The following is a 52,862-nucleotide window of genomic DNA, read 5'->3' on the forward strand; positions in this document are numbered from 1 at the left end:
GTTAGGCCTGCCGCCAGCGTTCGTTCTGAGCCAGGATCAAACTCTCAAGTTGATGTTCATCCAGGACGCCACGTGCCAAAGGCCGCGCACATCCAAGACGATCTCTAGGAGCCGTTCCTGCACAAATCTTAATTACGTAATGGATACGTGAATAGGACATGCATAGAACGACTTAGCTATACCGGTTACCGGAGCCTTGAGCTCTCCGGACCGGGGCCGCCGCCCACATGTCCCTTCATTCAAACTAACAATGTCAAAGAGCCGACAATTCCTGTCCCCTACGAGTAGCAGAGGGAGACGGTGGTACCGTTTACAAGAAATGTCCCCAGTGGGGTCGCGGGGCAGTGCCCGTTACCGCGTCGGGAAGCAGCCATATATGCGGGCTGTAGGATTCGGTCAACACCCTCTGTGCAATTTTATTTCAAAAAAATTGCATCGCTTCCGGAAACCCCGGTTTACGGCTCATATACCTTGTTCCGCTAGGGCTTAACCAAGCGCTAACCGCAAAGGAATGGCTGGGCTTGGTCGACATCTCGGAACAGAAAGTTCCCGCATCCCTGCGGGATCGCGTGCGCAGCGCCGTTTTCTGGCGCTCGGGCAGCCAGATCGTCGCGCAGATGATTACCTGGGCGACGACCTTTCTCGTCATCCGTCTCCTCAGTCCCGAGGATTACGGTCTCGTCGCGATGGCCGCGCTCGTCGTCATCTTTCTGAGCCTGATGGAAGGATTCGGATTCGCCAGCTCGCTGATCCAACGCGAATCGGTCAGCAAGAAAGAGCTGCGCCAAGTCTTCGGCCTGCTGATTCTGATCAACGTCACGCTGGCCGGTATCCAGTTCCTGATCGCGCCGCTCGCGGCCGCCTATTTCAAACAGCCCGAGCTGGTCGAGATATTGCGCGTGCAGACCCTGCTCTATTTCATCACGCCGTTCCTCGCCCTGCCCTTCGCCATCCTCAGCCGCGAGCTCGAATATCGCAAACTGGCGATCGCCAATCTGATCGGCTCGGTCGCGGGCGCGGCGACGGCACTGACCATGGCGGTCATGGGCTATGGCGTCTGGACGCTCGTCTTCAGCCCGATCGTGATGTTCGCCGTGCGCGCCACCTGCATGACCGTCGCCGCACGGTCGCTGATCTGGCCGAGCTTTTCCTTCCGCGGCGCGAGTGCGATTATCGGGTTCGGCGGCGCGCTGACTGTCACCCAATTCTTCTGGTTCCTGCAGAGCCAGTCGGACATCTTCATCGCCGGCCGGATCTACGAAGCCTATGATATCGGCCTCTACACGACCTCATTGTTCCTCGCGCAGATCCTCGTTTCCAAATTCGTGCCACCGCTCAACGATGTGGCGTTCGCCGCCTACTCGACCATGCACCGGGAGAAGCGCCCGCTCGGGCCCGCCTTCGCCAATTCGGCGCGGCTGATCCTCACGGCCACTCTGCCCTTCTATTTCGGCCTCGCGATTACGGCCGAACCGCTGGTCCAGGCGATCCTCGGCGAGCAATGGCTGGAGATAATCCCGATCGTTTCGCTGCTCGCGTTCGCCATGCCCTTCATGACGCTCCAGATTCTTTTCGAGCCCGCAATCAATGCGCTCGGCCGCCCGGGTATATCCGTGCGGATTAGCATCTGTGGTGCCATTATCATGGCGACGGGATTCCTGCTGGGCGTCAGCTACGGGATCATCGGCCTTGCATGGGCCTGGCTGATCGCGATGCCGATCCTCACCTGCGTCACCATGGCGATGTCCATGCCGACGATCGGCGTGTCGCTGCGCCAGCTCGCCGGTGCCGTGTTGCCCGGCCTGTCCGCGTCGCTCGCCATGGCGATCATCGTCGTCGGCATCGATGCGCTGCTGCCGCCGCTATCGCCGTTGATGCGCCTGCTCGTGCTGGCGGGCGCCGGCATGGCGGCCTATGCGGCGCTGCTCCTGCTGTTCGCGCGCGAACTCGTCGCCGAAATGTGGGATCTTATCGTCCGGCGTCAGACTGCGCCCGCCTGAATTCAGACCGCCTGGATATAGTCGCGCATCGCCTGGGCATCCTGCTCGATGCGGTCCATCCGATGCTTCACCAGGTCGCCGATCGAGATGAAGCCTACCAGCCGGCCATCCTCGACCACGGGCAGGTGACGGACGCGCCGGCGCGTCATCAGGCCGAGCGCCGAAAGTATCGCGTAGTTCGGGTCGACGGTTATCGGCGGCGAGGTCATCACTTCCGATACTTTCCTGTCGAGACCGTCCTTCCCGTCGCGCGCCACGAGATGGACGAGATCGCGTTCCGACATGATCCCGACCACCTTGCCGCCATCGATGATCGGCACCGCGCCGATGCGCTTTTCGGCAAAAAGCTTCACGACGTCGCAGACTTTCATGTCCGGACCGGCGGTCACGGTGTCTTGCCCGCGATTCTCCAGGATGAGGCTGACTGTCATTGCGACTCTCCCAATCGACCCATCGATGATGCGCCTTTTCGCGCAAAATTGGAAGCTGGCCGCCATTTCCGGGCACGATGCGGCTTGATGCGCGGCGGGGCCGTTGCCAGATGAAGCGGGTGACCGAATCCAAGCCGACACTCGACGACACCGAATATTCCGCCTTTGTCTGGCGGCGCTTTCGGGCAATGCTCAAATGGATGGCGCTCGCATCGGCCGCGGCGGCTGTGGCGGCGCTAGCCTGGATGCATGTCTATGGCGGCGGGCTGACCATCGCGGTCGCGCTGGCGACGGCGTTCGGCGTCGGGCTGACCGTGTTCATGGCGGCCGCGCTGATGGGGCTGGTGTTTCTGAGTTCGGGCTCAGGCCATGACGAAGTGGTCGACGAACAGGGCAAGGACAGCCTCGCCCGGCGCAACAATAGCCGTTAGGCTTCCGCGCCCGCGCCTTTGTCGTCTTCCGCGGGCTTGCGCGAACGCGTCCGCCGGGCCGGCTTTTTCTCGCCGCCGCCGTTCATCGTCTCGGCAGCATCCTGCCCGTCCCCTTCGCTCGCATCGACCGAGATCGCCGCAGGCAGCCGATCGGCCTCGATGCTCTGGCCGTCATCGTTCGACCCGGCCTCGTCCTTCTTGCGGCTCGATTGCCGCTTCTTCGGCTTGTCGTCTTTCTGGCGATCGTCGCCACCGGCCTTCTGATTGTCGCCTTCATTGTCCGCGCGCCGCTTCGCCTTGTTCTCCTCGCGCTCGCGCTTCTGCTCTTCCTTGCGCAGGTTCGTCTCGGTCAGCACGCGAAAATAATGGTCGGCGAACTGGAGATAATATTCGTTCATCACCCGGTCGCCCTGCTGATGGGCGTCGCGCGCCATCGACTTGTACTTCTCGCAGAGCTGGTTGGCGTTGCCGCGTGCGCGGTTGTCCAGCCGGTTTCCGTCATTAGGCCCGCGATTGTTGGACCGACCGCCACGGCTGCGCCGGCGACCTGAGCTACGGTTGTTCATCAAGGTAAAAAATCCTCAGTCCCTTGTTTCCGTAAAAAGCGCGCCCCCGCGCTTCGCTTAGCCGGCCGGGCCCATCCCGGCCGCTCGGATACATATCCCTAAGGTCCGGACGAACCGGCCCTGGTGCCAGCACCGCCGGACATCAGCGGTATGACGATGGGGATCATGGTGTGAAGGTTTCAACGCTGTGTGCTGCCGGAACCTTCGTTCCATCACCGGCCATATCCGCTACGTTTTGGCAATTGCAAGCAAAATAATAGCCGGGCGCCAGACTAATTGTGGATAATGAGGCAGCGCTCATGACCCGCCAAATCGCGCGCAACCGCCGTTTCAAGCCCCTGTTCGGCGCATAGGCGCGCGACTTCTGCCGCTTGTCCGGCGCCCAGTTCGAGGCAGGCGACACCGCCATCGACGAGCAGATTGCGCAGCTGGGGAACGATCGCGCGATAGTCGGCAAGCCCGCCATCGGCCGCGAACAGCGCGCCATCCGGCTCGAAATCGGCGATATCCGGGCTCAAATCGGCATCGGGCTCGACATAGGGCGGATTGCACAGGATCAGGTCGAAGCGGCCGGTTTCGCCCTCGCCCCAGTTTCCGCGCCGGAACTGCGCGCGGTCCGAAAGCCCGAGCCGTTCGGCATTCCGCCACGCATAGCCGAGCGCGGTCTCCGAGCGATCTATCCCGAGGCCGAGCGCGTCCGGCCATTCGGACAGCGCCGCGAGCAGCAGCGCGCCGGAGCCGGTTCCCAGGTCGAGAATTGTAGCGGGCGGGCGCCCGGCGCGGGCGCGCAGCGCGGCCTCGATCAGTGTCTCGCTATCGGGACGGGGAATCAGGACGCCGGGGCCGACGGTGAAATCCAAACTCCAGAATTCGCGATGGCCGACGATATAGGCGAGCGGCTCGCGCCCGGCGCGCCGGGCGACAAGCGCATCGAAAGTCTCCGGCACTTCCGCATCGAGATGCCCGAGCAGCATCGCCTCGCGCTCCATATCCAGCGCATGCGCCATCAGCAGCTCGGCATCGAGCCGTGCGCTGTCGCTGGTGGCGGATAGCGTCGCCGTCGCCGCGCGCAGTGCGTCACGCACGGTCATGCCGCTCATTCCGCGATATGGGCGAGCCGCTCGGCCTCGTCCTCGGCGATCAGCGCGCCGACCAGTTCGCCGAGCTGGCCCTCGAGAATCTGCGGCAGCGCATGCAGCGTCAGGTTGATGCGGTGATCGGTCACGCGCCCTTGCGGGAAATTGTAGGTGCGGATGCGTTCCGAGCGGTCGCCCGAGCCCACCATCGACTTGCGCGCGCCCGCATATTCGGCCTCGGCCTTGGCGCGTTCATGCTCGTAAAGCCGCGCACGCAGCACCTTCATGCCCTTCTGCCGGTTCTTGTGCTGCGATTTCTCGTCCTGCTGCGAAACGACGATACCGGTCGGGATATGGGTGATCCGCACCGCACTGTCGGTCGTGTTGACGGACTGGCCGCCCGGGCCCGAGGCGCGGAACACATCGATGCGCAGATCACTCTCGTCGATCTGGATATCGACCTCTTCGGGCTCGGGCAGCACGGCGACCGTCGCGGCGGACGTATGGATGCGCCCGCCGCTTTCGGTGACAGGCACACGCTGGACGCGATGCACGCCGCTTTCGAATTTGAGCTTGGCGAACACGCCCTTGCCGGTGACGTTCGCCACTGCCTCCTTGTAACCGCCGGCGTCCGAGGCGCTGGCCGAGATCAGCTCGAAGCCCCAGCCCTGTTCCTCGGCATAGCGCTGATACATACGCAGCAGATCGCCCGCGAACAGCGCCGCCTCGTCGCCGCCCGTGCCCGCACGCACTTCGAGCATGGCGGGCCGGTCGTCAGCGGAATCCTTGGGCAGCAGCTTCACGGCCAGCGCGCGCTCGGCATCGGGGATCGCGGCCTTGAGTTCTTCCGCCTCGAGCTCCGCCATCTCCTTCATTTCGGGATCGGCGAGCATCTCGTCGAGCGCCGCCAGCTCCTCGCGCAGCCGCCGGAGTTCACGCGCGGACTCGGCCACCGGCTCCAGCTCCGAATATTCCTTGGAGAGTTCGACGAACTTGTCCGGCGCGAGATCGCCGGCCGCCATCTGCCCTTGCAGCTCTTCATGCCGCGAGAGAATCGCGTCGATACGGTCGGGGGAAATGGTGGTCATTTCTGATACATTTGCAGCGTTATCGAATTTATCTGATCGTAGAATGGAGTGTTGGGTTCTGTTCTGTGCTTGATCGCCAAGTTACCGCTCTCTTCCAACCAAACTGCCACATGCGTCTTCGCAGGAATTTTGGCTGCCTTGTCAGAGCGCTTTCGTGGCGACCCATGCGTAATCGAATATGTTGACAAGCCGGCATCGCGAAAAAGTGCCAGCAGCTGAGACGCCTCTGCCAGAGCGCGGTCGTCGTCAACCGCGAGCACAACGTCAAATTCGTGTTCGGGTGTATCGATCAACATCGCCAGCCGCTCGATCCCGGCCGCCCAGCCGACCGCTGGAGTTTCCGGTCCCCCCAGCGCCTCGATCAACCCGTCATAGCGCCCGCCGCCAAGCACCGTGCCCTGTGCGCCCAATCGATCCGTCACGAACTCGAAGGCCGTGTGGCGATAATAGTCGAGGCCGCGGACCAGCCGCGCGTTACGCTCCCAGGCGACGCCCGCCGCATCCAGACCCGCCGTCACCTGTGCAAAGAAATCCGCCGCCTCATCGCTCATCACATCGTCTATCGACGGTGCGGCATCGGCTATCGGCCGGTCGCGCTTGTCCTTGCTATCGAGGATGCGCAGCGGGTTGCGTTCGAGCCTTTCCTGACTGTCTTCGGAAAGATCGCCTTTGTGCGCCTCGAAATGCGCGACCAGCGCATCGCGCCACGCTTCGCGGGTCGCGCTGTCGCCGAGCGTGTTGAGTTGCAGCGTCACGCCGTCGGCAACGCCCAGTTCCTTGAGCAGCTGATCGGCCATCACCAGCAATTCGACATCGGCCGCCGGTTCGGCCGCACCGATAATCTCGGCATCGAGCTGGTGGAATTGCCGGAAGCGGCCCTTTTGCGGGCGCTCGTAACGGAACAGCGGCCCGTGCGTCGCGACCTTGAGCGGCACATATTGCTGCCAGCCGTTCGTGAGATACGCCCGCGCGATGCCGGCCGTGAATTCAGGCCGCAGCGTCAGCGAGTCCCCGCCGCGATCCTCGAACGTGTACATTTCCTTCGAAACGACATCGGTCGTCTCGCCGAGCGAGCGCGCGAAAACGGAAGTCGCCTCGAACACGGGCACCTCTACCCGGCCGAAACCGTAGAGCCGGCGAACCCGATCGAACGTATCGACGACATAGGCGAACCGCTCGGCCTCTTCGCCCAGCATATCCTGCGTACCGCGAATGGCATGCGGCGTATCTTTTCGCGCTTTATTTCCCATGGGCGGCTCCCCTAGAGCATTTTGACGCGGTAGGGGAATAGGGAGCGGGCAGGAGCGGCGATTTTCCGAGAGGGAAATTCCGAGATAAGGTAAGGCGAAGCGCATGAACATCGACCAGATCCCGACGGGCGACAATCCGCCCGAAAATCTCAACGTGATCATCGAGGTGCCGGTCGGCGGCGAGCCGGTGAAGTACGAGTTCGACAAGGCGAGCGGAGCCCTGTTCGTCGACCGTATCCTCCACACGCCGATGCGCTATCCGGCCAATTACGGCTTTATCCCGCACACCTTGTCGCCGGACGGCGATCCGCTCGATGCGCTGGTCGTCGCGCGATCGCCCTTCATGCCGGGCTGCGTCGTCCGCTCACGCCCGATCGCGGTGCTTAACCTCGAGGACGAGCATGGCGGCGACGAGAAACTGCTTTGCGTGCCGATCGATTCGACCTTCCCTTATTATCGCAAGGTCGGCGAGGGCGGCGATCTCCCCGAAATCGTTATGCAGCAGATCGAGCATTTCTTCACCCACTACAAAGATCTCGAAGCCGAGAAATGGGTCCGCGTCGGCAAATGGGGCGATGCGGAAGAGGCGCGCAAGGTCGTCGTCGAAAGCATCGAGCGGGCGGGTAACGCCGAATGATGCCCGCCATCGAACGCGGCTGGTGGTGGCGCTGCGCGGGCGCCGGGCTGATCGTGATAGCGGTCGCGGTTTACTTCGACATGTACCCGGGCCTTGAGGGCTGCGCATCCGAAGCAGACGATATCGCTCTCGGATCAATCATGGCATTCGAGCTTGTACGCACGCCCGCCGACGTCGCCGCGCTGTTCGGCGCGCCGCCCTGCACCGAACCCTTCACCGCCGCGATGCGCCACGCGACCTGGGTCGATGCGCTGATCTTCATTCCGGCTTATGCGGCATTCCTCATTTGCGCCCTGCTCGCCCTGCGCGGCTATGGCGGATCGCTGGCCTCGATCGGCATCGCGGCCGTCGCCGCCGCCGCGCTGTTCGACCAGCTTGAGGGCTTCTGGCTCTTCATGATCATGGGCGACCTGCCGGGCACCCAGGGGCAGATCAACTGGCTGATCCCCGCCGTGCGCGCCAAGTTCGCGTTGCTCGGCATCGGCGCGATCTGCATCGGCGTTCTGCTGACGCGGCATCGCGGCATCGGCTATCTGTTCGGCGCCATCGTGGCGCTGGGCGGGGTCGGAACGACGGCGCTCATCTTCGACGACGCCTATGGCGCAATCACGATCCAGGGATCGGCCATCGCCTGGCTCGCGCTGTTCGTTGTCGCTTTCCTTTACGCCATCGTCCGCATGAATCCGCGCGCGCTGGTCGCGGACATCCGCTCCGTCGATTAGGGCTTCGGCGTCTTTTTGCGCGGTTTCTTTTTGGGCGCGCGCTCGCCCGCCTCGATGCCGAGCCGCGCCCAGTCCCGCATCGCATCGGGATCGTCATAGACGTCGAGCGGCGCGCGGCGGTAATTCATCGTTGCTATCTTGCCGTCCTTGCCGGTGAATTCGAACTTGCCGAGCCCTTCGGCTTCGAACGCGGCCTCATTGACGGCATCGCTCTTCAGATAGAGATCGCCTTCGTCGATCAGCGCGAAAATAATGCCGTCGCAATAAAGCGTGGCGCCGCCCATCATCTTGCGCATCGTCACCCGGCCCATCGGCTCCAGGCATTCGGCGACCCAGTCGACCAGTCCCTCGTCCACGCTCATGCGTCAATCTCACGCAACCGCCGCCTCCACCGTCTTCGCCTTTTTCGGCCGCCGCCAGGCGACCAGCAGGCATCCCGCCACGATCAGCACCGTGCCGGCCACCGTCATCCAGGTCAGCGCCTCGCCGAAGAAATACCAGCCGAAGATCGCCGCCCAGATAAAGGCGCTATATTCGAGGCTCACCAGATATTGCGCCTCGGCCCGCGCATAGCCCCAGGTAACGAGCAGCAGCGATACGATCGCCAGCGCCGCCGCGCCGGTCAGCGCGGGCCAGTGGCCGATAGCGGGCACTACGGCGAAGAACGGCGCGACCAGCAACAGGCAGATAGAGACGATCATGTTCTGGAAAAAGGCGATCTCCATCGGCCCTGCGATCAGCGCCATCTGCCGCTGCAGGACGAGGTTATAGGCATAGGCGCTGGCCGAGAGCAGGATCGCGGCGACGCCCCATTGCGCCTCCGGCCCGAATTCGCTGCCCATCTTGCCGAGCACGATCACGACCACGCCGCCGATGCCGAGCAGCGAGGCGATGATCGCATTCTTGCCGATCCTTTCCTTGAGTAGCGCAGCAGCCAGATACAGCGCCATGAGCGGCGCGATGAAGGAGAGCGCCACCCCCTCGGCCAAGGGCACGCGCACCAGCCCCCAGAAGAAGAGAAACGCCATCACGGCGATCAACACGCCGCGGATAAGATAAAGCCGCATCGCCGCCCGGCTCGGCCGTTTGCGCCGCCGGCTGAAATAGATCAGCGACACGAGCAACACCCCCGCAGCATAGCGCCACAGCACCGCGTTATAGGCGCCGAGCGCGATCGACAGGTCCTTCATCACCGCGTCCATTGCCGAGAAGAAGGCGAGGCCGGTGAGCACCGCCAATATCGGCAAAAGGATCGAACCTGTTTCGGATGCGCTGTGGTCGGTCACGGCTGATTCCTATAGAAAAGGGCGGGACGGGGCGCGAACGAAAATTGCGAGGGGAGACGAGGATCGTGAAACAGGTGATAGCGGCCGCCGCGATGGCGGTCATTCCGGCGGCGGTGCTCGCGCAACCGGCGAGTGAAAACGTGCGCGAACGGCCGGTGGCGCAGACTATGGTCAACGATGCGACGGCGCTCGCCCGGCTGCGCGGCAATAGCGGCATCACGCTGCAATGGATCAACTTCACTTATCCCGACGAACGCGCGGGGGCGCGGCGCGGTCATGTGTCGGTCGCCGACCGGGGCGATACGGTCCACATTAGCGGCGTGCAGTTCGCCGCCGATGGCGATGCGTTCGTTTCCGTCACCGGCGATATCGCGGAGATCGGCAGCGACTATTTCATCCTCGACGGCCGCATCGTGATCAGCGGCGCGCCCGATGCCGAGCGCCATTGCATCAAGACGGGCCGATCGCGCTTCGCGATCACCCAGAACCGGCGCTATTGGCGGATGCGCGAATTCGAATGGTGCGATAACCTGACCGACTATATCGACATCTATTTCTGATCCGCCGCCTGCAAGGAAATCACGGATGTCCGTACCGCCCGGCTTCAAGCCGCATTTTCGCAAAAGCCCGCTGACCGATCCCTGGGAGCCGCTCTATTCGAAACGCACCGAGGACGCGGTCATCATCGGGATCGAAGCGGATACCCAGCACTGCAACTCTCGCGGCTTCGTACATGGCGGCCTGATCAGCGCGCTGGCCGACAATGCGATGGGGCTCTCCTGCGCGGCGCGCCACGAAAACGTCTCCGGCCTCGTCACCATCAGCCTGCATCTCGATTTCGTGCGTCCAGCGAGAATCGGCCAGTGGCTGGAATTCGAGACGACGTTCCTCAAGCCGGGCAGCAATATCGACAGCGCGCAGGGCCGGGTGCTCGCCGATGGCGAGGTCTGCGCCTTGGCCGGCGCGATCTTCCGGGTGCAGACGACGAAAAAAGTCTAGCCGGCTAGACGGTCAGCTTCGTCGCGGCGCAGGCCTTGGCCAGTCCGAGGCCGCGCTTCATCGCCGGATAGACGCGGACCATGGCGGCGGTCATGGCGAGTTCGAGCCGGACCGTCCGACCGAACCGGGCCTCTATCTCTTCGCCGAGCGTGTCGAGCTCCGCATCCTGCCGCGCGATCGCGGCGCCGAAGCGGAAGGCGAGCGCCTCGTCCTCCGGCAAATCGCTACCGCCCGCGAGCGCCGCGTTCAGAATGTCGCGGGAAACGCCATCCATGCGGCTGCCGCGTGCGGCCGTCAGCGCGCAGGGTCCGCAATCCTCGACCAGCACCGCACCGATCCGGGCGACGGCGAACAGCGATGCGGGCGACCGCTCGCGATGATTGCTGGCCGGCATGAAGTGCATGAACTTTTCCAGCGCATGGCCGGGCGCGCGGGCGACCTCGTGCATATACTGGCTCTCATCGGGGCTCATCCGGTCGACAGCGGCAAGAAAGGCGCGCTTCGGCAGGCCGGCCGGCGCGATCTTCTGCCGCACGAAGAGGATGGCCAGGGCAACGAGCACCAGCACGGGCGGACCGAGCACCCCGGGCATATCCTGCACGAAGCGATCGGGTGAGCAGATGCCGACGATCAGCTCGTAGATATGCAGGAAGCCATGGACGAGCAGCCACAATGTCCCCGCCAGCGCGGCCATCCAGCGCATCTTCGGATTCCGGGCCGCATAGGCCAGAATGACCGCCGAACTCAGATAGGCAAGGCCGATATCGGCGATGAAATGCGTGTTCGCCGGGCCGGTCGGCGGCACGGTGGGTATCGCATAATACCAGTCTAGCGGCTCGAGCAGCATGAACCCGCCATTGGCCAGCGCAAACAGGGCGACCAGCGCGATGATGATCTGCGCGACGCGGTCGAGCGTATCGTACGGCCCGGACATGGCAATTCTCCTTATTCGGATATCTATTGTCCGATTATAAGAAACCTGTCAATAATCGCTCGCGTCGGGCGGACATGGATAATCGGCGCGCGGCGATTATATTCGGACATCAACTGTCCCAAAGAGCGGGAGCCGAGCGACCATGCAGATATCGAAGGGCGTCGAATGGGCCGCGCACGCGGCTGCGCTGATGTGCGGACTGCCCCCCGGCACCGGGCTGCGCGCGGAGGCGCTGGCCCGCTATCACGGCGTTCCGAAAGCCTATATGGCCAAGCAGATGCAGGCGTTGAGCAAGGCCGGCATCGTACATACGGCACGCGGCAAGAATGGCGGCTATCGGCTCGCCAGATCGGCGGACGCAATCACCCTATGGGACGTCATGCGCGCAATCGAGGGCGACAGACCGGCCTTCACCTGCACCGAAATCCGCCAGAACGGGCCGTGCGGCGCAACGCCCGACCAGTGCCGGCAGAAATGCGCGATCGCCGCGGCCTTTCACGCAGCGGAAGCGGCGTTTCGCGACCATCTGCAAAGCGTGTCGCTGGTCGACATCGCGGCGGGCGTGCTCGCCGACTCGCCGCCAGACCATCTGCGCGATGTCGGGCGCTGGTTGGAGGCAGAGGCCGTCGCGCTCGGCTGATACGGGGCCGCGGTGCGTTATTCGGGCGTGAAAGCCGCGAAATACCCGAAAATATCGTCCTCGGATCGGCTGGCGGCATTCCGCCAGGTCGGCGCGGTTTCCGCGTTGAGCAGCGCGCCTTCGGGCGATAGGACCAGCACGGTGGGCGTGCCGACAATCTCCGCGATCCCGAAGCGCTGCGCGATATCGATATTGCGCCCCTCGCCCTCCTGCGGATGACCGACATCGACATAGGCGATCTCGTAGCGCGACCCGAGCATCTCGGCGAAGCGCGGCGTGGCGAACCAGCCGGCAAGGCCGCGGCTGTCATGACACCAGTTGGCGCCCATCACGAGAATGGCGCGCTTGCGGCTCATCGCCGCGCGGGCCAGCGCCAGCGCGACGTCGACCATCGCCGCTCGGCTTTCGTCATACGGCCGCGCTTCCGGGTGGTCGGCCTCGGCTGCCTGTACGGGCACGGCACCTGCCATCGGGACGGCCATGGCGAACAGCAGCGCCAGAATGCGGTGAACGGCCATCGTCAGGCCGCGTCCGCTTTCGCTTGTTCATTGGCCTCCTGGGCGATCAGCTTGGGCAGGTTGGCGATCGCGGCTTGCGCATTGTCGCGGAAGCGTTTGAGCGTAGCCTGTTTCGCGCTGTCCGCCTGCGAAACCGCCGCGATCGTCTTGCCGAAGCCGTCGAGCCGCGCCTTGATCATCCATTCCTGCAGCTCGGGCCGCTGCGACCATTGGAACTGGTTCATCATGTTGACGAGATTGGCCCGCGGAAAGGTATCGATCCCGTCGGGCAGCGGGACGGGCTGGCCGAGGCTGTTCTTCGTCGCATCGTCGTCATAATGCGCTTCGATGAACGCGGTGAGCGCCGCGCTGAAGGCAGGCTGGGGCACGCGGATCATCTGGAGCGTGATTCTGTCGCCCTGGAACTGCGGGACGACCGGCCGGCGCTCGACCGCCGTCGCCGTGCAATCGATGAAGAGCGCATCCCCGGCCGTTTCCACCTCGCCGCCATCGAAGACCATCCTGCCCGGCTCGATCCGCCGGACATGGCCCATCCGAACGATATTCTCGATCCTGCGCAGAATCTCGACCTCGCCTTCCGAGATCGTCGGATAGTGAAACATGGTCGGCCAGACATCGAGATCGAGGCGCAGCATCACGCCCGCCTTTTCGAGCCGCGCGAACAGATCGTCGGCGTCTTCCGCCTTCGCGAGCGCGTCCATGATATCGGCCTGCCCGCCGATCGTATCGTCGAAGAATTCGATGCCCGGCTGGGTCTTGCCACGATTGAGCATCCAGGTATCGCGCGGCCGGACCCAGATGATCGCCGCAGGATCGACGCCCGCCTGTTGGAGCCAGACGCCGACATCCATCGCCGTCTTGCCTGCGCCGAGGATCACGAATTGCGACGGCACGGCATCCGGCGTCTGCCAGAGCTGCGGCAGGGCGTTGGGCGGCACTAGGCGGACGCCTTCGGCAATCTCGAATTTGGGCGTGTGCGTCGAAGGGACGGACGTGCCGTAGTACGTGGCGTCGACGGTCTTTTTCCGGATCGCAATGGTGCTTCGCTTGCCCGACAGGATCGATTCTAGCTTCCCATCGCCAAGATATTCGGAGAGCGGGAAATAGGACACGCGCCCGCTCGGCAGGAAGCGCCGGGCCATGACGTTTTCGTAGTAAGCGGCAACTTCGGACCCGGTCGCGAGACTGTAATAGCCCTTGTTGAGGCCGACCGTGTCCTTCTCCTGCGGGCCGAGCTGCGTCGAGTTCACCCCGTAAAAGGCCGAGGGCTGGTGCAGCGCGACGAAGGAATAGGCGTCGTTCCAATGCCCGCCGGGCTTGGCGTGGCGATCCACGAAGGTGATGTGCGCGTCGGTCTCGTCGAGCAGCGTATCGGCAAAGGCCATCCCGACCGCGCCCGCGCCAATGATCAGATAATCGGTTTCGAAATCGGCCATCGCGTTCCTAAAGTTAGTGGAGGCACCGAGCGCGAGCTTGGACTGTCATGCCCTAGTCCGGTGACTCGGCAGGTCGAAAAGCGACCATCATTGGAGAAATCTCAAAGCCCATACCCTGCAGCACGAAGACTAATCCGCCAACACATCTCCATGGCGTTTCCGGATCGACAACGAGATGCAGGGACTGTTGAAACTCACTCTGACCAGACAGCCATGCGATGATTTCGTCAATGCTTTCATATTCTGTACCGTCCATCCGAGCAGAACATTCATTCCCAGCAATCTCGATAACCCTTGGCGGGTTGTAGTCGGACGACGGTGAAGACGATGCGGCTAGCAGAACCGCTATCACACTGGCGAACGTCATTCAGCCTCGCCGGAAGTCGGTTCTGCCGTCTTGCGCACAATGAGTTCGTCGACTTCGAGGCGCTTGATACTCAGGCGATCGATCTTCGCATTGCCGGCGCGTATCGAACCGATGGCGAGGCGGCCGATGGCGAGCGCGCCAATAGCCGTTGCGCCGACGGCCAATGCGCCGACCGCCGCCGCGCCAAGCGCGCGCGAGGTAGGACGTTGCTTCGCGGGAAGCCGCTCGACCGGTTCGGCGGGACTATTCCGCGGCCTCGACACGATCTTCTTCGGCGGCTTCGATCTCGGCCGCCTTGGCTTCGACCAGCGCGACGATATGGTCGATCATGTCGCCGTCCTGGACGTGGTGGTCGGTGACGCCGGAGAGATAGACCATATGCTTGCCCGCGCCGCCGCCGGTGATGCCGATATCGGTCTCGCGCGCCTCGCCCGGTCCGTTGACTACGCAGCCGAGCACCGAGAGCGAGAGCGGCGTATGGATATGCTGGAGCCGTTCCTCGAGCGTCTGGACGGTGCGGATGACGTCGAACCCCTGCCGCGCGCAGGACGGGCAGGAGACGACGCGGACGCCGCGCGTGCGCACGCCGAGGCTCTTGAGGATCTCATAGCCGACGCGCACTTCGTCTTCCGGTTCCGCCGACAGCGAAACGCGGATCGTATCGCCGATCCCGGCCCATAGCAGATTGCCGATACCGATCGCCGATTTCACCGTGCCGCCGATCAGCCCGCCGGCTTCGGTAATCCCGACATGGAAGGGGCAATCGACGGCTTCGCCGAGCTGCATATAGGCAGCAACCGCGAGGAAGACGTCGCTCGCCTTCACCGCAACCTTGAACTCGTGGAAATCGTGATCCTGCAGGATCTTGATATGGTCGAGCGCGCTCTCGACCAGCGCTTCGGGGCAGGGCTCGCCATATTTTTCGAGCAGATGCTTTTCGAGGCTGCCGGCATTGACGCCGATGCGGATCGCGCAGCCATTGGCCTTGGCCGCCGCAATCACCTCTTTGACACGTTCCTCGCTGCCGATATTGCCCGGATTGATCCTGAGGCACGCCGCCCCGCCATCCGCGGCTTCGAGCGCGCGCTTATAGTGGAAGTGGATATCGGCGACGACGGGCACCTTGGCCGCGCGCGTGATCTGTTTGAAGGCAGCCGTCGATTCGACGTCCGGGCAGGAGACGCGGATGATGTCGACGCCCGCCTCCTCGCACCGGCGGATCTGGTCGATCGTCGCCTTGACGTCCGAGGTCGGCGTGTTCGTCATGGTCTGGACGGTGATCGGCGCGTCGCCTCCGACCGGCACATTGCCGACCATGATCTGCCGCGACTGGCGGCGCTCGATATCTCTCCAAGGGCGTATGGACATGGCCGCTGTATAGGCCGTGACGATTACCAATTAAAGGCATTGTCGCGCCGCGAACCCGCGAGCGCTTACGCGGACCGAGATCGATCCGCGCCGAACCCGCGAATTACAGAGCTTTCCATAGCTAGAACCTATCACTCAGCTCCCTTTCTTTCGATGCGCGCAATTCTCATTTGTCCGCTAGAGCGACACCCAATCCGTCAACCAACGAGGCATAAACATGAAATTCCGTTCCATCGCCGCCGCCTTCGCGGCGACCACCTTCATGGTATCCGCGCCCGCCGCCGCGCAGCAGGCTGGCGATGTCCAGCTTCGCGTATTCGCCACGGGCATTCTTCCGAGCGGCGATATCGACGAAGTGGAACGCGACGATTTCGGCCTGCCGCCGGGATCGCAGACGCGCGTGACGGACAGCGTCGTGCCGACCATCGCCGCCGAATATTTCATCTCCGACACCTTCTCGATCGAAACCATCTGCTGCATCTCGCCGCATGACGTGGAAGGCACCAATGCGCTCGCGGGCGTCGAGCTGATCGACGATGCGATCGTGCTGCCGGCCACGGTCACCGCCAAGGTACACTTCCCGATCGGCGACGCCGTCCGGCCCTATATCGGTGCAGGCCCGGCGCTCTTCTTCATCTTCAGCGAGAATGTCGGGACCGGCGCCGCAGCGCTCGGCATCGACGATGTCAACCTGTCCAACGAATTCGGCGTCGCCCTGCAAGCCGGCGCGGACTTCAACCTCAACGATAACGGGCTGGTCTTCGGCGTCGACGTGAAGCGCTATTTCATCGGTACGACCGCCACCTTCTCGGCCGGCGGCACGGAGCTGATCCGCACCGATCACGATCTCGATCCCTGGGTCGTGAGCGCGGGCCTCGGCTTCCGCTTCTGACATCGGATAGCGCCGCGCATCGGTCGCTCCCTCCCCGAAGAGCGCGCAACTTCCGGGGCGACGGCTACAGCCGCAGCGTCATGCACTGGCTGAAGCCGTCGTCCCGATAACCGCCGAATGGCGGGCACTCCGCAAATCCATGACGGCGATAAAGCGCCCGCGCCGCGTCATAATCGGCGGTGCGCCCGGTTTCGAGGCTCAGCCGGTCATATCCCCGCGCCCGCGCTTCGGCGATCAGGTGTCGCAATATCGCTTTCCCCACACCCCGGCCGAGAAAATCCGGCGCGGCGCGCATCGATTTGAGCTCGGCATGACCGGCGGACAGATGCTTGAGCGCGCCAAATCCGGCCAGCGCGCTTCCATCCCAGGCAGAATAGAATGTGACGCCAGGCGCTTTGAGACCCGCGAGCGGGAGCGCGTTGACGCCATCGGGTGGCGACACACGCACCATTTCGGCCAGATGATAGTCGAGCAGCGCCAGCACATGTGCGTCGGAAAGATCGTCTTCGCGAATATGGAAACCGCTCATGGGAACAAGGCCTAGCGCCGATCTGTTGGATCGATAAGAGCGAACGCAACGCAAAGGACAGACATCATGCCCACCATTCTCGTCACCGGCGCCAATCGCGGCATCGGCCTCGAATTCGCCAAACAGTACGCGTCCGACGGATGGTCGGTGATCGGCACGGCGCGAGAGCCGGACTCTGCCGAGGAACTGAAGGCGATCGGCGCTGTCGAGATCCTGCAACTGGACGTCGCCGATGCCGATAGCGTGGATGCGTTCGCCGATGCGCTGGGCGATCGCCCGGTCGACCTCTTTATCAACAATGCCGGGGTCTATGGCAGCGACGATCTCGACCGGGATGACTGGCTCAAGACGTTCGAGATCAACACTATCGCGCCGACCCTGCTCGCCGAGCGGCTCAAGCCCAATGTCGCGGCCGGCGACCAGAAGAAGATGGCCGTCATCTCCAGCATGATGGGCAGTATCGGCGACGGAAACGGCAGCAATGCGATCATCTACCGCTCGTCCAAGGCGGCGGTGAACGCCGCCTGGAAGGCGTTGAGCAACCGCTATCGCGATGACGGGATCGCGGTTGCGATCCTCCATCCCGGTTGGGTGCAGACCGATATGGGCGGGCCGAACGCGACGATCGACCCGGAAACCAGCGTCAGCGGCATGCGCGCCGTGCTCGACGGTCTGTCGGTGCGATCGACCGGCCGCTTCACCGCCTATGACGGGAGCCAGCTGCCCTGGTAATCGAGGCGGTTGCGCGGACCGCCTTCCAATTCGCACTGTCCTACAGCCCCCGCTTCGCGCTAAGGTCGGTGCCGCAATGGACGGTTACAGCTTCTCCCGACTTCGGACGCTCACCCGGAAGGTCACAGTCGAAACCGTGTCGGGCGGATCGAATCCGCAGTTTTCCGAGAGATCGCGCCTAAGGTCACACAAGAGAAAAACAGCGTTCGGTGTAAACCTGCCCCGATGAGCTGGAAGAAGGAAATCGAGGAGCTCCGGCAGCGCGAAGCCTTTGCCGAGGAGATGGGCGGACCGGAAAAGGTCTCCCGCCAGCATAATCGCGGCAAGCTCGACGCGCGCGAACGCATAAAACGCCTCGTCGACGAAGGGAGCTTCCGCGAGATCGGCAAGATCGCCGGGCGCGGCGAGTATGACGACAAGGACCAGCTCGTCCATGCGGCGCCGAGCAATCTCATCTTCGGCCGCGCCGATATCGACGGCCGGCCGGTCGTCGCCAGCGCCGACGATTTCACCGTGCGCGGCGGCGCGGCGGACGCGGCGCTCCACCGCAAATTCGTCCAGTGCGAGAAGATGGCGCACGAAATGGGCATCCCGCTCGTCCGCATGATCGACGGCACGGGCGGCGGCGGTTCGGTCAAGACGCTCGAGACGATGGGTTTCACCTATGTGCCCGCCGTACCCGGCTGGGACGATATCATGCGTAACCAGGAAACCGTGCCGGTCGTCGCGCTGGCGCTCGGCCCGACCGCCGGCATGGGTGCCGCACGGACCGTCGCGAGCCATTATTCGGTAATGGTGCGCGGACTGTCGCAGATATTCGCCGCCGGTCCGGTCGTCGCGCAGGCGATCGGCGAGGATGTCGACAAGGAAGGGCTGGGCGGCAGCGATATCCATACGCGCAACGGCGTGGTCGATGACGAGGTCGCGAACGAAGACGAAGCCTTCGCCGCGGCCCGCCGCTTCCTCTCCTACCTGCCGAGCAATGTGAACGAACGCGCGGCGCGCTGGTCGAACGACGATCCCACCGACCGGCGCGAGGAAGCGCTGCTCTCCGTCGTGCCGCGCGACGACAAGCAGGTCTATTCGATGCGCGCCGTGATGGAGGCCGTATTCGACACGGGCAGCCTGTTTGAGATGGGGCGCCGCTGGGGCCGTGCGGCGATCACCGCTTTCGGGCGGCTCGACGGCTGGCCGGTCGCGATCCTCGCCAACGACCCGACCTATCTCGGCGGTTCCTGGGAAGCGCTGACCAGCCAGAAGGTGAAACGCTTCTGCGAACTGGCCGAGCAGTTCAAGCTGCCGGTCGTTCACCTTGTCGACAATCCGGGCTTCATGGTCGGCGTGGAGGCCGAACGCACGGGCACGATCCGGTACGGCGTCGAAGCGATGAACGCCGTCTACAAGGCGACCGTCCCCTGGGCGAGCGTGATCGTGCGGCGGGCATACGGAATCGCGGGCAGCGCGATGAGCAATGCCGAACGCTTCCAGTACCGGTTCGCATGGCCGAGCGGCGACTGGGGCTCGCTGCCGATCGCGGGCGGGCTCGAGGCGGCCTACAAGTCCGACATCGAAGCCGCCGACGATCCGGCGGCGCGGCTTGCGGAGATCAAGGCGAAGCTCGAAGCCGTAACCTCGCCCTTCCGCACGGCCGAAAAGTTCAGCGTCGAGGACATCATCGATCCGCGCGACACACGGCCGCTGCTCTGCGAGTTCGCCGATCTTGCATGGCGGAAATTACAATCGGCATAGGCGAACGGCAGAGGAGAGTGACATGCGCGCAGGAATAGCATTGGCCATCGCGACCCTTTTCGCGGCAACCCAGCTGGCGGCGCAACCTGCCGCCGTCCAGGGGCGCTGGACGCTCGTGATCCACGGCGGCGCGGGCGTAATCGAGCGGGACCGCCTCACGCCCGAACAGGATGAAGCGATCCGCGCCGCGCTGAACGCAGCGCTCGAAAGCGGCAGCGCGATCCTGCGCGAAGGCGGGGCCTCTCTGGACGCCATCGAAGCGGCCATTCGCGTGCTGGAGGACGATCCGAACTTCAATGCCGGGCTGGGCGCGGTCTTCACCTATGACGGCACTATCGAACATGACGCCTCGATCATGGACGGCCGCGACCGCTCTGCCGGTGCTGTAACCGGCACATCGCAGACCCGTCATCCGATCACTCTGGCGCGCCGGGTGATGACAGAATCGCCGCACGTCTTTCTGCGCGGCAGCGGGGCGGATCAATTCTCCGCAGAGCAGGGCCTTGAACAGGTCGATAACAGCTGGTTCGGAACCGAGCGTCGCCGGGAGCAGCTGGACGAATTTCTCGCCCGCGAAGCCGAGGAAGTGAGCGCGTACGATATCGATTTCAAATATGGCACGGTCGGCGCTGTCGCCGTCGATATGGACGGCAATGTCGCGGCCGGGACCTCGACCGGCGGCATGACGGGAAAGCGCTGGGGCCGGATCGGCGATTCACCGGTTATCGGCGCCGGCACCTATGCCGATAACCGGGCCTGCGCGGTTTCGGCGACCGGCACGGGCGAATATTTCATCCGCGTCGGCGTGGCACACGAGATTTGCGCGCAGATTCGGTTTCGCTTCGAGCAGGACCTTGCCGATGCGCGCGCATCGGTGCCGGTCGATGCGGAAGGCATCCCCGAATATTATGTCCATGCGAGCGAATTCGGCCTGCAGCCGAATGAAGTGCAGGAGATCGCCGACCGGGTGATGGGAGAGATGGCCGCGCTGGGCGGCACGGGCGGCGTAATCGTCACCACGCCCTGGGGCACGGCCACCTATTCCTTCAACACGCCGGGCATGTATCGCGGCATGGCGGCGAGCGAGATGGACGCGAACGTCGCGATCTACGGCGACGAATAGCGCTAGCCAATGGGCACGACCGTCACGGCGCGACGGTTCTGCGCCCAGGCGGCCGGATCCGATCCGAGCGCGACGGGGCGCTCCTTGCCATAGCTGATGACGGTCATGCGCGAAGAATCGACGCCGCGCGTAGCGAGATAGTTGGCCGCCGCGTTGGCGCGCCGTTCGCCGAGCGCGAGATTATATTCGCGCGTACCGCGTTCGTCGCAATGCCCTTCGATCGTGACGCGCACGCTCGGATTCGCGACCAGCCAGGCGGCCTGCGAATCCAGGATCGCGCGATCCTCGGGATCGATGTCGTAGGAATCGGTTTCGAAGAAGATCGTATCGCTGGCCGCTTGCGCCAAGAAATCGGCGCGGCTGCCCGGGGCGGGGCCGGTCGGGCCCGTGGGACCCGTGTCGGGCGTCGTCGTGCCCACCGGCGGCGGCGGCAGGTCATCGGGCGCTTCGCGCGAGCAGGCACCCAGCGCGAGCGCAGAGCCCGCTGCGAGGAAAATCGCGGTTCTGGAAAACTGGGTCATCATCATGTCCTCTTCTTCTTGCGATGCGGCCCCGCCTTATGCCGCCATATGTCGAGCGGGAGTCAAGTATGCGGCGCGCCGATCAGTTGCGCAGCGGCGACCAGGAGGGATCGGAAGCCCCGACCGGGGTCGGCAAACGCCGGATCATCCGCCCCGTAACGTCGACCGACCAGAGGCTCGGCAGCGCATTGCCGCGCGGCGTTCGGAAGAAATGGATGACGCGGCCATTGGGCGCCCAGCTGGGCCCCTCGTCCTGCCAGCTGTTCGTCAGGATGCGCTCGCCCGACCCATCTGGCCGCATCACGCCGATGCGGAAACCGCCGCCGAGCCGCGTGAATGCAATGAGATTGCCGCGCGGGCTCCATTCGGGCGTCGCGTACCGTCCGCCGCCGAAGCTGATCCGCCGCTGGTTCGACCCGTCGGCGTTCATCACATAAAGCTGCTGCCCGCCGGACCGATCGCTCTCGAACACGATCCTGCGGCCGTCCGGCGAATAGCTGGCGCTCGTATCGATGCCCGGCGTGTTGGTCAGCCGCACCGGCTGTCCGCCCGACACCGCCACGCGATAAATGTCGCTATTGCCGTTCACCGCCATCGAGAAGACGACATAGCGGCTGTCCGGCGAATAGCGCGGCGCAAAGGTCATGTACGGCGCATTGACAAGCAGCCGCTGCCGCCCCGTCTCCACGTCGTAGATATAGACCCGCGGCTCATCGTTCAGATAGCTCATATAGGTGATCGTCCGCCCGTCGGGCGCGAAGCGCGGGGTCAGCACGATCGACTGGCCGTTGGTGAGGAAGCGGTGATTGGCGCCGTCGGTATCCATGACCGCGATCCGGCGCACACGATTATCCTTGGGGCCGCTCTCCGCGACATAGACGATACGGCTGTCGAAATAGGCGCCCTCGCCCGTCAGCCGGGCATAGACCATGTCGGCGCAGCGATGCGCGGCGCGGCGCCAATCGGCATAATCGACCTCGTAACCGGCGCGCTCAAGCGGCGCCTGGGCGAAGACATCATAAAGGTAGCACCCGACCGTCAGCCGGCCATTGCTGCCGGCCTGCACATAGCCCTGGACCAGATTTTGCGCGCCGACCTGGCTCCAGGCCGGATAGTCGGGCGCGGTGACCTGCGGCATGTCGACATCGCGCAGGAATTGCCGCTCGACCGGATTGAAGAAACCGGAATTGCGCAGATTATCCTCGATGACGCGCGCCACCTGACGGCCGAGATCTTCGGTGTTGCCCGCGGGCGTACCCACCGCGTTCGGCGTCGGCATGTCCGGAATGGCGATCGCGGTCGGATTGGAGATACCGCCGACGACATCGCCTTCGATCGGACCCGATACCACCGCCTCCTGCGCCATTGCCGCACTGCCCAGCATGGCGAGGCACAGGCCGAGGGCGAGCCGCCGCAGGGTGGAAATCGTGGGAAGGGAAATAGCCATGATGCGCATGCTCCTCAGGTCAATTGCGCCGGAATGAAATTCAGCACGACGTCGCTCCAGCCGTCCTCGTACAGCGCGTCGGGCAGCGGCGGCATCGGGCAGCGGGGATTGAGTACCGCGCTGCGCGCCGCCTCCACCATCTGCGATTCATATTGGCGGTTCGAACTGTTCACGCCCCGTGCGCCCAGCACGCTGACCTGGTTACGGCTTAGCGAACCGTCGCGCGAGGGCTGGATTCGCAGGCGGACGACGATGTCCTCTGCCGATGTTCCGCTGAGCGAACCGAGATTGTAGCAGGGCCGCACCGCGTTCACGATCCGGCTGATGAGATTGGACCGGTCCGCGCCGCTGACCGGCGCCTGCGAGCGGGACGTGCCGCTATCGTTGGTCGAGCCGATGCCGTCCGTGATGCCGGCAATCCGCGAAGACCGGCGCTGTTCGCGCGGCGGCGTGCGCTCGGCGCGCGGCTCGGACCGCCGGTCCGCCCGTCGCTCTGCCGGACGGGGCGGGGCGGGTGTCGGCGTGATGCTGGGCTGCGGCAGCGGCTCTATCTCCGGCGGCTCCATCGGGTCGAGATCGTCCTCCAGATCGCGGCGCTCGGCGGCCGGGGCGGGCCGGTCGGCGGCAGACGCGAACGCGCCGATATCGTCGCTCAAAGTCACCGCGACCGCCTCCCGGCGGGGCAGCTCGTCGCGCGTCAGCAGGGTGACGGACAGGATCGCGAAGAGCGCGACATGGCCGATGGCCGCCGCGCCGAGCGCGATGCGCTCCGCCCGATCCACTAGATGGGCTCCACATCGGCCGGGTCGAGCAACTCGACATCGTCAGCCAGAGGCGTTTCTTCGTCCGCACTTTCTGCCGCGTCCGGAGCGCTGCCCTCGCCGGGCGCGGTCGTCAGCAGCGAGATACGGTTGAGGCCGGCCCGGTTAAGCTCGCCCATGACGAGCATCACCCGGCCATAATCGAGCCCGGTATCGGCGCGCAGAAACACGGCATGGCCGTCGGGCCCGGCGGGCTGTTCGGCGATGGCGGCAAATGTGGCCGCGAGTTCGACATCGGTGATCGCGATATCGTCGACGAAAATCTGTCCGCTGCGATCGATCGCGATCTGCGTCGGCTCGCTTTCCTGGTCGAGCGCGCCCGCCCGGCTCTCGGGCAGCTGCACCGGGACGCCCGATGCGAGCAGCGGCGCCGTCACCATGAAGATGATGAGGAGCACCAGCATCACATCGACAAAGGGCGTGACGTTGATCTCCGACATCGGGACGCGCCGGCCACGTACGGAATCGGAGGGGAGTTGCATCGCCATGGCTTAGCGCGTCGCCTCCAGCTCGTGGCTCAGCGTCGCGTGCAGGCCGTCGGCATAGCGCGTCAGCCGCGCCTCGAGCCGGTTCAGCCCGTGCGTCAGCCGGTTATAGGCGATCACCGCCGGGATGGCCGCGAAGAGGCCGAGCGCCGTCGCGAACAAGGCTTCCGCGATACCCGGGGCGACGACGTCAAGGCTCGTCGAGGCCTGGCCCGCAATATCGGTAAAGGCGCGCATGATGCCCCAGACCGTCCCGAACAGGCCCACGAAAGGCGCCACCGATCCCACTGTCGCCAGAATGTTGAGCCGGTCCGTCAGCTTGTCCATTTCGGCCGCGACCGCCGCGCCCATCGCCGTCGCCAGCCGCTGGCGGGTGCCGGGCCGGTCGACCGTGCCGTTCTTCGTCGAGCGCCGCCATTCGGCGAGCCCGGCACTGAATACCTTGGCCGCCGAATTATCGTCGCCGCCGCGGGCATCGAAAAACCGGTCGATATCTTCGGCTCGCCAGAAATCGCGCTCGAACCGCTCGCTCTTCTTGCGCATGCCGCCGATCTTCCGGCCATGGCTAATGATGATCGCCCAGGTCCAGATACTGGCCAGCAACAATCCGATCATCACCAGTTTGACGACGATATCGGCCTGCATGAACAGCGTCATCGGGTTCATCAGCGATTCGCTCGCGCCGAATTCGAATCCTCCCATAGCGGTTATTAGTCTCCCATTTCCAAGCGCTTGAACGCATCGATCCATTCGCGCGGCTGGCGCTTGGGCCGCCCGTTGGCCGCGAGCAGCGCGGCCGTGACATCGCCTTGCGTCAATATGTCCTGCCCGCGCATGACTCGCTGATGAATGGCGCAGCTTGCGGCGCGCACGCCCGTCACATGGCTAAGCACGACCAGATTGTCGTCGAGCTTGGCCGGCATGCGGTATTTGATGGCGAGATCGACGACCGCATAGGCGCCCTCGCCCGCTTCCATCCGCGCGCGCTGATCGACGCCGGCAAGCCGCAGCATGTCCGAACGCGCGCGCTCCATGAAGCGCAGATAATTGGCGTGATAGACGATTCCGGAGAGATCCGTGTCCTCGAAATAGACGCGCACGGGAAAGCGATGCTGCTTGCCGTCAAAATAGCCGGATACCGGCCGATCGCGCGTTTCGTCGCTCATGGCTCCAGCCTTAGCCGGGCGGGACTCGCCGGAAAAGCATGGATTTTCGGGTTGTCGCTGCGTGGGAACCGGTGGGCGCGCTAATCGAACAGCCCGTCTTCCGCGCCTTGCGGCGGATTGAGGCCGAGATGCTTCCAGCCGCCCGCATTGAGCAAGCGCCCGCGCGCCGTCCGCGCAACAAGGCCGAGCTGGATGAGATAGGGCTCGATCACTTCCTCGATCGTGTCGCGCGGTTCGGAGAGGCCAGCGGCGAGCGTTTCGACGCCGACCGGTCCGCCCTTGTAGATATCGGCGATCATCGTGAGATAGCGGCGGTCCATCAAGTCGAGCCCCAGCGCGTCGACTTCGAGCCGGTTAAGGGCCGCGTCCGCCGCCTTGGCGTCCACCTCGCCGACCCCGTCGACATTGGCGAAATCGCGCACCCGGCGCAGCAGCCGCCCGGCGATGCGCGGCGTACCGCGTGCCCGCGCCGCGATCTCGCGCGCGCCATCGTCGGTGATCGCGAGATCGAGCAAGCTGGCCGCGCGCCGCACGACCTGTTCGAGTTCGTCGACGCTGTAGAAATTGAGGCGGACGGGTATGCCGAAGCGGTCGCGCAGCGGTGTCGTGATCAGCCCCTGCCGCGTCGTCGCGCCGACCAGGGTGAATTGCGGCAGATCGATCCGCACCGAGCGCGCCGAGGGCCCTTCGCCGATGATCAGGTCGAGCGCGCGATCCTCCATCGCCGGATAGAGAATCTCCTCGACCGCCGGATTGAGCCGGTGGATCTCGTCGATAAAGAGCACGTCGCCATCTTCGAGATTGGTCAGCAGTGCCGCCAGATCGCCAGCCTTGGCGATAACGGGACCGCTCGTCGCGCGAAAACCGACGCCGAGTTCGCGCGCCACGATTTGCGCGAGCGTCGTCTTGCCTAGCCCCGGCGGGCCGAACAGCATGACATGATCGAGCGCGTCCGACCGGCCTTTCGCGGCCTCGATAAAGACGCGGAGGTTATCGCAGGCCGATTTTTGCCCGATAAATTCGGCGAGCGTCTTGGGCCGCAACGCCGCATCGGCGTCTTCGGGCTTGCGCTCGGGCGAAACATGGCGATCTGTATCGGTCATCGGACGATCGCCACGATGATGATGCTGATGAACAGAGCGATTGTGAGCAAAGGCAGCAAGGTCAGCGGCCGTCGATAAGCGATCCGCGGGTCGGGCGTTTCGCCGTCCGGGCGATCCTGCCGATTATCGCTATCAGTCATAGTGTTCGACCTCGTCGCCCGGGATCGTCACCCAGCTATGCTTGCGCGCTTCCCAGACCGAGAATTTCGGCGGCGGGAAATCGGGATCGGTGAACAGGCCCACCGGAATGGCGATCGCATCGGGCATCGGCCCGCCCGTATACCAGACCGTCGTGCCGCAGGTCGGGCAGAAATGATAGCGCGTGAGATTGTCCGCATCGGTGGTGCGTTCCCAGACCGTGCTTTCGCCTTCGATGGTCACCTTGTCCTTCGGCCATCGCGCCTGTTCGCCGAACGGAGACCCGCTGCGCTGCTGGCACGCGAAGCAATGGCAGACGGAAACGCGGACAGGCTCGCCTTCGCAAGTCGCAGAAAGCTGGCCACAGCGGCAGGAGGCTGTACGGATGGCGTTGGCCGGTTCAGTCATCGCGCAGCTTGCCCTTGACGATTAACAAGCGGGCCCGTCCGACGGCAATGAACCAGAATACCGCTCCACCCACGGCGCCGAGTGCGAAAATTCCTGCAACGAACAACATTCGCATTTGAAAGCCGAACCAAGTCAGTTGACCGTCGACGACCGTTGGGATCCCGTTCGTCCATGCATCCAGTCCGTCCGCTGGGAAAAGACTGATCACAAACCAGGGGAAAGCTGCCACGAAACCACCGTAAATGAGCGCCCAGACGAGCCGCGGCTGAACCTTGTTTCGCAACACGAGAAGAGCCGGAATGCCTAACGTCAGAGCACAAATTTCGGCGACCATCAGTATCGCTACAAATATTTCGGTCGGCATACCATAAGCGCCTAAAGCTAGGGCTAAAATCATGCTCGGCAATATGGGTGCAACAACTAGGGCTGCCAATCCACGCCTCAAGGAAAAGCGCTCTTCGATATTCCACGCGCGATACGTCACTTCGCCGCCTTTTTCAGTGCCACGCGCACCAGCGCATCGAGGCTCGCTTCCGCGCCAAGCTCGCCTTGCGCGGCCGCAACGGCGGCGCTCGCTTCGGCTGGCTTGAAGCCGAGATTGAGGAGCGCGGATACGGCGTCGGCGGACGGGCCGGACGGTGCGGGTGCCGCGCCGCCGCCCGATACGGCCAGGATGCCACCGACCTTGTCCTTCAGCTCATTGGCGATGCGGCTGGCGAGTTTCGGGCCGACGCCCGGCGTGCGCGCGAGCATCGCGGCATCGCCCGCCGCAATCGCCGTCTGAATCTCCGCAGTCTCGAGCGTCGAAAGGATCGCCAGCGCGACCTTGCTGCCGACGCCCTGCACGCTGCCGAGCATCTGGAACCAGTCCCGCTCGCCGGCGCTGGCGAAACCGACAAGCCGGATAAAATCGTCGCCGACCAGCATCTCGGTATGGATCGTCACATCGCCGCCGACCGGGCCGAGCGCGTCCAGCGTCCGCGTCGAGGCGGCGACCTGATAGCCGACGCCATTGACATCGATCACCGCATGATCGGCGGCGCTCGCTTCCAGCACCCCTTTGAGCTTGGCGATCATGCCGCGGCTCCCACGACCTTGGCGCTCGCCCGGTGATGGGCATGGGTAATCGCAACCGCCAGTGCATCGGCGGCATCCGCGCCCGCGATCTTGGCGCCGGGCAGCAAGACGGATACCATCGCGTGAATCTGCCGCTTGTCGGCGCCGCCCGTGCCGACCACGGCTTTTTTCACGAAGCGCGCCGCATATTCGCCGACCGGTACGCCCGCATCGGCGAGCACGAGCATCAGCGCCCCGCGCGCCTGGCCGAGCTTCAGCGTGGATTGCGCATTGGTGTTGACGAACACTTCCTCGATGCCCGCATCATCGGGCGCATGCTCGGCGAGCACGGCGCGCAGTCCTGCAGCCAGCGCCGCCAGCCGCTCCGCCATCGGCGCCTTCGCATCCGTTCGTATCTGGCCGTTCGCGATGTGCGACAGGCTGCTCCCCTTCGCCGCGATGACGCCCCAGCCGGTGCAGCCGAGCCCCGGATCGAGGCCGATCAGCTTCAGTTGAGCTTCTCCATAATCTCGTCGGGCACGTCGTAATTGCCCCAGACGGTCTGGACGTCGTCATTATCTTCGAGTGCGTCGATCAGGTTGAGCAGCGTCTGCGCCTCCTTCTCGTTCACCGTCACCTCGACATTGGGCCGCCAGGCGAGCTTCGCGCCTTCGGGTTCGCCGAGCGATTTTTCGAGCGCGCTGGCGACGGCATGGAGATCGTCGGCGGCCGTCCAGATTTCATGGCCATCCTCGTCGGACGCGATATCCTCCGCCCCGGCCTCCATCGCGGCTTCGAGCACTTTCTCCTCGTCGCCCGCTTCGGCCTTGTAGGTTATCAGCCCGAGCCGCTCGAAACCGTGCGCGACCGAGCCGCTCTCACCCATATTGCCGCCATTCTTCGAAAAGATGGTGCGCACATCGGTGACCGTGCGGTTGCGATTGTCGCTCAGAGTTTCGACGATCAGGCTGACGCCCGCCGGCCCGAACCCTTCGAAGCGGATTTCCTCATAATCCTCGGCATCGCCGCCGGTCGCCTTGTCGATCGCGCGCTGAATATTGTCCTTCGGCATCGATTGCGCGCGCGCCGTCTGAACCGCGAGCCGCAGGCGCGGGTTCATGTCCGGATCGGGCGTACCCATCTTGGCCGCGACGGTGATCTCGCGGCTGAGCTTGGAAAAGAGCGCCGAGCGCTTCTTGTCCTGCGCGCCCTTGCGATGCTTGATATTTGCGAATTTACTATGGCCTGCCATCGGTTCCGTCAGTCTTGCATTGATTGATCTGGCGAGGCCTTAGCGTAGCAGCGGGGGCGCGCGCAACGCTTCACGCGGAAAGCGGATCAGGCATCGACGATCCTTTGCCACCAGCCGACATCGCGCCACGCGCCGAATTTCCATCCGACCTCGCGATAGACGCCGACCGGTGTGAAGCCGACCGATTTGTGCAGCCCTTCGCTCGCTTCGTTGGGCAGCGCGATCCCGGCATAGGCGGCGTGAATCTGATGCGCGGCAAGGATCGGAAACAGCGCTTCGTACAGAGCGGTGCCGACGCCTTTGCCCGTATGCGCATCCGGCACGTAGATCGCGACATCGCAGGAGAAGCGATAGGCGTGCCGTAACCGGTGCGGCGAGCCATAGGCATAGCCGGCGACTTCGCCATCGACCTCCGCCACGACCCAGCCATGCGAGGCGCCGAAGCCTTCGATGCGGCGCGCCATCTCGCGCACCGACGGGACTTCCTCCTCGAAGCTTACCCAGGTTTCTTCGACAAAGGGCGCGTAGATCGCCCGGCACGCTTCGGCGTCCTCCACGCGGCCGGGGCGGACCTTCAACGTCACGCCGGCGTCAACCGAGCTTCACCGCCGTGCCCGATACGGAGACCATCAGCATCGACCCGGTCTCGCCGATCACTTCATAGTCGAGATCGATGCCGACCACGGCATCGGCGCCCGCATCCTCGGCTTCATGTTCGAGATCGGCGAACGCCTCGCGCCGCGCCGTCCTCAGCGCCTTCTCATAAGCGCCCGCCCGGCCGCCAACGATATCGCGCACCTTGGCGAACATATCGGAAAACACGTTCGCCCCGATAATCGCTTCGCCCGTCACGACGCCGCAATAGCGCGTGATCGGCCGGCCTTCGATCTGCGGCGTGGTGGTGATGATCATGGGTCTGCCCTCCTGATCCGCCCTTAAACCATAACGCCTGGGGCGGATGCAATGCCGCCCGACGAGCAAAACCGGGCCCGGCAGATAGGATCGATATGGAGCGGTTTTACTTGCCGGCGATTAGGCGAGTACGACTCGATCATGCTATCATTTACTACTCGTTAGATTTGGGGACATAGGAACAGCGCCATGCGACGCAATTTGACCTTGGCGCTTCTCTGCGCGGCCAGCGTCCCGCTTGGCGGTTGTGCCAGCTATCTCGTCGTCGCGCCCGAGCCCCGCTATGCGGGCCAGCCGCATGAAGAAGGCGCCAATTCGATGCTCTGGAGCGCGGTCACGGCTCCCTATCCGGGCGTCGTCGCCGAACCTTGCGGAGATGGCGAGCAGCTGGCGATGGTGCGCGTCAACCGCAATTTCGGCCAGGGCTTGGTAACGGTACTGACCCTCGGCCTGGTTTCACCGGTGACGGTTACCTATCATTGCGCCTCGCCGGCCCCGCCCCCGCTCGGCGGCTTCGATACCGGCGGCGCGGCAGAATAGCCGATGCCCGATCCGTTTCCTGAAACGATCACGCTCAAATGGCGCGACAAAACGGAATGGGAAAACTGGCATCACACGGTCCGCGAGCCGATAGAGGGCATCTACGAACTCCACTATCCGCCCGGCAATCCGCAGACGACGCCCGCCGTGCTGAACAGCTGCACCCAGGATATTCAGCTCGCGATCAAGACGGCGAAGGCCCGCGGACTGACGCTGCGGGCGGCCGGCAGCGCGTGGTCGCTCTCGACGGCCGGCATCGCCGATCGCGGCATCATGCTCGACACCAGCCGGCTCAAGGGGCGCGTGAAACTCAATGACGGTAACATCGACCCGGCTTATCCGGGCGACGACAGCGACCGGCGAGGCTTGTTTCTCTTCCAGTGCGGCAACCTGATTGCCGAGATCAACAAGCTGCTCGAAAGCGACGCGCATCGCCGCGCGATGCGCACGACCGGCGCGGCCAACGGCCAGACGATCGTGGGTGCCAGCGCTACGGGCACGCACGGCTCGGTGATCGGACGGGGGGCGATCCACGACCAGATCGTCGGGCTGCACCTGATCGTCAACGAGCATCGGCATGTCTGGCTCGAGCGCGTCTCCCGTCCGGTGGTGAAACCGGCATTCGCCGCGCTGCTCGGTGCCGAGCTGATCCGCAGCGAAGCGCTGTTCAACGCTGCGGTGATGTCGTTCGGCAGCTTCGGCGTGATCCACAATGTCCTGCTCGAGACCCGGCCGCGATTCCTGCTCGACGCCGAAACCTACGCGCCCGTGGCTTTCGATCAGGACCTACGCAACCTGATCGCGACGCTCGACCCCAGCACCCATCCCAAGCTCAAGGGCAAGGGTGACCCCTATTTCCTGCAGATCGTCGTCAATCCGCACTCGGCCGATGCGATGATCAACGTGATGTATGAACGGGGCTGGCGGACGAGCCATATTCCCGATTACCGCATGAAGGCCGGAAAAATCGGGCCCGGCTATGATTCATTGAGCGTCGTCGGGAAAATCTTCGAGGCGAACAAGCAGATCATCCCGCCCTTCTTCAAGCTGATGGAAATGTTCATCGACAAAAAGCCGCGCACCGGAAGCTGGGGCGAACTGTTCGGCTATAAGGCGCCGCAGACCAAGGTCGGCAGCGGTACCGTCGCCGTGGCGCATGAAGACGCGCTCAAGACGATCGATCTGCTCGTCGATCTCAACAAAGAGATCGGGCCGGTGCCGCTGGTTTTCGGCTTGCGCTTCGTCGACCGCTCGGACGCCCTGCTCGCCTTCAACCGGTTCGACCGGACAATGGTGGTCAGCATGGACGGCATCGCGAATGACCAAGCGGATATGTTTTTCCGCGTCTCGGCGGAGCGCATGGAGCAAGCCGGGATCCGTTACACCCAGCATTGGGGCAAGACCAACGCCTATACGCCCGACCGCATCCGCGCGGCTTATGGCCATGGCCGTGTCGATTCCTGGATCGCGGCGCGGCATCAGTTGATGCCCGATCCGGCCGACCGGGCAGTGTTCGACAATGTTTACGTGCGCGAGCGCGGCCTCGCCGGCTAAGCCGGCTTCGCCGCGTCAGTCCATGCCGAGTGCCGACTTGTAGGTTTCGAGGAGATCGTCCTGTTCGCGCCGGTCGGCCGTGTCCATCTTCCTCAGGCTGACGACCTTGCGCATGATCTTGGGATCGTAGCCGACCGCTTTCGCCTCGGCATAGACGTCTTTGATATCGTCGGCGATGCCCTTCTTCTCTTCCTCGAGCCGTTCGATCCGCTCGATCAGAAGCTTGAGCCTGTCCGCCTGAATTGCGCCGTCCGCCATGATGATCTCTTTCTGCGTGAATGTGGAAAGCGCGAGGCTCTAGGCGAGCGCGCGGCAAGCCTCAAGCGTTCTTCGCGACGCTGTCCTGCATCCGCTGCAATTGCTCGGGCGTCGCTTCGCCCTGATACCGGTCTTTCCACTCGGCATAGGGCATGCCGTAGATCGCGGCGCGCGCCTCGTCCCTGGTCAGGGCGCCATCCGAAGCATCCATGATCCAGTCGGCCAGGCAGTTACGGCAAAAACCGGAAAGCCCCATCAGATCGATATTCTCCGCATCCGTCCGGTGGCGCAGATGGGCGACGAGACGGCGGAAGGCGGCGGCGGCCACGGCATCGTCGATTTCGGGCATGATCGCGGGATCGGACATCGAAATGGCTCCATTGCAGTTGCACTGTCATGATAAGGCTATAGAGCCGCTATCGTAAGTCCAGCCAGCCGGGAAATATCGTGGTTTCGGATACCGACCCCCGCCAGCGCAAAGTGCGGATTCTCGCAACCCTCGGCCCGTCCAGCGACGATCCCGAAATGATCCGCAAGCTCTATCTGGCCGGCGCCGACGCGTTCCGGGTGAATATGAGCCATGGCAGCCATACTCATCATGCGGAAGTAATCGCGGCGATCCGCGCGCTGGAAAAGGATATGCGCAGGCCGATGACGATCCTCGCCGATCTCCAGGGCCCGAAACTGCGGATCGGGGAATTCGCAGACGGACTGGTGCAGCTGGAGACGGACAGCGTTTTCACGCTCGATCGCGATACGAGCCCCGGCGACAAGAGCCGCGTAGGCCTGCCGCATCCGGAAATTTTCGAAGCCATAGATGCCGACGCACGGCTGCTGCTCGACGACGGCAAGATCGTGTTACGGGTGACGGAGGCGGAAGAGGACCGTATCGAAACGCGCGTCGAGGTGGGCGGGCCGCTATCGAACAACAAGGGCCTCAACGTACCGGACGTCGTGATCCCAATGGCCGCGATGACGGACAAGGATCGCACCGACCTCGCCTTTGCGCTCGATCAGGGCGTCGACTGGATCGCACTCTCCTTCGTACAGAAACCGGAAGACGCGGCCGAAGCGCGCAAGCTCATCAACGGCCGCGCCGCGCTGCTCGCCAAGATCGAAAAACCCTCGGCGGTACACCGTATCGACGAGATACTGGAAGCGGTGGACGCGGTGATGGTCGCGCGCGGCGATCTCGGCGTCGAGATACCGCCCGAAGAAGTGCCGCCGCTGCAAAAGCAGATCATCGAGAAAGCGCGCACGGTCGGGCGGCCCGTCGTCGTGGCGACGCAGATGCTCGAATCGATGGTGCGCTCGCCGACGCCGACCCGCGCGGAAGTCTCCGATGTGGCGACCGCGGTCTATGACGGCGCCGATGCGATCATGCTGTCGGCCGAGAGCGCGGCCGGCGACTGGCCCGAAGAATCGGTCGCGATGATGGACAAGATCGCCACCGCAGTCGAAGCAGACCCTAGCCATTGGGCGCGCGTGCATTTTACCGAAACGCTGCCCGATTCGACGAGCGCCGATGCGCTGGCGGAAGCGTCGAACGGCATCGCACAGACAGTGTCCGCGAGCGCGATCATCTGCTTCACCACCTCGGGCTCGACGGCGCGGCGGGTCTCGCGCGAACGGCCGTCGGTGCCGTTGCTCGTGCTGACGCCTAAGCTCAAGACCGCCAGGCGGCTCGGACTCTTGTGGGGCGCGCACTCGGTCCATACCCGCGACGTCAACAATTTCGAGCAGATGGTCGGCAAGTCGAAGCGCATGGCGCTGCGCGCGCGTATCGCGGAAGGCGGGGACCGGGTCATCGTCATGGCCGGCGTGCCGTTTGGAACGCCGGGGTCCACCAATGTCCTGCATATCGTCCGCCTGATCGGGAACGAGCTGCAACGGCACACGCAAGACGAGATAGACGCGGACCGCTAGGAGATCAGTCGAGCAGGCCCTTTGCCCGCAGATCGTCTGCCAGGCTGTCGGCATTGCGGAAGTGATGGCCGACAAAACCCTCAGCCTCGCCAGCGCGGACATTTTCCTCGCGATCGTCGATAAACATCGCCGTGCCCGGCTCGAGCCCGAACCGGTCGAGCGCCAGCCGGTAGATCGCGGGATCGGGCTTAATCATCTTCTCTTCGCCGGAAATCACGATATCGCCGAAGCGATCGATCACGGGCGCCGTCGGGCGGAACAGTTCCCAGAATTCGGTGCCGAAATTGGTGATGGCGAAAAGCGGGACGTCGCGCGCGGCAAGCGCATCGACCAGCGCATGAACGCCGGGCACCGGACCTGGAATCGTCTCCAGCCAGCGATCGATATAAGCGTCGATCAGCGGCGCATGTTCGGGAAATTCGGCCCGCCGCTCGGCGACCATGTCCGAAAGCGGACGACCGGCATCGTGCTGAACGTGCCAGTCCAAAGTGACTACATTATCGAGAAACCAGTCCCGCTCCTCAGGGTCCGGGATCAGCTTTTCAAAGAGAAAGCGCGGATCCCAGCGATACAAGACGTTGCCGACATCGAAGACGGCCGCCTGCACAGCCATTAGCCCTGGCGCGCTTTGAACCTGCGGTTTGTCTTGTTGATCACATAGGTGCGGCCGCGGCGACGAATCACGCGGTTGTCCCGATGACGGCCCTTGAGTGATTTCAGTGAATTACGGACTTTCATGGCGCTGCCCGGCCTTTTTGCTATCTTAATTGTCGGAAACGAAGCGCGCATCTATGGTCGAGAGGCGCGAAAGTCAAGCATTTGGGCGTGACTGGCCGGCAAGGAATACGGGTTGAAACTGCCATTTCGCAAAGATTGGCCGGGCATATTGCCGTCCGGAGAGCGGCTCTACGCGATCGGCGATATCCACGGCCGGCTCGATCTCGCCGAGGCGCTTGTCGAGAAGATCGAGGCGGACAATGCCAAGCGCGGTTCGGCAAGGACGCGGATCATATTGCTCGGCGACCTGATCGACCGCGGGCCCGATTCGGCCGGGGTCGTCGAATATGCGCGGCGCTGGAATGCCGATTTCGCCGAGATCGAAGCTCTGCTCGGCAATCACGAGGCCTCGCTGCTGGCGGTGCTGAAGGGCGAAACGCGTTGGCTGGAGAGCTGGCTCGGTTATGGCGGCCGCGAAACACTGCTGAGCTACGGCATGCCAGGCGACCTTTTATGGCGCGGCAGCATGGCCGAGATCGCCGAGGGCGTGCGGGCCTATGTGCCGGACGCACACAAGATATGGCTCGAAGACCGGCCGCTATCCCTGCAGCACGGCGGCTATCTGTTCGCCCATGCCGGCATCCGGCCGGGCCGCAAGCTCGACGATCAGGAAGCCAAGGACCTGCTCTGGATCCGTTCCGAATTTCTCGACAGCGACGCGGATCATGGCGCGGTCGTCGTCCATGGGCATTCGATCACGCCACAGCCGGAAGACCGGCACAACCGGATCGGGATCGACACCGGCGCCTATTTCAGCAACACCTTGACCGCGCTCGGCCTCGAAGGCGGCGAGCGCTGGTTCATCCAGAGCCGAGGGGAGCCCGTCTCATGAAACTTCTCGTCCCGCTTTTTCTGCTGCTGGTGTCGTGCGGCACCGCCGCCGACAGCACGCCTTTCGACGCGGATGGTCCGGTATCGGGCAACATCCTGCTGACCGGCAACAAGGGGGAAGACACGGTCAGCCTGATCGACATGGACAGCGGTGCGGAGCTCGCCCGGCTCCAGACGGGCAATCAGCCGCATGAGATCGCGATTTCGCCGGACGGACAGCGCGCCGCGGTCGTCGCCTATGGCGGAACGACGATAGATATCATCGACATTGCTGCAGCCACGATATCGCAAACGATCGATATCACGCCGAACAGCCGTCCGCACGGCCTGGTCTGGCTAGCCGACAACCGGCTCGTCGCGACCACCGAAGGCAGCGATACGCTGACCATTGTCGATATGACCGATGGCAGCGTTTCCGCGATGCCGACCGGCGGGGAAGGCTCGCACATGGTCGCCGTCAGCCCTGATGCCAGCCGCGCCTATGTCGCCAATATGGGTAGCGGTACGGTCAGCGTGCTTGACCTCGCGACTGGCGCGCTGATCGCCACCTGGGAAGCAGGCGAGGTACCGGAAGGGCTGGCGGTTTCGCCTGACGGCGCGACGCTCTGGGTGGCGGATCGCGCCAATGCGACTCTCTTCGCGTTCGACACGGCGAGCGGCGAGCGGGTCGCCGAGATCGCCGTCGGCCAGTTCCCGATCCGCGTCGCGATCAGCCCCGACGGCGCAACGGTCGTCGCGTCCAACCTGATGAGCGGCAATCTCAGTCTGATCGATACAGCGAGCCGAACGCTGGCCCGAACCATTTCCGTTTCGGGTTCGGCCGGCACGCGGCAGGTCACGATCCTCTTTTCCGAAGATGGCCGCACGCTGTACGTCGCGGAGACCGGGCGCAACCGGATCGCGGCGGTCGATATGGAAAGCGGAGAGGTTTTCCGGCACTATGACGCCGGCGAGGATAGCGACGGGCTGGCGGTGACAACAATCGCGCCCGCAAACTAACCGCGTTCGGAGAGCTTTCTCTCCCAGGCCAGCGCGTCCGCGACGATCCCGTCGAGATCGGCATGGCGCGGCTCCCAAGGCAGCGCTTCCAATATCGCGCTGTTATCCGCGATCAGCGCATCCGGATCGCCCGCACGGCGCGGTTCCATCGCGCGATCGAGCGTGACGCCGGCAACCCGGTCTACGCTGTCGAGCACTTCGAGCACCGAAAAGCCGCGGCCATAGCCGCAATTGAGGATATGGCTCTCCTCCGGCGCGGCGATCAGCTTTTCCAGTGCATGCACATGCGCTGCCGCGAGATCGGTGACATGGATATAGTCGCGCACACCCGTGCCGTCCCGCGTGTTATAGTCCGTGCCAAACACCGAAACGCCATCGCGCTTCCCGAGCGCGGCCTCGACCGCCACCTTGATCAGATGCGTCGCACCAGCCGTCGATTGCCCCGACCGGCCGCCCGGATCGGCGCCCGCCACGTTGAAATAGCGCAGCGCGCAATAGTTGATCGGATGCGCGGCCGCGGCATCGGCCAGCATATATTCGGTCATCAGTTTGGAGCGGCCATAAGGATTGATCGGCACGGTCGGCATGTCCTCGGTGACCGGAATCGTTTCGGGAATGCCATAGGTCGCGGCCGTCGAGGAAAAGAGGAAATGCGGCACGCCGCTGGCGATTGCCGTCTCGATCAGCGTGCGGCTGCGCGCGGTATTATTGTCATAATATTTGAGCGGATTCTCGACCGATTCCGGCACCACGACCGATCCGGCGAAATGCATGATCGCTCGGATATCGTGTTCGGCGATGAGCGCGGCCACCAAGGCTGCATCGCCGACATCGCCTTCAACGAACGCCGCACCGTCCGGCACCGCCCAGCGGAATCCGGTGACCAGATTGTCGAGCACCACCACCGGCCAGCCCGCATCGAGCAGTGCCAGCGCGGCATGGCTGCCGATATAGCCAGCGCCGCCCGTCACCAGAACCGCCGGTTTTCCGCCCGTGTCCGCTATACTCACCCCTGCCAGACTCCCTTTTGCATCCTTTTCGTGCCACAATCGTTGAACTGTCTATAGCGCTTTGGGTCGCGTTAGGGAGATAGCCCATGCAAAAGACGCTCGTCCGTTCAGCCGCCATCGCGACGCTCGCGCTGCTCGCGGCCTGTGCAACGCCATCGCAGCGCGGCACCGAGGTCACCCGCTTCCATCTCGGTCAACCGGTCCCGGCCCAGGCGATCAATATGGAGCCCGCCGATCCGGAAAACGAAGGCAGTATCGAGTTTCGCCAATATGCGGCCATCGTCTCGCAGGAGCTGGCAAGCATCGGTTTCACCGAAGCGTCGCTGGAAGAGGCTGAGATGATCGCCGTCATCGACGTGCAGCGCGGCACGCGCGAAGAGGTGGGCCGCCGCTCGCCTTTCACCATCGGGATCGGCGGCGGCTCGTTCGGCAGCCGCACCGGGGTCGGCGTCGGCACGAGTTTCGGCGTCGGCGGATCGCGCGGCGGCGAGGTAAACGTCACCGAACTGTCGGTCGCGCTCAAGCGCCGGTCGGAAGGCACGGTCGTTTGGGAAGGCACGGCGACGCGCGTGACGCGGCCGGGCGAGGAAGACCCGGCGACCATCGTCCAGACACTCGCAACAGCGCTATTTCAAGACTTTCCAGGTGAGTCGGGCCGCACTATCACGGTCGAATGACACTCAGCATTACGAGCGCCTTCGATGGCGGCAATATCGCGGTCCTGTCGGCCAGTGACGACACGGCGGAACTGGAAATCGTCAAGGATCACCAGTCCGATTTCTACCAATGGTTCTATTTCCGGATCACGGGCTGCGCCGGCAAGGCGCTGACCCTGACGATCGGCAATGCCGGCAAAAGCGCCTATCCGCAGGGCTGGGAAAAATATCGGGCGCGTGTCTCTACGGACCGGGAACAGTGGCGGCTGGCCGAAACCGATTATGCCGACGGCACATTGACGATCCGGCATGAAGCCGAGGCGGACAGCCTCTGGTTCGCCTATTTCGCGCCCTATACGATGGAGCGCCACTACGATCTCGTCACCGAGATCGCCGGCCGCGAAGGCGTCACCCATGGGTCGCTCGGCCTGACACTGGACGGGCGGGAACTCGACTATTTCACCATCGGCTCGGGCCCGCTTTCGGTTTGGCTCTATGCGCGCCAGCATCCGGGCGAGACGATGGCCGAGTGGTGGATGGAAGGCGCGCTTGACCGGCTGACCGACCCTTCCGATCCGGTCGCGCGCGTGTTGCGCGACAAGGCGACCTTCCATGTCGTCCCGAACATGAATCCCGACGGGTCGTTTCGCGGCCATCTGCGCACCAACGCCGTCGGCACCAATCTCAACCGCGAATGGCATGAACCGACGGCCGAGAAGAGCCCGGAAGTGCTTTACGTCCGCGATCGCATGGACGAGACGGGCGTCGATTTCGCGATGGACGTCCATGGCGACGAGGCGATACCGGCCAATTTCATCGCCGGCTTCGAAGGCATACCGAGCTGGACCGAGCGGCAGGGGAAACTCTACGACGCCTATCTTGCCGCCTTGCTCAGGGCCTCGCCCGACTTCCAGACGAAGCTCGGCTATCCGGTCGCCAAGCCCCGGAAAGGCAATCTCTCCATGTCGACCAACCAGGTCGCCGAACGATACGGTTGCGTGGCAATGACACTGGAAATGCCGTTCAAGGACAATCACGAGCTCCCGGATGAAGAGTTCGGTTGGTCGCCGGAGCGCTGCGCGCTATTAGGCCGCGCCTGCCTCTCGGCACTGCTCGATATGATCGACGATATCGGCGACTAGGCGAAAATCTCGCCGAGAAAATCCGTCATCGCCTTCCAGCTGCGCCGATCGGCATCGGGCTGATACGCGAGTCCGCGATCGGGCATCTTGGCACTCTCATCGGTGAAGGCGTGGCCGGTATGGCCATAGGCGTGGATCTGCCAATCGACCCCCGCGGCGGTCAGTTCGACGGCGAGCGTCGTCACGGCCTCGGGCGGCGCGAGCGGATCGTCCCAGCCGTGACAGACGAGTATCTTGGCGGGAATCACGTCCGCATTGGCGAACGGCGGCGGATCGTAGATGCCGTGAAAGCTGACCACGCCGCTGACCTCCGCGCCGCTGCGCGCCAGATCGAGGACCGATTTCCCGCCGAAGCAAAAGCCGATTGCGGCGAGCCGCGCCGTATCGACCCCGTCCAACGATCGCATCGCAGCCAGTGATGCATGCAGCCTGTCCCGCAACAGCGCGCGGTCCGCATTCAGCGCATTCATGAAGCGCGCCGGATCCTCGTCTTCGCGCGTCGCCCGGTTACCCTGCCCGTACAGGTCCGCAACGAACGCGTGATAACCAAGCCCCGCGATCCGCTCGGCCGTGTCAAAGTCCATTTCTTTCGGGCCGAGCACATTGGGTACGATCATTACACCGGGCCGTGCGTCGCCCCAATCGCTGTCCGCGACCGCCATGCCCTCGAACGGTCCGCCCGGGCCATCGTAAAGCGTTATTGTGCGCTCGATTGCCATGTCTCGATCCTCTATCGGCGATTCCGGTTCATTCGCTTGTATCGCCGCCCAGCCACGCTAAGGAAAGCGCGGATCGACACAGGAGTTTCCGCATGCCCCAGCTCGTCCTCGTCCGCCACGGCCAGTCACAATGGAATCTCGAAAACCGGTTTACCGGCTGGTGGGACGTCGACCTGACCGACAAGGGCGTTGCCGAAGCCGTGGCGGCGGGCGCATTGATGCGCGACAAGGGCGTCGATCATGATCTCTGCTTCACCAGCTACCAGACCCGCGCGATCCGAACGCTCAATCTCGCTCTCGCCGAAATGGACCGGCTCTGGCTGCCGGTCGAGAAGCATTGGCGGCTCAACGAGCGCCATTATGGCGGACTGACCGGCCTCAACAAGCAGGAGATGCGCGACAAGCATGGCGACGAACAGGTCCATATATGGCGGCGCAGCTTCGATACGCCCCCGCCGCCGATGGAAGACGGCAGCGAATACGACCTGAGCAAGGACCGCCGCTACGAGGGCGTCGATGTGCCGAAGAGCGAGAGCCTGAAGAACACGATCGAGCGCGTGCTGCCCTATTGGGAAGCGCGGATCGCACCCGCACTCAAGGAGGGCAAGCGCGTCCTCATTTCGGCCCATGGCAATTCGCTGCGCGCGCTGGTCAAGCATCTGTCCGCGATTCCCGACGACGAGATCACCGGCCTCGAGATTCCGACCGGTCAGCCGATCGTCTACGATCTCGCTGACGATTTGAGGGCAAACGAGCGCTACTACCTCTCCGAACGCTAGCGCGCGCCGCCATTGCGCGCCGCCCGGCTTCGCACTAGAAGAAATCGCTTCTTCTGGCTCAAAGCGCAGGACGAAGCATGACCGACACGCCGCTTATCGGCATCATCATGGGCAGCCGTTCCGATTGGGAAACGATGCGCCATGGCGCCGAAATCCTCACCGAACTCGGCATCGCGCATGAATGCAAGGTCGTGTCCGCGCACCGCACGCCGGACCGGCTATACGATTACGCCAAGACCGCCGCCGATCGCGGGCTCAAGGCGATCATCGCGGGCGCTGGCGGCGCGGCGCATCTGCCGGGCATGGCGGCATCGATGACCCGGCTGCCGGTGCTCGGCGTGCCGGTGGAATCCAAAGCGCTCAAGGGCATGGACAGCCTGTTGTCGATCGCCCAGATGCCCGCCGGTGTTCCCGTCGGCACGCTCGCGATCGGCGTCGCGGGCGCGAAGAACGCGGCACTGCTCGGCGCGGCGATCATCGGCACGCATGACGAGGCTGTCGCGGCGCGGCTCGACGCCTGGCGGCAGGCGCAGACCGACGCCGTCGACGAAGATCCCGCAGGATGAGCGAACCGCTCGCACCGGGGGCGACGATCGGCATTATCGGCGGGGGGCAGCTCGGACGGATGCTGAGCGTGGCGGCCGCGCAGCTCGGCTATCGCTGCCATGTCTACGCCCCCGAAGACGCGCCCTGCGCCGCCGATGTCGCGGCGCGCCATGTGCACGCCGACTATACCGACGAAGCCGCGCTGCGCGATTTTGCCCGCGACGTCGACGTGCTGACCTACGAGTTCGAGAATGTGCCGGCCGGGCCGCTGCGCGCGATTGCCGGCGAGGCGCCGCTCCACCCCAATGTCGACGCGCTCGAGCTGGCGCAGGACCGGCTATCGGAGAAAGACTATGTCGTCGGCCATGGCGGACGCCCGGCCGACTATCGCGCCGTGTCCTCGCTCGGCGAGCTGGAGCAGGCGCTGAAGGAGATCGGCGCGCCCGCCATCCTGAAAACGCGCCGCTTCGGCTATGACGGCAAAGGGCAGGTGCGCATCATGAGCGCGGACGGTGCATCCGCAGCCTGGGCGGACATCGGCGAGAAACCCTCGGTCCTGGAAAGCTTCGTCGATTTCGAGAAGGAATTCTCGATCCTGCTCGTGCGTGGCATGAGCGGCGAAACACGGATCTGGGATGCCCCGGAGAACCGGCACGAAGACGGCATTCTCGCGCACTCGCTCGCGCCCGGCGACGGCGTGATCGGCATCCAGAAAGCGGCCGCCAGCGATCTGGCGCGCGGCATCGCCGACGCGCTCGACTATGTCGGCGTCCTGACTTGCGAATTCTTCGCGAGCGCCGCCGGCCCGGTCTTCAACGAAATGGCGCCGCGCGTGCACAATAGCGGCCATTGGACGATCGAGGGCGCGGTCACCTCGCAGTTCGAAAACCATATCCGCGCGATCTGCGGACTGCCGCTCGGCGACACGTCGCTAACCGCGGATCGCGTCGAGATGTACAACCTCATCGGCACAGCCGCCGACGACTGGCCGCAATGGCTCAAAAAAGACCGGGCGCACCTCCACCTTTATGGAAAGGGGGAAGCGCGCCCGGGCCGAAAAATGGGGCATGTCACGCAGCTCTGGTGAGAGCCGCGCGTGCCGAAGCGGTTTAGCCGGTCTTCGTCGCCGTGAACGGCATTTCACCGAACGCACCGGCCTTGATGTTGCCGGCCATCTTGTCGCCTTCGACGGTCGCCGTGCCTTCGAGCGTCATCGGCATCGGAACGGTGATGTCCATCTTCCAGGTGAAGGTGTCGCCATCGACCTTACCTTCCTGGACGTCGGCCGAACCCGTCGCGCCCGCATTCACGCCGGTGACGGTGTCGCCTTCCTGATTGAGCGTCATCGTCGATTTCTGCTCACCCATCGGCGAGTTCACGACCGAATCCCAGGTGCCGGTTACGTCTGTCATGTGCGAATCCTTCCTTACAGTTGTGTCAATTATTCCGAGGCGACTGTTTCCACAGGCAGGCCCAGCGCGTCAAGCTGTTCCCGGACTTGCGCGGCATCGCCAACCACGATCCATGTGAACGCCGCCGGATCGATGGCCTCCCGCGCCGCCGCATCGAGTTCGGCGCGGTCGAACGAGCGGTACATCTCGGCGAGCCCGTCATAATAATCGTCGGGCCGCTGGTAGAGCATGTTGCGCGTCATGCCGATGATGATGCCGTCCGAGGTTTCGAAGCTTCCGGGCAGGCTGCGGATACTGCCCGTGATCGCCCGGTCGAATTCGTCCTGCCGGATGCCTTCGCTGGTGAGGAACGTCCCGATCTGCTGCAGCAGGGCGGCGATCGAGTCGCCGGTCCGGTCCGATTGCACCGGCGCGCGGACGGTATAGCTCACCGGCCCGACAAAGCGGTTGACCGCCCCGCTCACGCCATAGGACCAGCCCCGGGCCTCGCGCAAATCGAGGTTGAGCCGTGAGAGAAAACTGCCGCCCAGCGCGTCGTTGACAGTCAGCAGCGGCAGCAGTTCGTCGGTGCCCTCAAGCCCGAGCACCTGCCCCCCATAGATATAGGATTGCGGCGAATTGGGCCGGTCGACCAGGATAATCCGGGGGTTGGCCGCCGGAATGGGCGCATCGATCGGCTTGATGCCGGGCTCGCCGCTCGGCTCCCAGTCCCCGAACCGCGGTTCCAGCGCCGCGATCACATCTGCGAGCGTCGAATCTCCCACCACGAGAATGCTGAGCTTATCCGGTCGAATCCACTCGCGGTGAAAGGCGATCAGATCGTCGCGCGTGATCTGTGCGACGGACTCGACCGTGCCGAGACCGCTGGTCGGGCGGCCATAGGGATGGTCCGGGCCGAACAGGACGGGCCACAATGTGCGGCTCGCAAGGCTCGGCGGCGACGTGCCTTCCGCCGCGATCTGCGTCAGCTGCGTCGCGCGCAACCGTTCGATCTCCGCCGGATCGAAAGCCGGGTTCCGCACGATATCCGCCAGCAGATCGAGCGACGGGCCGTAATTGGGCGCAAGCGCGAACAGGCCGAAGCCTGTCCGGTCGAGGCTCTTGCTCGATGTGACCGATGCGCCGAGCCGTTCCTCCGCTTCCGCAATCTGTCTCGCATTCAGGCTCGTCGTGCCTTCGGACATCACCGCGAGCATGAGCGCCTGCGTGCCGAGTTGGTCGGCGCGGTCGGCCGCATTCCCTGCATCGAAACTCAGCATCGTGCGCATTGTCGGCACCGTCGTCCGGCGCACGAAACGCACTTCGACGCCGTTCGACAATGTGCCGCGTTCGACGTCCGGAAAATTGAGATCGTCGATCATGCCGACATCTGGCCGGGGCACGCTGCGCGTGCCCATGGGCGCAGCCGCCGCGTCATGCGCCTGCGCTTCGCTTTCGCCGGGCTGGAGATAATAGGCCGGGCTGTCGAGCCGGCCCGTCTGTGCGCCACCTGACACCGAAGAGGCTTCCTCATAGTCGCCGCGCTCGCCGGGATCGACGCGTGTCGCGAGGACGGGCCGGGTCAACCATTGCTGCATGGCAACGCGCACTGTTTCCGGCGTGGCGGCGCCGATCCGCGCAAGCTGGGTGCGGTAAAAGGCCGGATCGGCCGAATAAAGTTCGCCGCTTGCGAGAACCGCCGCCTTGCCGGTGAAGCCGCCGACCCGTTCGAGCCCCGCGAGCCGCGCGGCGACCTGGCGCATCGCCACGCGATCGACCTCGTCCTGTGTCGGCCCGTTGGCGATGAAGTCGGCCAGCAGCGCATCGAGCCGCGCCGATACCGCATCCGCATCGGCCGACGGCGCGACATCGACCTGGACCTCGAAGATGCTGACATATTCGAATTCTTGGACGCTCGCCGAGACCCGCACGGCGACCTGCTCGTCGCGCACCAGGCTGTTGTCGAGCCGCGAGCTGGAGAGGCCGCCGAACACGGCAGCGGCAACATCGAGATCGGCCGTCACGGGATCGTTGAGGCCCGGCACGGCCCAGCTACGATAGAGCCGCGTCGTCGCGACATTGTCCTGCATGCGGATCTCGCCGCGTTCGGCCAGCGTCGGGACGCCGGGATCGATCTGCTCGGTCTCCGGTCCGCGCGCGATATCGCCGAAATAGCGCTCGACGAGCGGTCGCGCCGTGGCCGCGTCGATATCGCCGGCCAGCACGATCACCGCATTGTTCGGACCGTAATGCGCGCGGAACCAGCTCTGCACGTCATCCAGACTCGCCGCGTCGAGATCGGCCATCGAGCCGATCGTCGAATGGCCATAGGGATGGTCGGACCCGAACAGCGCCTCGATCTGCGCATAGTTGACGAGGCCAAAGGGCTGGTTGTCACCCTGCCGCTTCTCGTTCTGGACGACGCCGCGCTGGGTATCGAGCTTCTCCTGCGTCACCGCGCCGAGCAGATGCCCCATGCGATCCGATTCGAGATAGAGCGCCAGTTCGAGGCCCTCGGTCGGCACGGTCTGGAAATAGTTGGTGCGATCATACCAGGTGGTGCCGTTGAAATCGGTCGCGCCGATCTCGCGCAGCGGTTCGAAATAGCTGCCTGGCGCATTTTCCGATCCGTTGAACATCAGATGCTCGAACAGGTGCGCGAAGCCGGTCTGGCCTTCGGGTTCATGCCGCGAGCCGACATGATACCAGACCGAAACGGCGACGACCGGCGCCTTGCGGTCCTCATGCACGATAACGCGCAGGCCATTGTCGAGCGTGAAGCGTTCATAGGGGATCGATATCTCGTCGACGAGATCGGCGGCCGAGACATTGGGCTGCGGACCCGCCGGCGCTTCGCCATGATCATCCAGCGCGAGCGCCGGCGTAGCGAGGAGCGCCAGCGGCGCGAGCAGGGACAGCTTCAGGAAACGCATCGCATCTTCTCCCGGAAAATCCGGGCCGACCATAGCGGCGCGAAAGCCGCGTGCAAGCAGCGGTTGCGGTCGCTCGACGAACGCCTAAATCTGTCGACAAAGATAAAGCGCGCGATGTCTTGTGTTGTATTTTTGCAACACTATATCGGCCCGGAGACAGGAACAGGGACGGACATATGAATCTCGAGAAATTTACCGATCGGGCCAAGGGCTTTCTGCAATCCGCGCAGACGGTCGCGATCCGCATGAACCATCAGCAGGTGCGCGCCGAGCATCTGGCAAAGGCGTTGCTCGAAGACGAGCAAGGCATGGCGGCCGGGCTCATCGGACGTTCCGGCGGCAGCGCGGAAGCGGCCGTACGCGAAATCGACGAGGCGCTCGCGAAGATTCCGCAGGTTTCGGGCGGCGGCGCGCAGCAGACGCCGCAGCTCGACAATGATGCCGTGCGTGTGCTCGATACCGCGGAGCAGATCGCGACCAAGGCGGGCGATTCCTACGTCACTGTCGAACGCCTGTTGCTCGCCATGGTCATGGCCAAGGGAACCCCCGTCGGCGACGCATTCGACAATGCCGGGGTGAAGCCCGAAGCGCTGAACAGCGCGATCAACGAATTGCGCGGCGGCCGGACCGCCGACACGGCGAGCGCAGAGGACCGCTACGACGCGCTCAAGAAGTTCGCGACCGACCTCACCGAGCGTGCCCGCGACGGCAAGATCGACCCGATCATCGGGCGCGACGAAGAAATCCGCCGCACGATCCAGATCCTCGCGCGCCGCACCAAGAACAACCCCGTACTGATCGGCGAGGCCGGTGTCGGCAAGACGGCGATCGCCGAGGGTCTGGCGCTGCGCATCGCCAATGGCGACGTGCCCGACGGCATCAAGAACCGCACCCTGCTCGCGCTCGACATGGGCGCGCTGATCGCCGGCGCGAAATATCGCGGCGAGTTCGAGGAGCGCTTGAAGGGCGTGCTCGACGAGGTGAAGGGCGCGGATGGCGAAATCATCCTGTTCATCGACGAGATGCACACGCTGGTGGGCGCGGGCGCGTCCGAAGGCGCAATGGATGCGTCAAACCTGCTCAAACCCGCGCTCGCGCGTGGCGAACTGCATTGCATCGGCGCGACGACGCTCGACGAATATCGCAAGCATGTCGAAAAGGACCCGGCGCTGCAGCGGCGCTTCCAGCCGGTCTTCATCGAGGAGCCGAGCGTCGAGGACACGATCTCGATCCTGCGCGGCATCAAGGAAAAATACGAACTCCATCACGGGGTGCGCATCACCGATGGTGCGCTGGTGTCGGCCGCGACACTGTCCGAACGCTATATCACCGACCGGTTCCTGCCGGACAAGGCGATCGACCTGATGGACGAAGCCGCATCGCGCATTCGCATGGAAGTGGAGTCGAAGCCCGAAGAAATCGAAACGCTCGACCGCCGCGCCATCCAGCTCAAGATAGAGCGCGAAGCGCTGAGCAAGGAGAGCGACGAAGCGTCCAAGGAACGTCTGGGGATCATCGAGGAAGAACTCGCCAATCTCGAACAGGAACTGGCCGAGCTCACGCAGCGCTGGCAGGCCGAACGCGAGAAAATCCAGTCCGAAGCGAAGCTGAAGGAAGAGCTCGACGCGGCACGTATTGCACTCGAGCAAGCCGAGCGCGCGGGCGACCTCGCCAAGGCTGGCGAGCTCTCCTACGGCACGATTCCCGATCTTGAAAAGAAGCTCGAAGAAGCGGGCGAAGCCACCGAAGGCGCGATGCTGCGCGAGGAAGTGACGAGCGAGGATATCGCCTCGGTCGTCTCGCGCTGGACCGGCATCCAGGTCGACAAGATGCTCGAGGGCGAGCGCGAAAAGCTGCTCGCGATGGAAGAGCATCTGGGCGAGCGCGTCATCGGACAGGAAGAGGCGGTCAAGGCAGTGTCAACCGCTGTCCGCCGCTCGCGCGCAGGATTGCAGGACCCGAACCGGCCGCTAGGCAGCTTCCTGTTTCTGGGCCCCACCGGGGTGGGCAAGACCGAGCTGACCAAAGCCTTGGCGGAATTCCTGTTCGACGACGAAGGCGCGATGGTCCGCATCGACATGTCCGAATTCATGGAAAAACACTCGGTCGCCCGGCTGATCGGCGCGCCTCCGGGTTATGTCGGCTATGACGAAGGCGGCGTGCTGACCGAAGCGGTGCGGCGGCGGCCCTATCAGGTTATCCTGTTCGACGAGGTCGAGAAGGCGCATAACGACGTGTTCAACGTCCTGCTGCAGGTCCTCGACGACGGGCGTCTGACGGACGGCCAGGGCCGGACCGTCGATTTCTCGAACACGCTGATCATCCTGACCAGCAATCTCGGCAGCCAGTATCTGTCCTCGCTCGGCGACGAGCAGACGGTCGACGAGGTCGAACCGCAGGTGATGGAGACGGTGCGCGGCCATTTCCGCCCCGAATTCCTCAACCGCCTAGACGAGATCATTCTCTTCCACCGCCTCAGCCAGGCGCATATGGCGCCGATCGTCGATATCCAGGTCGCGCGCGTGCAAAAGCTGCTCGACGACCGCAAGGTCGAGATCGCGCTGACCGACAAGGCGCGCGAATGGCTGGGGCGTGTCGGCTACGATCCCGTCTACGGCGCCCGGCCATTGAAACGCGCGGTGCAGAAATATCTGCAGGACCCGCTGGCCGATGCGATCCTGCGCGGCGATATCGCCGATGGCGCAACCGTCAATATTGATGAAGGTGATGGTGCTTTGACGATGACATTCGGCTAAGCCGCCGGGCATGAGCAAAGCACAGGCGTGGAGCGCCTATTGGAGACAGATGGGCGAAGCCGGCGGATGCCTGCCCGGCGCGCCGCCCGCCGTCGATGCGGAATTGACGCAGCTATGGGCGCGGTTCGCGCAGTCTTTCGAGCGCGGAGCACGAATACTCGATCTTGCATGCGGTACGGGGGCGGTCATGCGCGCGCTACGGCGCGGCAACCGCGATCTCGAACTGACGGGTGTCGACTATGCCGAATTGCCGAAAAGCAAATCGAAAAGCATGCGACTTGTCGGTTCGACGGACATCGCCGACCTGCCGTTCGAAGACGCCCGGTTCGATGGGCTGACCAGCCAGTTCGGCATCGAATATGCCGATATTGCTGCGGCCGCGCCGGAAATAGCGCGGGTCGCGAAACCCAGCGCCGCGCTGCAGTTCATCGTCCACCATGCGGACAGCCCGATCGTCGAGCAGAACCGCAAGCGGCATGCGGCGCTCGACGCGATCGCGCGTTCGTCGATCCGCGACATGGCGCAAAGGGCGATCGAACAGCCGGGCAGTGATACCGCCATGCTGAGCCAGGCCCTCTCGCTGATCGCGCGCAGCCATCCCGATCAACCGGTCGTCCACGAAATCGCGGCGGGCCTGGACGCGACCATCCGCTTCGGCGGCCAGCGCGGCAAGACCGAACTCGAAGCGTTCGAGGAGAAGCTGGAGCAGGAACGCGCGGTACTGGCGGCATTACTGGACGTTGCGTTGGACGATCAGGCCGCGCACCATTTTACCGAAACGCTGGCCGCCGACTTCGAGTGCACGGCACCCCAGCCCGTCCGGATCCAAGGTCTCGCCGCGCCGATCGCCTGGTCGATTTCCGGCCGGCACAAAGCATAGCCGTGATGGACTAGCCACAGCCGCGATTATCGGTAAAGAATGCTGCAGTCCCGCCAGACGGTTTGGAGTCCGGACCATGCGTATTCTTCCCGCTTCCTGTTTCTGTATCGCCGCAGCGCCGCTGTTCATCGCTACGCCCGCCCTTGCGGACGATGGCGAAGAAGCGCTTGAGCCATTTCGCGAATGCGGAGAGATCAGCGAAGGCCCTGCGCGACTGGCCTGTTTTGACGCGGCACTGGCCGGCGCGGATGCCGCGCAACAGGAACGGGCGGAAAGGCGGCGGCGGCGCACGGTCGAGGATTTCGGGCTTTCCGCGATCCAGATCGAAGAGCGCTACGAACGCGAAGTCGAGCGCGCGCGGGAGCGTGGCGGCAGTGCGGAAGATGTTGCCGATCTTGCGCCGCCCGAGCCAACGGAAGTGACATCCAATATTGTCGAGACATTCACCGACGGCACGCGTCGGCGCGTCTTCCTGCTCGAGAACGGTCAAATCTGGCGGGAAGGGAATAACAGCAGCTTGCGCGGGCGAATTCGCGTGGGCTCGAGTGCTACGATCTCGCGCGGCGGGATCGGCGGCTATCGCCTGCGCGTCGAGGGCCGTACCGGCTTCATGTCGGTGACCCGGGTTCGCTGAACGGGATATTCTCGTATCGCGCCACTGGTGTCGCGATCAAGCTTGAGTCCCGCCGAGCCACTAACGCGCTTGATATCGCCCAAGGGCTCGTCACGTCGTCAGCCGACGAACGGTTATCATTTTACGAGATTGCGCGAGGCGACTCTCAGCACTGGGTCGGGTCAGGACAACCGGCGCCCCAGCCCACTATTCTCTGCGCATCGCGATTGCCGCCGCGTGCCAGCTCTCTCCATTGCGCAATCGTCATGCAGGTGCGCATACGCCGCGCGTTCGATCCGGTAACGCGACGCGTCTGACACCGGATGCGCTCATCCGGATTCTCTTCGCTTTCCTCTGCGCCGACGACACCCGGTGCCTCTTCCTGCATCATGGCGCTGGCCGGAGCGACGAACGCGATCGCAGCGATGGCCAGAACGGGTACAGCTATTTTCATTGCAAGACTCCGCAATTTTCGATCAAATATCAATGATTAACACCCTCCCGGTGTAACGATCGCAACGTAACCTGAAAACCGGGCCCGGGCAAGCATGGCCATGGTAAGCAGGTCGATCCAGCGCTAAACCACATCGCGAAGTCAACTCGTCATTCACCATTTTGGATATGTAATCGACCATGACCGGAGCATCATCCCTGCCGCTCGATGACGGCGTCATCCTCTTGCATCGATATGATGAAGCTGCGGACAGCTTCCATTTCGTGAGGCTGGATCGCGAGGCGCGGCGCGAAGCGACCTTCCTGTCGGATGAATATCTGCCGGACTCTCTCACGCCGATCGTCGTCAGGCGGACCGACATGCCGGACGCAAGCGCGGCACGCGCGCCGCTCCATTACATCTTCCATTCCGGATTTTGCTGTTCGACCCTGCTAACGCGAGCGCTCGATCAGCCGGGCATGAGCAGCGCGCTGAGCGAACCGACGGTATTGCGCGATATGAGCGGTTATCGGCAGCGCGCGAATGACGAAGACCGCGTGCGCGTCGTGCTCGATCGGACACTCGATCTGCTGGCGCGGCCGTTCGAAACAGGCGAGGCCGTGGTGGCGAAACCATCCTGCACGGTGAACGGCCTGGCCGATACGTTACTGGCCATACGCGCGGACAGCCACGCAGTCTTTCTTTACGCGCCGCTTCGGCTATTCCTGAATTCGATCGCCCGCAAGGGGATAACGGGGCGTCTATGGGGCCGCGAGCTGTTCATCACTTTGCAGAAGGCCGCGCATATCGATCTTGGCTTTGATGAGGAACAGCTATTCGGCCAGACCGATCTGCAGATTGCCGGCCTCGCCTGGCTCGCGCAGAACCGGATCTACGAATCCTTGCTGGCCAACTATGGTGCCGATCGCATCGCTTCGCTCGATAGTGAGACCTTCCTCGCGCATCGCGCCGGCAGCCTCGTGCGGATCGGGGAGCTATTCGCGCTCGATATGGATACGGCCCGCGCGCAGGCGATCGCTGAGAGCGCCGTATTTCAGCGCCATTCCAAATTCGGCGATGATTTCGACGCGTCCGACCGGCAGGAAGAGCAGGCGGCCGGCGAGTCGGCACATGCGGACGAGATCGAAAAGGTCGCAATCTGGGTCGAAACCGTCGCCAAGGGCCTGAACATTCCGATCCGGCCAAGCGGCAACATCATGGACTGATCGGCGCCTGCACGTCGAAAGCCACGGTCAATCGTTCGCCGGCATCGAAGGGTATCGTGCCGTGCCACATGATCGACGGGAAAAGTGCGAGCGTGCCAACTTTCGGCTCCACCATCTCGTAGGGCTCGAGATCGAGGTCCAGCTCATCGGGCGGCTTTCCGAAGGCGAGCCAACCGGCTGGCGGCTCGCCGAAATCCTCTTGCGATGGCAGGCTCACATAGAGCGCCGAGCTGTACCATCCGCGTGGGTGGATATGATTGGTATGACGGCCGGCGCCCGCCAATCGCACCGACCATGAGCCGCCGAACTGAAACGGACCCGGGCTGTGGCGCAGGACCGGATGATCGGGATCGACAGGGGCAAGTGTTTGCATATGCGCCGTCACCGTATCGACGATCGCCGCGCGCAGCTCGCGAATCTCGGGATCGGCGCGGGCAAATAGCGGGCCGTCGGTCTGCGTACCGCCGCGCACCGACTGGCCGGCCATATCGGCCTTGAGGACATGGAGCGTGCGCAGATGTTCGGCCAGCGCCGCCATATCGACGCGCTCGCCGATATCATACGTCTTGATCAGGCGCTCGTCGCGCTCCAGCCATTCCCAGCGCGGATCGTCCGTCATCCGCCAGGCGAGACCGAGATAGGGCCACATCTCGTTCGAATCGGCGTCCTGCGCCCGCTCTTCTCCGCACCGTGCCGCCTTTTCCGGCCGTCCGGTTCGGAGCATGTGCCGCATATACCGTACGGCCAGCGGCATTTCCCTGTAGGGCGCGACGCGGTCGAACAGCCGGTCCGCTCGTTCGACATCACCGA

General features: G+C 64.0%; 64 protein-coding genes (1 of these 64 running past the window's edge). 25 read left to right on the top strand and 39 right to left on the bottom strand.

All coding sequences use genetic code 11. The features are described from left to right. The first annotated feature begins 569 nt into the window (after window positions 1-569). Window positions 570-2,000, top strand: a complete 1,431-nt coding sequence (locus ACTS1Z_RS03330; protein ID WP_442623015.1) for a lipopolysaccharide biosynthesis protein — start codon at window positions 570-572, stop codon at window positions 1,998-2,000. A 2-nt stretch (window positions 2,001-2,002) separates the two neighbouring features. On the opposite strand, the gene ACTS1Z_RS03335 is transcribed toward ACTS1Z_RS03330, so the two are convergent. Beyond that, window positions 2,003-2,431, bottom strand: coding sequence for a CBS domain-containing protein (locus ACTS1Z_RS03335; RefSeq protein ID WP_442623016.1), 429 nt, complete (start codon window positions 2,429-2,431; stop codon window positions 2,003-2,005). A 119-nt stretch (window positions 2,432-2,550) separates the two neighbouring features. On the opposite strand from ACTS1Z_RS03335, the gene ACTS1Z_RS03340 reads away from it, so the two are divergent. Further along, window positions 2,551-2,862, top strand: coding sequence for a hypothetical protein (locus ACTS1Z_RS03340; RefSeq protein WP_442623017.1), 312 nt, complete (start codon window positions 2,551-2,553; stop codon window positions 2,860-2,862). Here ACTS1Z_RS03340 and ACTS1Z_RS03345 read toward each other — a convergent pair. From ACTS1Z_RS03345 to hisS, 4 genes are all read right to left on the bottom strand, one after another. Further along, on the bottom strand, window positions 2,859-3,428 hold the full coding sequence (locus ACTS1Z_RS03345; RefSeq protein WP_442623018.1) for a DUF4167 domain-containing protein: 570 nt from the start codon (window positions 3,426-3,428) through the stop codon (window positions 2,859-2,861). The genes ACTS1Z_RS03340 and ACTS1Z_RS03345 overlap by 4 nt on opposite strands. A 272-nt stretch (window positions 3,429-3,700) precedes the next feature. Further along, window positions 3,701-4,519, bottom strand: coding sequence for a peptide chain release factor N(5)-glutamine methyltransferase (gene prmC, locus ACTS1Z_RS03350; RefSeq protein WP_442623019.1), 819 nt, complete (start codon window positions 4,517-4,519; stop codon window positions 3,701-3,703). Between the two features lie 5 nt (window positions 4,520-4,524). Further along, the gene (gene prfA, locus ACTS1Z_RS03355) at window positions 4,525-5,592 is read right to left on the bottom strand and encodes a peptide chain release factor 1 (protein WP_442623020.1); all 1,068 of its coding nucleotides are present in this window, start codon (window positions 5,590-5,592) and stop codon (window positions 4,525-4,527) included. Then, window positions 5,589-6,842 carry a histidine--tRNA ligase gene (hisS, locus tag ACTS1Z_RS03360; RefSeq protein WP_442623021.1) on the bottom strand — a complete coding sequence of 418 codons (1,254 nt, stop codon included), beginning with the start codon at window positions 6,840-6,842 and terminating at the stop codon, window positions 5,589-5,591. Before hisS ends, prfA begins: the two co-directional genes overlap by 4 nt. A gap of 103 nt (window positions 6,843-6,945) precedes the next feature. Here hisS and ppa point away from each other — a divergent pair, with 103 nt between their 5' ends. After that, the gene (gene ppa / locus ACTS1Z_RS03365; RefSeq protein WP_442623022.1) at window positions 6,946-7,479 is read left to right on the top strand and encodes an inorganic diphosphatase; all 534 of its coding nucleotides are present in this window, start codon (window positions 6,946-6,948) and stop codon (window positions 7,477-7,479) included. Beyond that, window positions 7,476-8,201: a hypothetical protein gene (locus ACTS1Z_RS03370; protein ID WP_442623023.1), complete on the top strand. Its 726-nt coding sequence runs from the start codon at window positions 7,476-7,478 to the stop codon at window positions 8,199-8,201. The genes ppa and ACTS1Z_RS03370 overlap by 4 nt, the downstream gene beginning before the upstream one ends. Here the strand turns inward: ACTS1Z_RS03370 and ACTS1Z_RS03375 are convergent. Further along, window positions 8,198-8,563 (bottom strand): TfoX/Sxy family protein, encoded by a 366-nt coding sequence (locus tag ACTS1Z_RS03375; protein ID WP_442623024.1) that lies wholly within the window; start codon window positions 8,561-8,563, stop codon window positions 8,198-8,200. The two genes, ACTS1Z_RS03370 and ACTS1Z_RS03375, sit on opposite strands and share 4 nt — an antisense overlap. A gap of 9 nt (window positions 8,564-8,572) precedes the next feature. Further along, window positions 8,573-9,487 carry a DMT family transporter gene (locus tag ACTS1Z_RS03380; protein WP_442623025.1) on the bottom strand — a complete coding sequence of 305 codons (915 nt, stop codon included), beginning with the start codon at window positions 9,485-9,487 and terminating at the stop codon, window positions 8,573-8,575. Window positions 9,488-9,552: 65 nt separating this feature from the next. Here ACTS1Z_RS03380 and ACTS1Z_RS03385 point away from each other — a divergent pair, with 65 nt between their 5' ends. Both ACTS1Z_RS03385 and ACTS1Z_RS03390 read left to right on the top strand, forming a co-directional pair. After that, window positions 9,553-10,047, top strand: coding sequence for a hypothetical protein (locus ACTS1Z_RS03385; RefSeq protein WP_442623026.1), 495 nt, complete (start codon window positions 9,553-9,555; stop codon window positions 10,045-10,047). 25 nt (window positions 10,048-10,072) lie between these two features. Next, window positions 10,073-10,486 (top strand): PaaI family thioesterase, encoded by a 414-nt coding sequence (locus tag ACTS1Z_RS03390; protein ID WP_442623027.1) that lies wholly within the window; start codon window positions 10,073-10,075, stop codon window positions 10,484-10,486. A 4-nt stretch (window positions 10,487-10,490) separates the two neighbouring features. On the opposite strand, the gene ACTS1Z_RS03395 is transcribed toward ACTS1Z_RS03390, so the two are convergent. Next, entirely contained in the window at window positions 10,491-11,420 is a 930-nt protein-coding gene (locus ACTS1Z_RS03395) for a hypothetical protein (RefSeq protein ID WP_442623028.1), read from the bottom strand. 142 nt (window positions 11,421-11,562) lie between these two features. Here ACTS1Z_RS03395 and ACTS1Z_RS03400 point away from each other — a divergent pair, with 142 nt between their 5' ends. Continuing rightward, window positions 11,563-12,060, top strand: a complete 498-nt coding sequence (locus ACTS1Z_RS03400; RefSeq protein ID WP_442623029.1) for an RrF2 family transcriptional regulator — start codon at window positions 11,563-11,565, stop codon at window positions 12,058-12,060. A 17-nt stretch (window positions 12,061-12,077) separates the two neighbouring features. Here the strand turns inward: ACTS1Z_RS03400 and ACTS1Z_RS03405 are convergent, their stop codons facing one another. Genes ACTS1Z_RS03405 through ispG form a run of 5 tightly spaced genes read right to left on the bottom strand, consistent with a single transcriptional unit; the run spans window position 12,078 to window position 15,749 of the window. Next, on the bottom strand, window positions 12,078-12,578 hold the full coding sequence (locus ACTS1Z_RS03405; protein ID WP_442623030.1) for a thioredoxin family protein: 501 nt from the start codon (window positions 12,576-12,578) through the stop codon (window positions 12,078-12,080). 2 nt (window positions 12,579-12,580) lie between these two features. Continuing rightward, window positions 12,581-14,014 carry an NAD(P)-binding protein gene (locus ACTS1Z_RS03410; protein WP_442623031.1) on the bottom strand — a complete coding sequence of 478 codons (1,434 nt, stop codon included), beginning with the start codon at window positions 14,012-14,014 and terminating at the stop codon, window positions 12,581-12,583. A gap of 52 nt (window positions 14,015-14,066) precedes the next feature. After that, window positions 14,067-14,381: a hypothetical protein gene (locus ACTS1Z_RS03415; RefSeq protein WP_442623032.1), complete on the bottom strand. Its 315-nt coding sequence runs from the start codon at window positions 14,379-14,381 to the stop codon at window positions 14,067-14,069. Next, on the bottom strand, window positions 14,378-14,644 hold the full coding sequence (locus ACTS1Z_RS03420; protein WP_442623033.1) for a hypothetical protein: 267 nt from the start codon (window positions 14,642-14,644) through the stop codon (window positions 14,378-14,380). The genes ACTS1Z_RS03415 and ACTS1Z_RS03420 overlap by 4 nt, the downstream gene beginning before the upstream one ends. Continuing rightward, a complete protein-coding gene (ispG, locus tag ACTS1Z_RS03425; protein WP_442623034.1) occupies window positions 14,625-15,749 on the bottom strand; it encodes a flavodoxin-dependent (E)-4-hydroxy-3-methylbut-2-enyl-diphosphate synthase in 1,125 nt (374 codons plus the stop codon). Before ispG ends, ACTS1Z_RS03420 begins: the two co-directional genes overlap by 20 nt. Window positions 15,750-15,966: 217 nt before the next feature. Here ispG and ACTS1Z_RS03430 point away from each other — a divergent pair, with 217 nt between their 5' ends. Beyond that, window positions 15,967-16,641, top strand: a complete 675-nt coding sequence (locus tag ACTS1Z_RS03430) for an OmpW/AlkL family protein (RefSeq protein ID WP_442623035.1) — start codon at window positions 15,967-15,969, stop codon at window positions 16,639-16,641. Window positions 16,642-16,705: 64 nt separating this feature from the next. On the opposite strand, the gene ACTS1Z_RS03435 is transcribed toward ACTS1Z_RS03430, so the two are convergent. Further along, on the bottom strand, window positions 16,706-17,170 hold the full coding sequence (locus tag ACTS1Z_RS03435) for a GNAT family N-acetyltransferase (protein WP_442623036.1): 465 nt from the start codon (window positions 17,168-17,170) through the stop codon (window positions 16,706-16,708). 66 nt (window positions 17,171-17,236) lie between these two features. Here ACTS1Z_RS03435 and ACTS1Z_RS03440 point away from each other — a divergent pair, with 66 nt between their 5' ends. The 3 genes from ACTS1Z_RS03440 (at window position 17,237) to ACTS1Z_RS03450 (ending at window position 20,774) form a co-directional block, all read left to right on the top strand. Next, the gene (locus ACTS1Z_RS03440; RefSeq protein ID WP_442623037.1) at window positions 17,237-17,902 is read left to right on the top strand and encodes an SDR family oxidoreductase; all 666 of its coding nucleotides are present in this window, start codon (window positions 17,237-17,239) and stop codon (window positions 17,900-17,902) included. A gap of 225 nt (window positions 17,903-18,127) precedes the next feature. After that, on the top strand, window positions 18,128-19,651 hold the full coding sequence (locus tag ACTS1Z_RS03445) for an acyl-CoA carboxylase subunit beta (RefSeq protein WP_442623038.1): 1,524 nt from the start codon (window positions 18,128-18,130) through the stop codon (window positions 19,649-19,651). 22 nt (window positions 19,652-19,673) lie between these two features. Continuing rightward, complete coding sequence (locus ACTS1Z_RS03450) at window positions 19,674-20,774, top strand: isoaspartyl peptidase/L-asparaginase family protein (RefSeq protein ID WP_442623039.1); 1,101 nt, start codon at window positions 19,674-19,676, stop codon at window positions 20,772-20,774. 2 nt (window positions 20,775-20,776) lie between these two features. On the opposite strand, the gene pal is transcribed toward ACTS1Z_RS03450, so the two are convergent. The 15 genes from pal to ACTS1Z_RS03525 all read right to left on the bottom strand — a co-directional run bounded on the left by pal (window position 20,777) and on the right by ACTS1Z_RS03525 (window position 30,083). Further along, on the bottom strand, window positions 20,777-21,301 hold the full coding sequence (gene pal, locus ACTS1Z_RS03455) for a peptidoglycan-associated lipoprotein Pal (protein ID WP_442623040.1): 525 nt from the start codon (window positions 21,299-21,301) through the stop codon (window positions 20,777-20,779). A 76-nt stretch (window positions 21,302-21,377) separates the two neighbouring features. Next, on the bottom strand, window positions 21,378-22,742 hold the full coding sequence (gene tolB, locus ACTS1Z_RS03460) for a Tol-Pal system beta propeller repeat protein TolB (protein WP_442623041.1): 1,365 nt from the start codon (window positions 22,740-22,742) through the stop codon (window positions 21,378-21,380). A 14-nt stretch (window positions 22,743-22,756) separates the two neighbouring features. Further along, window positions 22,757-23,524 carry a hypothetical protein gene (locus ACTS1Z_RS03465; protein WP_442623042.1) on the bottom strand — a complete coding sequence of 256 codons (768 nt, stop codon included), beginning with the start codon at window positions 23,522-23,524 and terminating at the stop codon, window positions 22,757-22,759. Next, window positions 23,524-24,051 carry an ExbD/TolR family protein gene (locus ACTS1Z_RS03470; RefSeq protein WP_442623043.1) on the bottom strand — a complete coding sequence of 176 codons (528 nt, stop codon included), beginning with the start codon at window positions 24,049-24,051 and terminating at the stop codon, window positions 23,524-23,526. The genes ACTS1Z_RS03465 and ACTS1Z_RS03470 overlap by 1 nt, the downstream gene beginning before the upstream one ends. A 3-nt stretch (window positions 24,052-24,054) precedes the next feature. Next, on the bottom strand, window positions 24,055-24,750 hold the full coding sequence (gene tolQ / locus ACTS1Z_RS03475) for a protein TolQ (protein WP_442623044.1): 696 nt from the start codon (window positions 24,748-24,750) through the stop codon (window positions 24,055-24,057). Between the two features lie 8 nt (window positions 24,751-24,758). After that, window positions 24,759-25,214, bottom strand: coding sequence for a YbgC/FadM family acyl-CoA thioesterase (locus ACTS1Z_RS03480; protein WP_442623045.1), 456 nt, complete (start codon window positions 25,212-25,214; stop codon window positions 24,759-24,761). 80 nt (window positions 25,215-25,294) lie between these two features. Next, window positions 25,295-26,317 carry a Holliday junction branch migration DNA helicase RuvB gene (ruvB, locus tag ACTS1Z_RS03485; RefSeq protein ID WP_442623046.1) on the bottom strand — a complete coding sequence of 341 codons (1,023 nt, stop codon included), beginning with the start codon at window positions 26,315-26,317 and terminating at the stop codon, window positions 25,295-25,297. Further along, window positions 26,314-26,457, bottom strand: a complete 144-nt coding sequence (locus ACTS1Z_RS03490) for a hypothetical protein (RefSeq protein WP_442623047.1) — start codon at window positions 26,455-26,457, stop codon at window positions 26,314-26,316. Before ACTS1Z_RS03490 ends, ruvB begins: the two co-directional genes overlap by 4 nt. Further along, window positions 26,450-26,863 (bottom strand): GFA family protein, encoded by a 414-nt coding sequence (locus tag ACTS1Z_RS03495; protein ID WP_442623048.1) that lies wholly within the window; start codon window positions 26,861-26,863, stop codon window positions 26,450-26,452. Before ACTS1Z_RS03495 ends, ACTS1Z_RS03490 begins: the two co-directional genes overlap by 8 nt. Next, entirely contained in the window at window positions 26,856-27,347 is a 492-nt protein-coding gene (locus tag ACTS1Z_RS03500) for a hypothetical protein (RefSeq protein WP_442623049.1), read from the bottom strand. The genes ACTS1Z_RS03495 and ACTS1Z_RS03500 overlap by 8 nt, the downstream gene beginning before the upstream one ends. Continuing rightward, window positions 27,344-27,940 carry a Holliday junction branch migration protein RuvA gene (gene ruvA, locus ACTS1Z_RS03505; protein ID WP_442623050.1) on the bottom strand — a complete coding sequence of 199 codons (597 nt, stop codon included), beginning with the start codon at window positions 27,938-27,940 and terminating at the stop codon, window positions 27,344-27,346. Before ruvA ends, ACTS1Z_RS03500 begins: the two co-directional genes overlap by 4 nt. Then, window positions 27,937-28,431: a crossover junction endodeoxyribonuclease RuvC gene (ruvC, locus tag ACTS1Z_RS03510; RefSeq protein ID WP_442623090.1), complete on the bottom strand. Its 495-nt coding sequence runs from the start codon at window positions 28,429-28,431 to the stop codon at window positions 27,937-27,939. The genes ruvA and ruvC overlap by 4 nt, the downstream gene beginning before the upstream one ends. Beyond that, complete coding sequence (locus ACTS1Z_RS03515; protein ID WP_442623051.1) at window positions 28,428-29,171, bottom strand: YebC/PmpR family DNA-binding transcriptional regulator; 744 nt, start codon at window positions 29,169-29,171, stop codon at window positions 28,428-28,430. The genes ruvC and ACTS1Z_RS03515 overlap by 4 nt, the downstream gene beginning before the upstream one ends. 86 nt (window positions 29,172-29,257) lie before the next feature. Next, entirely contained in the window at window positions 29,258-29,755 is a 498-nt protein-coding gene (locus tag ACTS1Z_RS03520) for an arsinothricin resistance N-acetyltransferase ArsN1 family B (protein WP_442623052.1), read from the bottom strand. Window positions 29,756-29,762: 7 nt separating this feature from the next. Beyond that, window positions 29,763-30,083, bottom strand: coding sequence for a heavy metal-binding domain-containing protein (locus ACTS1Z_RS03525; protein ID WP_442623053.1), 321 nt, complete (start codon window positions 30,081-30,083; stop codon window positions 29,763-29,765). Window positions 30,084-30,272: 189 nt separating this feature from the next. Here ACTS1Z_RS03525 and ACTS1Z_RS03530 point away from each other — a divergent pair, with 189 nt between their 5' ends. Together ACTS1Z_RS03530 and ACTS1Z_RS03535 are read left to right on the top strand one after the other, a co-directional pair. Continuing rightward, on the top strand, window positions 30,273-30,623 hold the full coding sequence (locus ACTS1Z_RS03530) for a hypothetical protein (RefSeq protein ID WP_442623054.1): 351 nt from the start codon (window positions 30,273-30,275) through the stop codon (window positions 30,621-30,623). 3 nt (window positions 30,624-30,626) lie between these two features. Next, the gene (locus tag ACTS1Z_RS03535; protein WP_442623055.1) at window positions 30,627-32,177 is read left to right on the top strand and encodes an FAD-binding protein; all 1,551 of its coding nucleotides are present in this window, start codon (window positions 30,627-30,629) and stop codon (window positions 32,175-32,177) included. A gap of 15 nt (window positions 32,178-32,192) precedes the next feature. Here the strand turns inward: ACTS1Z_RS03535 and ACTS1Z_RS03540 are convergent, their stop codons facing one another. Both ACTS1Z_RS03540 and ACTS1Z_RS03545 read right to left on the bottom strand, forming a co-directional pair. Next, window positions 32,193-32,435 (bottom strand): DUF2312 domain-containing protein, encoded by a 243-nt coding sequence (locus tag ACTS1Z_RS03540; protein ID WP_442623056.1) that lies wholly within the window; start codon window positions 32,433-32,435, stop codon window positions 32,193-32,195. 61 nt (window positions 32,436-32,496) lie between these two features. Further along, complete coding sequence (locus ACTS1Z_RS03545) at window positions 32,497-32,802, bottom strand: DUF1244 domain-containing protein (RefSeq protein ID WP_442623057.1); 306 nt, start codon at window positions 32,800-32,802, stop codon at window positions 32,497-32,499. A gap of 80 nt (window positions 32,803-32,882) precedes the next feature. Here ACTS1Z_RS03545 and pyk point away from each other — a divergent pair, with 80 nt between their 5' ends. Further along, window positions 32,883-34,361, top strand: a complete 1,479-nt coding sequence (gene pyk / locus ACTS1Z_RS03550; RefSeq protein ID WP_442623058.1) for a pyruvate kinase — start codon at window positions 32,883-32,885, stop codon at window positions 34,359-34,361. A 4-nt stretch (window positions 34,362-34,365) separates the two neighbouring features. Here the strand turns inward: pyk and ACTS1Z_RS03555 are convergent, their stop codons facing one another. Then, on the bottom strand, window positions 34,366-34,974 hold the full coding sequence (locus ACTS1Z_RS03555; protein ID WP_442623059.1) for an HAD family hydrolase: 609 nt from the start codon (window positions 34,972-34,974) through the stop codon (window positions 34,366-34,368). Next, on the bottom strand, window positions 34,974-35,099 hold the full coding sequence (gene ykgO, locus ACTS1Z_RS03560; protein ID WP_116236560.1) for a type B 50S ribosomal protein L36: 126 nt from the start codon (window positions 35,097-35,099) through the stop codon (window positions 34,974-34,976). Before ykgO ends, ACTS1Z_RS03555 begins: the two co-directional genes overlap by 1 nt. Window positions 35,100-35,211: 112 nt before the next feature. Between ykgO and ACTS1Z_RS03565 the strand changes: the two genes are divergently transcribed. Together ACTS1Z_RS03565 and ACTS1Z_RS03570 are read left to right on the top strand one after the other, a co-directional pair. Further along, window positions 35,212-35,970, top strand: coding sequence for a metallophosphoesterase (locus ACTS1Z_RS03565; protein WP_442623060.1), 759 nt, complete (start codon window positions 35,212-35,214; stop codon window positions 35,968-35,970). After that, a complete protein-coding gene (locus tag ACTS1Z_RS03570) occupies window positions 35,967-36,968 on the top strand; it encodes an LpqB family beta-propeller domain-containing protein (RefSeq protein ID WP_442623061.1) in 1,002 nt (333 codons plus the stop codon). Before ACTS1Z_RS03565 ends, ACTS1Z_RS03570 begins: the two co-directional genes overlap by 4 nt. Here the strand turns inward: ACTS1Z_RS03570 and galE are convergent. Further along, window positions 36,965-37,978 carry a UDP-glucose 4-epimerase GalE gene (gene galE / locus ACTS1Z_RS03575; protein WP_442623062.1) on the bottom strand — a complete coding sequence of 338 codons (1,014 nt, stop codon included), beginning with the start codon at window positions 37,976-37,978 and terminating at the stop codon, window positions 36,965-36,967. The genes ACTS1Z_RS03570 and galE overlap by 4 nt on opposite strands. An 86-nt stretch (window positions 37,979-38,064) precedes the next feature. Between galE and ACTS1Z_RS03580 the strand changes: the two genes are divergently transcribed. Together ACTS1Z_RS03580 and ACTS1Z_RS03585 are read left to right on the top strand one after the other, a co-directional pair. Next, window positions 38,065-38,655, top strand: coding sequence for a DUF4136 domain-containing protein (locus ACTS1Z_RS03580; RefSeq protein WP_442623063.1), 591 nt, complete (start codon window positions 38,065-38,067; stop codon window positions 38,653-38,655). Continuing rightward, window positions 38,652-39,776, top strand: coding sequence for a M14 family metallopeptidase (locus ACTS1Z_RS03585; protein WP_442623064.1), 1,125 nt, complete (start codon window positions 38,652-38,654; stop codon window positions 39,774-39,776). The genes ACTS1Z_RS03580 and ACTS1Z_RS03585 overlap by 4 nt, the downstream gene beginning before the upstream one ends. Here the strand turns inward: ACTS1Z_RS03585 and ACTS1Z_RS03590 are convergent. Then, window positions 39,773-40,495, bottom strand: a complete 723-nt coding sequence (locus tag ACTS1Z_RS03590) for a dienelactone hydrolase family protein (protein ID WP_442623065.1) — start codon at window positions 40,493-40,495, stop codon at window positions 39,773-39,775. The genes ACTS1Z_RS03585 and ACTS1Z_RS03590 overlap by 4 nt on opposite strands. 92 nt (window positions 40,496-40,587) lie before the next feature. Between ACTS1Z_RS03590 and gpmA the strand changes: the two genes are divergently transcribed. From gpmA to ACTS1Z_RS03605, 3 genes are all read left to right on the top strand, one after another. Further along, entirely contained in the window at window positions 40,588-41,274 is a 687-nt protein-coding gene (gene gpmA, locus ACTS1Z_RS03595; RefSeq protein WP_442623066.1) for a 2,3-diphosphoglycerate-dependent phosphoglycerate mutase, read from the top strand. A gap of 77 nt (window positions 41,275-41,351) precedes the next feature. Beyond that, window positions 41,352-41,840 carry a 5-(carboxyamino)imidazole ribonucleotide mutase gene (gene purE, locus ACTS1Z_RS03600; RefSeq protein ID WP_442623067.1) on the top strand — a complete coding sequence of 163 codons (489 nt, stop codon included), beginning with the start codon at window positions 41,352-41,354 and terminating at the stop codon, window positions 41,838-41,840. Next, window positions 41,837-42,907, top strand: coding sequence for a 5-(carboxyamino)imidazole ribonucleotide synthase (locus ACTS1Z_RS03605; RefSeq protein ID WP_442623068.1), 1,071 nt, complete (start codon window positions 41,837-41,839; stop codon window positions 42,905-42,907). The genes purE and ACTS1Z_RS03605 overlap by 4 nt, the downstream gene beginning before the upstream one ends. 22 nt (window positions 42,908-42,929) lie before the next feature. On the opposite strand, the gene ACTS1Z_RS03610 is transcribed toward ACTS1Z_RS03605, so the two are convergent. Beyond that, a complete protein-coding gene (locus ACTS1Z_RS03610; protein WP_442623069.1) occupies window positions 42,930-43,232 on the bottom strand; it encodes a hypothetical protein in 303 nt (100 codons plus the stop codon). Window positions 43,233-43,261: 29 nt separating this feature from the next. Continuing rightward, window positions 43,262-46,144: a M16 family metallopeptidase gene (locus ACTS1Z_RS03615; protein WP_442623070.1), complete on the bottom strand. Its 2,883-nt coding sequence runs from the start codon at window positions 46,142-46,144 to the stop codon at window positions 43,262-43,264. 176 nt (window positions 46,145-46,320) lie between these two features. On the opposite strand from ACTS1Z_RS03615, the gene clpB reads away from it, so the two are divergent. The 3 genes from clpB (at window position 46,321) to ACTS1Z_RS03630 (ending at window position 50,414) form a co-directional block, all read left to right on the top strand. Continuing rightward, on the top strand, window positions 46,321-48,900 hold the full coding sequence (gene clpB, locus ACTS1Z_RS03620) for an ATP-dependent chaperone ClpB (RefSeq protein WP_442623071.1): 2,580 nt from the start codon (window positions 46,321-46,323) through the stop codon (window positions 48,898-48,900). Between the two features lie 10 nt (window positions 48,901-48,910). Beyond that, window positions 48,911-49,780: a class I SAM-dependent methyltransferase gene (locus ACTS1Z_RS03625; protein WP_442623072.1), complete on the top strand. Its 870-nt coding sequence runs from the start codon at window positions 48,911-48,913 to the stop codon at window positions 49,778-49,780. A gap of 76 nt (window positions 49,781-49,856) precedes the next feature. Continuing rightward, complete coding sequence (locus ACTS1Z_RS03630) at window positions 49,857-50,414, top strand: hypothetical protein (RefSeq protein WP_442623073.1); 558 nt, start codon at window positions 49,857-49,859, stop codon at window positions 50,412-50,414. A gap of 145 nt (window positions 50,415-50,559) precedes the next feature. Here the strand turns inward: ACTS1Z_RS03630 and ACTS1Z_RS03635 are convergent, their stop codons facing one another. Then, on the bottom strand, window positions 50,560-50,847 hold the full coding sequence (locus ACTS1Z_RS03635) for a hypothetical protein (RefSeq protein ID WP_442623074.1): 288 nt from the start codon (window positions 50,845-50,847) through the stop codon (window positions 50,560-50,562). A 179-nt stretch (window positions 50,848-51,026) separates the two neighbouring features. Here ACTS1Z_RS03635 and ACTS1Z_RS03640 point away from each other — a divergent pair, with 179 nt between their 5' ends. Further along, complete coding sequence (locus tag ACTS1Z_RS03640) at window positions 51,027-52,052, top strand: hypothetical protein (RefSeq protein WP_442623075.1); 1,026 nt, start codon at window positions 51,027-51,029, stop codon at window positions 52,050-52,052. On the opposite strand, the gene ACTS1Z_RS03645 is transcribed toward ACTS1Z_RS03640, so the two are convergent. Beyond that, a protein-coding gene (locus tag ACTS1Z_RS03645; protein ID WP_442623076.1) for a 2OG-Fe(II) oxygenase family protein crosses the window boundary here: on the bottom strand, window positions 52,042-52,862 show its 3' portion. The gene runs 637 nt beyond the window's last position; only the last 821 of its 1,458 coding nucleotides appear in the window; its start codon lies beyond the right edge, outside the window; its stop codon occupies window positions 52,042-52,044. The two genes, ACTS1Z_RS03640 and ACTS1Z_RS03645, sit on opposite strands and share 11 nt — an antisense overlap.

This window comes from Parasphingopyxis sp. (assembly GCF_052168295.1).
Taxonomy (GTDB): domain Bacteria; phylum Pseudomonadota; class Alphaproteobacteria; order Sphingomonadales; family Sphingomonadaceae; genus Parasphingopyxis.

Bases quoted from the DNA above. Each gene is read 5' to 3' on its own strand.
- ACTS1Z_RS03335 (WP_442623016.1), bottom strand. From the start codon at position 2,431: ATGACAGTCAGCCTCATCCTGGAGAATCGCGGGCAAGACACCGTGACC.
- ACTS1Z_RS03345 (WP_442623018.1), bottom strand. From the start codon at position 3,428: ATGAACAACCGTAGCTCAGGTCGCCGGCGCAGCCGTGGCGGTCGGTCC.
- prmC (WP_442623019.1), bottom strand. From the start codon at position 4,519: ATGACCGTGCGTGACGCACTGCGCGCGGCGACGGCGACGCTATCCGCC.
- prfA (WP_442623020.1), bottom strand. From the start codon at position 5,592: ATGACCACCATTTCCCCCGACCGTATCGACGCGATTCTCTCGCGGCAT.
- hisS (WP_442623021.1), bottom strand. From the start codon at position 6,842: ATGGGAAATAAAGCGCGAAAAGATACGCCGCATGCCATTCGCGGTACG.
- ppa (WP_442623022.1), top strand. From the start codon at position 6,946: ATGAACATCGACCAGATCCCGACGGGCGACAATCCGCCCGAAAATCTC.
- ACTS1Z_RS03370 (WP_442623023.1), top strand. From the start codon at position 7,476: ATGATGCCCGCCATCGAACGCGGCTGGTGGTGGCGCTGCGCGGGCGCC.
- ACTS1Z_RS03375 (WP_442623024.1), bottom strand. From the start codon at position 8,563: ATGAGCGTGGACGAGGGACTGGTCGACTGGGTCGCCGAATGCCTGGAG.
- ACTS1Z_RS03390 (WP_442623027.1), top strand. From the start codon at position 10,073: ATGTCCGTACCGCCCGGCTTCAAGCCGCATTTTCGCAAAAGCCCGCTG.
- ACTS1Z_RS03395 (WP_442623028.1), bottom strand. From the start codon at position 11,420: ATGTCCGGGCCGTACGATACGCTCGACCGCGTCGCGCAGATCATCATC.
- ACTS1Z_RS03400 (WP_442623029.1), top strand. From the start codon at position 11,563: ATGCAGATATCGAAGGGCGTCGAATGGGCCGCGCACGCGGCTGCGCTG.
- ACTS1Z_RS03405 (WP_442623030.1), bottom strand. From the start codon at position 12,578: ATGGCCGTTCACCGCATTCTGGCGCTGCTGTTCGCCATGGCCGTCCCG.
- ACTS1Z_RS03410 (WP_442623031.1), bottom strand. From the start codon at position 14,014: ATGGCCGATTTCGAAACCGATTATCTGATCATTGGCGCGGGCGCGGTC.
- ACTS1Z_RS03415 (WP_442623032.1), bottom strand. From the start codon at position 14,381: ATGACGTTCGCCAGTGTGATAGCGGTTCTGCTAGCCGCATCGTCTTCA.
- ispG (WP_442623034.1), bottom strand. From the start codon at position 15,749: ATGTCCATACGCCCTTGGAGAGATATCGAGCGCCGCCAGTCGCGGCAG.
- ACTS1Z_RS03430 (WP_442623035.1), top strand. From the start codon at position 15,967: ATGAAATTCCGTTCCATCGCCGCCGCCTTCGCGGCGACCACCTTCATG.
- ACTS1Z_RS03435 (WP_442623036.1), bottom strand. From the start codon at position 17,170: ATGAGCGGTTTCCATATTCGCGAAGACGATCTTTCCGACGCACATGTG.
- ACTS1Z_RS03440 (WP_442623037.1), top strand. From the start codon at position 17,237: ATGCCCACCATTCTCGTCACCGGCGCCAATCGCGGCATCGGCCTCGAA.
- ACTS1Z_RS03445 (WP_442623038.1), top strand. From the start codon at position 18,128: ATGAGCTGGAAGAAGGAAATCGAGGAGCTCCGGCAGCGCGAAGCCTTT.
- ACTS1Z_RS03450 (WP_442623039.1), top strand. From the start codon at position 19,674: ATGCGCGCAGGAATAGCATTGGCCATCGCGACCCTTTTCGCGGCAACC.
- pal (WP_442623040.1), bottom strand. From the start codon at position 21,301: ATGATGATGACCCAGTTTTCCAGAACCGCGATTTTCCTCGCAGCGGGC.
- tolB (WP_442623041.1), bottom strand. From the start codon at position 22,742: ATGGCTATTTCCCTTCCCACGATTTCCACCCTGCGGCGGCTCGCCCTC.
- ACTS1Z_RS03470 (WP_442623043.1), bottom strand. From the start codon at position 24,051: ATGGCGATGCAACTCCCCTCCGATTCCGTACGTGGCCGGCGCGTCCCG.
- tolQ (WP_442623044.1), bottom strand. From the start codon at position 24,750: ATGGGAGGATTCGAATTCGGCGCGAGCGAATCGCTGATGAACCCGATG.
- ACTS1Z_RS03480 (WP_442623045.1), bottom strand. From the start codon at position 25,214: ATGAGCGACGAAACGCGCGATCGGCCGGTATCCGGCTATTTTGACGGC.
- ruvB (WP_442623046.1), bottom strand. From the start codon at position 26,317: ATGACCGATACAGATCGCCATGTTTCGCCCGAGCGCAAGCCCGAAGAC.
- ACTS1Z_RS03490 (WP_442623047.1), bottom strand. From the start codon at position 26,457: ATGACTGATAGCGATAATCGGCAGGATCGCCCGGACGGCGAAACGCCC.
- ACTS1Z_RS03495 (WP_442623048.1), bottom strand. From the start codon at position 26,863: ATGACTGAACCGGCCAACGCCATCCGTACAGCCTCCTGCCGCTGTGGC.
- ruvA (WP_442623050.1), bottom strand. From the start codon at position 27,940: ATGATCGCCAAGCTCAAAGGGGTGCTGGAAGCGAGCGCCGCCGATCAT.
- ACTS1Z_RS03515 (WP_442623051.1), bottom strand. From the start codon at position 29,171: ATGGCAGGCCATAGTAAATTCGCAAATATCAAGCATCGCAAGGGCGCG.
- ACTS1Z_RS03525 (WP_442623053.1), bottom strand. From the start codon at position 30,083: ATGATCATCACCACCACGCCGCAGATCGAAGGCCGGCCGATCACGCGC.
- ACTS1Z_RS03530 (WP_442623054.1), top strand. From the start codon at position 30,273: ATGCGACGCAATTTGACCTTGGCGCTTCTCTGCGCGGCCAGCGTCCCG.
- ACTS1Z_RS03535 (WP_442623055.1), top strand. From the start codon at position 30,627: ATGCCCGATCCGTTTCCTGAAACGATCACGCTCAAATGGCGCGACAAA.
- ACTS1Z_RS03540 (WP_442623056.1), bottom strand. From the start codon at position 32,435: ATGGCGGACGGCGCAATTCAGGCGGACAGGCTCAAGCTTCTGATCGAG.
- ACTS1Z_RS03545 (WP_442623057.1), bottom strand. From the start codon at position 32,802: ATGTCCGATCCCGCGATCATGCCCGAAATCGACGATGCCGTGGCCGCC.
- ACTS1Z_RS03555 (WP_442623059.1), bottom strand. From the start codon at position 34,974: ATGGCTGTGCAGGCGGCCGTCTTCGATGTCGGCAACGTCTTGTATCGC.
- ykgO (WP_116236560.1), bottom strand. From the start codon at position 35,099: ATGAAAGTCCGTAATTCACTGAAATCACTCAAGGGCCGTCATCGGGAC.
- ACTS1Z_RS03570 (WP_442623061.1), top strand. From the start codon at position 35,967: ATGAAACTTCTCGTCCCGCTTTTTCTGCTGCTGGTGTCGTGCGGCACC.
- ACTS1Z_RS03580 (WP_442623063.1), top strand. From the start codon at position 38,065: ATGCAAAAGACGCTCGTCCGTTCAGCCGCCATCGCGACGCTCGCGCTG.
- ACTS1Z_RS03585 (WP_442623064.1), top strand. From the start codon at position 38,652: ATGACACTCAGCATTACGAGCGCCTTCGATGGCGGCAATATCGCGGTC.
- ACTS1Z_RS03590 (WP_442623065.1), bottom strand. From the start codon at position 40,495: ATGGCAATCGAGCGCACAATAACGCTTTACGATGGCCCGGGCGGACCG.
- gpmA (WP_442623066.1), top strand. From the start codon at position 40,588: ATGCCCCAGCTCGTCCTCGTCCGCCACGGCCAGTCACAATGGAATCTC.
- purE (WP_442623067.1), top strand. From the start codon at position 41,352: ATGACCGACACGCCGCTTATCGGCATCATCATGGGCAGCCGTTCCGAT.
- ACTS1Z_RS03605 (WP_442623068.1), top strand. From the start codon at position 41,837: ATGAGCGAACCGCTCGCACCGGGGGCGACGATCGGCATTATCGGCGGG.
- ACTS1Z_RS03610 (WP_442623069.1), bottom strand. From the start codon at position 43,232: ATGACAGACGTAACCGGCACCTGGGATTCGGTCGTGAACTCGCCGATG.
- ACTS1Z_RS03615 (WP_442623070.1), bottom strand. From the start codon at position 46,144: ATGCGTTTCCTGAAGCTGTCCCTGCTCGCGCCGCTGGCGCTCCTCGCT.
- clpB (WP_442623071.1), top strand. From the start codon at position 46,321: ATGAATCTCGAGAAATTTACCGATCGGGCCAAGGGCTTTCTGCAATCC.
- ACTS1Z_RS03625 (WP_442623072.1), top strand. From the start codon at position 48,911: ATGAGCAAAGCACAGGCGTGGAGCGCCTATTGGAGACAGATGGGCGAA.
- ACTS1Z_RS03630 (WP_442623073.1), top strand. From the start codon at position 49,857: ATGCGTATTCTTCCCGCTTCCTGTTTCTGTATCGCCGCAGCGCCGCTG.
- ACTS1Z_RS03635 (WP_442623074.1), bottom strand. From the start codon at position 50,847: ATGAAAATAGCTGTACCCGTTCTGGCCATCGCTGCGATCGCGTTCGTC.
- ACTS1Z_RS03640 (WP_442623075.1), top strand. From the start codon at position 51,027: ATGACCGGAGCATCATCCCTGCCGCTCGATGACGGCGTCATCCTCTTG.